Consider the following 55831-nt stretch of genomic DNA (forward strand, 5'->3'; position numbering starts at 1 on the left):
GCCCTTCCGCTCGGGGGGTTTCGCGGCGCTACGGGGCTTCTTGGGGGCCCGGGTGGTGCTGGGCACGGCGGACCGCTGCGGTCCGGCAGTGCCGCGGGGGCTGGGTGTCTTGACGCCGCCGCGTGGCGCCCCGCCCGCGCGCGGGGGGCCGGCGACGGGGCCGGTGGTGCCCGTCGCCTTGAGCGGTACATCGATCTCGGCCTGCCGGGCCGCGGGCAGGGTCCCGCTCTGGGGATGCGCTTCGCCGTGGGAGGTGGCCGGCTCGGCTGCGGAACCGGTCTCGCTGTGCGGCCGACGCTCAGCCGGTGCCGTGCCCCGCCGGGTGGGCTTCTTGGCCGGCTGCGTGCCCTTCCCCTTGGCCGCGCGCCTGGCACGAGCCTGGTCCAGGTCCACGACGTTGCCGCCCCGGTCGGCCGCCGGCCCCGGTGGCTTCGGCGCCTTGGGCGCTGCGGCCTCGACCGTTCTCGTGGTGGCTGCGGGTACCGTCTTCTGCACTGCCGTGCCGGCGCCGCCGTGGGCGAGGGCCGTCTCCAGCCGCGCCGTCACCGCCTTGAGGTCCTGCAGGAAGTGCTGCAAGCGCCCCAGCAACTCGACGAAGGGCTTCAGCAGGGTGGTGCCGATCGCCTTGATCTTCTCCAGTGTCTTCGCGATCACGAGGCCGATCGCGCGCTCGACGGCCGAGACGGCTCTGCCGATCTCGGCGAGGGCTTCAGCGGCGCGAGCAAGCATGGGCGCGACGCGACCCAGCCCTTCGGCGATCTCGGTGATGGCGGCTCCGACGCCCTCGGTGAACACCGCCACCAGCACGTTGCTCAGTACGGCACCGACGGCCTCCCCCACGTCGTAGCCGATGCGTGCCGGACGAGTATGGAACGTGGCGCGCTGCAACCGCGACATCTTGCCGGTCACGGCACTGGCGGCGCCCGCCTTCTCGGCCTCGGTATGCGTGGTCACGATGTCTTTGACGGTCTCGGGCGGGACGTCCGACTCCTGCGCCGTGAAGGCCCGGACGACCTTGTGCGCCCCCCGGCGGCCGGCAACCCCGGCTTCCCGGACCGCGGACCTCTCCAGGTGCTCGTAGAGCTTGACGACACCGAAGAGCTGCGCGGGGTCCTTCGTCAGGGTCTGCTTCAGCGTGGCGAAGGCGGAGTCCCGCAGGGCGCACAGGTCGCCGTAGAGAAGTTCCGCGTCCTTCTGTAGCTGTGTCTCGCCCTTGAGCGCCCCGACGGCGAGGTTCTGGAGGAAGCCCCGCAGGTGCTCCGCCAGGACGGCCAGGCCAAGCAGGTCGGTGGCCGGGCTGACGAAGCCGGCGACCGCACCGGCCCAGTACGCGGCGGCCATCTGGTCGCGACCCTCTTGGGTGTTCAGCTCCTTGAGGCCTGCCTTGATCGCCTCCCTGATCTCCCGGTCCGACACCTGCCTCCCCAGCTCCGCGGCGAATCCGATCAGGGCGGCCTTGAGCATCTGCTGCTGGGGGCCCGTTCCCACCATCAATCCGGCAACCGTGTCGACGGCCAGATCCCCGAGGAAACCGAGGGAGTCCTGCGCTTCGGCTCCGCTGTCGCCCGTACCGTCCGGCTCCCGGGCGACACCGACCGCCGAGCCCTCCGTGACCGGTGCGCCGCCACCGCCCGCACTCCAGCGGCGGGCGCTGGCGGCGGCCTCCCGTTCGATGCGTTCGGAACCGGCCGGAGCCGACCCGCCGCGCGACTGCTGCACCGTGTGCGCCAGTTCGTGCACGAGCAACCGCTGCCCCGCCGCATCCGACGGCCGGTACTCGCCCGCCGCGAAGGTGATGTGCTGCCCCACTGTGTACGCCCGTGCGTGGAGGGCGCGCGCCGATTCCGCCGCGCTGCGGGAGGTGTGCACCCGCACCTGCGACAGATCCGCCCCCAGGTGAGCCTCCATGCCGGCTCTGAGCGACGGGGTGAGCGGGCTGCCCGGACCTGGCGGTGGGTGCCGTACGGGCCCAGGAGGATGCCTGGAGCTCGTGCGGCACTCCCGCTCGCGGCGCAGGAACGCACCCACCCCTTGATTGCCGACGCCGGACGGTGACAGCCGCAGGAACTCATGCCCGGTGGCCGGGAGACCCAGTGGGACGGAGTGCGCCTCGTACGGCGCAAGATCGCCGGGTTGCCTCGGGCGCGCCCGCTCCGTCGTCGGTTGCGGGGTGTCGCTTCGTACGGCAAGCGACGGCGACTTGGTCACATGCTCGGTCATGGGGGGTCACCCGTCTGCTTTCGTGACCCTGGGAGGCAATGGACGCTTCCAGCGTAGGTCGCCCGGATAGGGGCCGCAATACGGATCAACGCCGTGATGAGACTGTCGACCAGGCATGCCGGACGCGGCCAGAGCGCGTGACAGAAGCTGCAACTTCCCGTCGTGGCCGACGACTTCCTCGCCGCTGTCCCACGGCCGAGAAGTGAATCGTATCGGGACGGCTGTCGGTGACGCGTGCAGAGCCTGACCCGTCGGCAGATTCGGCGACGGCCTTTGCGCGCATCTCACACATCTGCAAATATTCAGGATTAGGAAGCACCTTGCGAACATGAGCGCTGCGCCTCTCGTCTTGCGCGCGCATCCCCGGCAGAGCCGACGCCTTCAGCAGAACGCCGTCCCGCCTGCCTCAGAAGAAATCGTGTCTCAGACACCACCGCCACAATCACCACAGGCCGGGAGGCGGATCATGGCCACGGCGGAGCTCGCTTCCGAACGAGAGTCGGACTATCTGTCGCAGCTGACGATGGCCGCGGCACGTTATGCGAACCAAACCGAACGGCGGGAACGGAACCAGTCCGTCATCGAGGCGCGCGGCCCGCTGTACGCGGACACTCCCGAGCGCGTCGAGAAACGGCTGGCGCGTCTCGGCGCCGACTGGGCCATGGCCCGGGCGATCGAGCACACGCCGACGGAACCTGCCAGCAGCGTGGGAAGTACCCTGCAGTTGCCTCCGGAGACGTTCACCAGCGAAGTGCTGGGGCTGGAGCGCCTGATCGGGCGCGTTCACCACCGGACTCACCCCGTCTCCCACGGAGAGCGCCATCGCGGTGCCCGCCCACAACGGCGCGTCTCCTCGACCGGTGACCGACGGCTCACCAGTGCAGGCGCAGGAGCAGTCGCACGCGGCCGACGGCACCGCTCAGCTCACCGTCCCACTGCGGATCACCGTCGCCGTCGACACCCGCTTGTTCGCGCAGCCCGCTTTCCCTGCCCAGCTGCCCGTGCCTGCACCGACGCTGAAGGCGGTACCGCAGCCATCCCCGGCCGGACGGGCGGACATCGTGTCAGCGGTCGAGAAGGACGTCGACGCGGCCCTGACCAACAACCGGCTCGCACGGGAGCGTCCCTACTACGACCGGACCGCGGACAGCGCCGCACGCGACGCGTACTACGCGGGCGTCGGTACCGGCGACGGTGACGCGCTGCGCCGTGCGCTGACCACGCTGCTGACGGAGACCCACGAGCCCCAGCCCAGGTACAAGCCGATGAGACTGGTGTACCCGTGGGTCGACCTGCACAAGGACGGCCGACTGCGCAGCATCTACTCCGGCAGGGACTTCTCCCCCGAAGAGCTCATCCGGGCGGACGCGGCCGTGGCGGAGGCCCGGCTGGCCCGAGTGCAGGAACTGCTGTTGCAGGAGAGCACCGCGGGGCCGGCCGAGTTCGAGGCGGAGTTCGACGCGCTGGAGGCGTCCATGCCGTTCAACTGCGAGCACGTGGTGCCGCAGTCGTGGTTCGCTAAGAAGGAGCCGATGCGGGGGGACCTGCATCATCTGTTCGCATGCGAGGTGGGGTGCAATAGTTACCGGGGCAACTTCCCGTACTTCGATTTCCCCGACTTCGACGAAACGGTCCGGGACGCCTGCGGAATGCGCGAGCGCACAGGATTCGAACCACAGGAGGGCAAGGGCGCGGTCGCCCGTGCGACCCTGTACTTCCTCCTCCGCTATCCGGGCCAGGTCGGCGACGCCGAACGCGAGTTCCCCGAGGAACGACTGCCGGTCCTGTTGGAGTGGCACGAGCGTGAGGCGGTCACCGAGTACGAACGGCACCGCAATGCCGCCATCGCGGAGATCCAGGGCAACCGGAATCCACTCATAGACCATCCCGAGTGGGCACGCGAGATCGACTTCGCAGGTGTCTGGCCCTGAGACCGCTCCCAGGGCCCGGTAGACCTTCTGGCATCCGCGGCGACTCGACGGACACGGCCCTGTCGCCGGGGTAGCCGCGGATACTGGGGGACAGCGGCCGCTGGGGTGGGAAACCAGCAGCGGACCCCCAGGTCACGGCGCGAATGGTGTGCGCCGTGACCTGACCGGAGTGGCTGCGGGAGTGGACGACCAAGTACGAGCCGAACGACGTCCGGCACTGGCCGCATGACAGGGTCGGGACTGCCGGCGTCGGAACGTTCTTCGAGGATGGTTCCGGTAAGCGCCGATGTCGTCGGCGGTTGTCTGCACCACTCATACGCATCGGACGCCACCGTCGCTGAGCGGCCCCCCGGGGCTCCGATGACGTCAGGATGACGCGGTGCTGACAGTGATTCCGTAGAGTCGGACACGCGAGACAGCGGGCCCGCCGACCAGCCGAGCAGCTCGGGCGTGAGGTCATGGGAGAGCGCGCGGGCGTCGACGGTGACCTTGAACCCGCGGATGGTGAGAGTCCGGTCAGCGACCTCGGCGTATCCGGCGTGCTCGGGCGGGATGGTCAGCCGTCCATCGAGGGTTACCCCGAACCGTGGATTCGCGACACCCCGGGCCAGGACGAACAAGTAGCCCTGAGCGGGTATCAGGGTCGGTTCATGGACAGCGGAGCGCGTGAGCACCGTGTCGTCGCCGTTGAGGAACGGCCGAAGACCATGGGAAAGGTCCCGCGCATCAATGGTGACCTTGAATCCTTGGATGGTGAGGAGGGGGGTGCCGTCGGATGCGGTGCTGGTGGTGGCGCATTGGGCGGTTGCGGAGGTGGTGATGAAGGTGCCGTCGGGGTCGAGATCGAAGGCGGGGTCGACGACGCGAGGGCCGGGGACGAAGCCGTACCCCTGTGCGGGGATGAGGACCAGTTCGTTGATGTTGGTACGGGAAAGTCGTTGGGAGTTGCCGTTCAGGAAGACTTCGAGGTCGCTGGAGAGGGCTTGGCCGTCGATCGCGACCTTGAACCCACGAATCGTCACGACCGGCGTGCCGTCCGCTGACGTACCCACCGCCTCACCGTTGCACTGTTTCGGTCAGGCGCACAGCCCCGCTCACGTCCACGTCGAACAGCGGCACCACGACCCGTGGCCCGGGCACGAATCCGTAACTCCCGGCTGGTAGCAGTCTCAGCTCGTGGCTCGTGCCCCGCTCCAACCGCGCCGTGTTGCCGTGGAGAAAGGCCTCCAGATCATGGGAGAGTGTGCGTTCGTCGAGCGTGACGGGTAAGCCGCGCATGACGAGTGAGGAAGTTCCGCGCCCCCGAGGAAGGCGTCGTGGGCCGCGTCGAAGTCCACCACCCCCTCCTGTGTGACCCGGAGTTCGGAAACTCGCCGGCCGGGGATCTGCTCGATTCCGTAGATGCCCGGGTCGAGCGACACCGCCGGAGCCGTCGCCCCGTCACGCTGCTCAGGAGTCGCGCTGCGGCCCGCAGGGCGGTGTGCATACCATGGAATGCCCCCATCGGGAAGCGAGCAGGAGCGATGTCATGGACCTGCTGCCGATCGAGATCAAGGTCAATGTCGAGGGTGACGTCGCAGTGGCGCTCTCGGCCCTCCGCGGGACGGGCGGTGCACTGCTGACGCGCCGGGTCTGGTTCGCGGAGGACCGGGCCGGTGTCGCCGAGGGCCGGGTGCCCCTGCTGGACGGGGGTGTGATCATACGGTTCAGGATCGGCAGCGGTCCGGACGACTTGACCGTGAAGTTGCGGCCGTCCACGCGGGAGCAGTTGGTCGGCCGCTTCGAGGGCCCCTTCGACGCCACGCCGTTCACGTACCGGATCGAGGAGGACTGGTCGGCGGACCGCCGGGTGCTGGCCGCCTCGCTGGTCCACGACCATCCCCAGGGCGCGTTGTTGGGCGCCGTCCAGCCCGGAGGCGATCCCGCAGCACGGATCGACGCGGTGCAGGACCAGTTCCTGGATGTCTGCGCACCCGACATCCGGCTCGACGGGCTGGTCGCGCTCGGTCCGGTCCTCTCCACGAAGGCCGACGACGTCGAGCTCGACGACCTGAAGGTCGATCTGGAGGCATGGAGGGTCGCCGGCCTGGAGTTCCTGGAGGTCTCGCTCCGGGTGAAACCCAAGGCGGGAGAGAGCGCCGAGGAGTTGAAGGCGCGGGCCGAGCGCAAGCAGCGGAGGCTGGAGGAGACGGTGAAGGAGCGCGGGGTCGTCATCGCGGACCTCCCGGAGAGCAAGACCCGCAGGGTCCTCACCGTCCTGGCGGAGGCCGGGCGGCCCTGACCCGAGGGCAAGCCACCCCAGCGCCCTCGTATCACCCTTCGGCCTCGTGCACGGTGGGCCGTGGCTCGGTGCACGGGTGTCCGTTCACTTTCTTTTCCGACGGTGATACCCGGACCCGGTACGGGCACCTGGTGCATACGACGGTGCCCCCGTGCAGATCTCGAAGATTCCTGGTGACGGGGGCACCGTATGGCAGGGCGTCGGAGTCGGCGCCGGCAGGGGCGCATTGCCGCCTGGCCACGGTGTCGGGGCTGCCATGGCATGGCTCCTTGCAGCCCGACAGGGCCGATGTGTGTCCTGTTCAGAAGATCAAGTCGCCGGCCGGGAAGCCCCATCCAGCTCGGTCTGCGTCCGAGGCCGGGTTGATGAACGGCTTGGTGGCATCGCCAGTTCCTGCGTAGAGGTAGAGGTCGCCGCTCGGCTTACGGGCCAACAAGTCGGGCTTGCCGTCACCATTGACGTCTCCGGGCGCGAGGACGGTGTTGTAGATGCTCCAGCCCCAGCCGATCTTGACAGGCGCATTGAGCGTGCCGTCCGGCTTGCCGGTGTAGAGGAACAGGTCACCGGCGGAGTTCCGGGCGAGGACGTCAGGGGCACTGTCGCCGCCGACGTTGCCCGAGGCGAGGACCGTGTCGTAGATCTGCCACCCGTTCCCGATCTCGACCTTTGGCTTGTGGAAGCCGTCAGGCTTGGTGGGGACGCGGTAGAGCTTGCCGTCGGTGAACCGGGCGATCAGGTCGGGGTTGCCGTCACCGTCCATGTCAGGGTTTGCGATCAGGGCGTCCACCCCTCCCCAGCCCCAGCCGACCTTGGTAGGCGCCGCGAAGAACAGCTCCGTGGGGTCGCCCGGGTAGAAGTAGAGGTCGCCGGCACCGTCGATGCCGTACAGGTCCTCGTCGCCGTCCTTGTCGACGTCCCCGGCCCTCGCGATGCGCTTCATGATCGACCAGCCGGCGCCGACCTTGCACGGATCAGCGGCGAGGCTTCCGTCCGCTCGGCCGAAGTGCCGCCACAGGTCGCCTGCTGCGTCGCGACGCAGCATGTCGGCCTTGCCATCCGCCCCGTTGTTGCAGTGGCTGAACGTGGCAGCTCCGCGGTAGGGGTAATGGTCCGAGATCCGGCTGTCGCGGGGCTGTGCGTCGGCCGCGACGTTCTTGAACCGAGCGGCGTCCACGAAGATGTAGTCGAGCTTCGCCTCGGTCCCGGCGCTCCATGAGCTGTGGGTGAACTCTCCCGACCGGCAGCTCGCCGGCAGCGGGTCGGTCTTGCAGCCGGCGTCGAAGAAGTCGCTGTCCGTCTCGTCGGCTTCGATGAACCTGCCGGTTCCCCCCAGGGCGGGCCGGTAGAAGGGGTCGAGGTCCGAGGACCGTGGCGATTGGGCCCTGCCCCCGCCGTTGCGGTTCACGGGGTTGAAGTCGCCGCCCAGCACGACAGGCGTGCCGGCGTTCAGCCACGGATCCGCGGCCAGATTCTTCGCCTGACGGGCGTTGATGTCCTGCGGGATGGGGTTGCCCTGTGAGTCCTTCGCGTACTGGGGATAGAGGTGCACGGAGCAGGCCCGGGTCTTGATGGACTGGATACTGGCCTCTACGCAGGCCGCGTACCACTTCTCGGGGCCGGAGTACGTGGAGGTGTAGGCATCGTCCGGGTCAATCGCCACGCCCGTGCCGCCGGTGATGGCGCCCTTGGCGAAGACGGCGATGCCGTAGTCGCCGGTCGCGCCACCCATCTCGCAAAGACCTGAGCGCTTGCCGAGGGTCGAGACGAAGTACCCGGCGTAACCGTCGGCCGCGAGAGCTCCGGCCACGGCGTCGTACTGCTGGCGGCAGACTTCCTGGAGGAAGACCAGGTCCGCCTTCCAAGCACGGGCCTCGCCCACCACCTTCTCGCGCCGCTCTGTCAATTCGCGGGTGAGCGAACAGTCCTTCGTTTCAATGCTGTTTCCACAGATGTTGTAGCTCAGGAACCGCACCACTGGCGCCGTGCTCGGCGATGGTGAGTCCGCCACGGCCGACTGCACGGCCCCGAGTGTGACCAGTAGTGCAAGCAGCATCATGAATGCCCTGCGTCTCAGCATGGCTGCTTCCCTCCCTCTTCGAGTCCGCCTGGGAGCCGGAGCGCCGCTATCTCGCCAGGTTCGGCCGCGAGTTCGAGCGGACAGTCAACAAGATCGGCAAGTCTAGCCGTAGCCCTTTGCGATGCCGGGCCCTTCTGTACGCTGGGTGTATTGGACCCCCGGTTCCACCCGCGCTTCACACCGGCCGGATCGCCCTGAGGGCGTGCAGTCTTATTCGTCACGCAATGATCTTGGACGCCTTGTCCTCGTTCCCGGACACACCGTCAGCATTTGGAATGGCTCGTCCGGCTCACAGCACCTCGATCAGGGGTTCCAGCCCTTCGCTGTCGTGGGTGTTGCCCGCGGAGATTCCGACGAGGAGGGGCAGTCCGTTCGCGTCCGACAGGACGTGTATCTTGGATCCGGCTTACCCCGGTCCCGGACCTCGGACCTGTGTGTCGCCCCCTTCATAGCCCGGACGTGGGCGGTGTCGAGGACGACGCGGGTGACGTCGATGAGGCCGGCGTCTTCCAACCGGTGCAGGACTGCCTCGTGCAGGCGGCCCCAGACGCCGGCTCTGGACCAGATCAGGAACCTGCGGTGGGCGGTCGACTTCGATGTCCCGAAGCACGGCGGCAAGGCGCGCCAGGCGCAGCCGCTGACGAGCACGTAGATGACGGCCGTGTGCACAGAGCCAGCCTGGCTTCCACCAGGGCGCGTAGGGCAGGCTGTTGGCAAGCTTGGCCCGCTTGGGCCGGTGCCCACGCCCGTAGGCGGCCGCATCGGCCGAGACGGCTCGGTAGCGGTCGCGGCCGCCGTTGCGGGCGATCTCTCGGGAGACGGTCGAAGCGGATCGGCCCAGCCGCTCGGCCGACTGCCGGGCCGATTCGCCGGCGGCGATGCCGCGGGATATGTCCTCGCGCTCGCTGCCACTCAGATGCCGCTCTGACCGCGTGCGCGGGATGAGGCGGACCCCGCCGCTCTGGTACAGGGCACGACGGGCGTACTGCATTGGCGCCCCGAGTGCCCGCCCGATCAAGCTGAACGGCTGCCCCTCGCGCCAGCGTCTCCAGATCTCGCCCTGCTGAGCTGGCGAAAACCCGTAGGCACGCACCTACGCCTCCACGATCAAATGATTGTCCGAAGGTGGTGCATTGATCACTTGAGGGCGCCGTGCTTCGATATGGTGGTGTGAGCAAAGGAAGGGCGAAGTGGTGAGAACGCCGCGGAGTATGGCGACCCTGGAGCAGGTCGACACAGGTGATCATGTCTGTCAGGTCATTGATCCCGCCGACGACGTCGTCGACCGGAGCCGGGCTTTCCTCGCGGACGGAGCCCTCTACGGCGACAAAGTGGTGATCGTCAGCCCCGCTGTCCGGGCAGGCAGCGAGTTCGCGCCGTTCGTCCTCGACGAAGCCCGGTGGGAAGGATCCCTCCTCGCCACGGTGCGCCGCGAGGCCGCCGATGCCGAACGGGAGGGTTTCCGGGCGCTTCGCGTCCTGCACCATGTCGGTCCTACCCGGCGCCCGTCTCACACGGAGGACCTGTTGCGCAGCGAACTCGCTCTCGAGGAGTTCGCCGCTGACACCGGGTCCATGGTCCTGTGTGCCTACAGCGCCGCCGACTGGGATCTGCCCTCCCTGCAGCAGATCGGCTGCCTGCACCCCCATCACCTGGGCACGCCCGTGGTGCCGCCCGCGTTCCGGGTCTACCGGACGGGACAGGAGGGCTGGACAGTGAACGGGATCGTCGACAGTGACGGCGCCGCCGTCTTCGGCGACATCCTGTGCACGCTGCTCGCCCAGGCGAGGACGGTACGCCTGCTGTGTCACGCTCTGGACTTCTTCGACGCCGCCGGGATGAGCGCCCTGGCCGATGCCGCCAGGCACCTTCCGGACCGTAAGGTCATCCTGGAAGGCACCAATGAGACCGTACGGCTCGCCTGGGAGCTGTCCGGCTTCGCGGTCCCCGACATCCCGGTGGTGATCGCACCGTGACCTCCTCCATCAACTCCGCAACCGCGGGTGATATGCGGTACCGGCACGAGTTGTACCCGTACTCCGGCAAGGACGAGTTCGTCCACGGCACTGCGAGTTTCATCCAAGACGCTCTGGACAACGGCGAGGCCGTCGTCGTCGCGGTCCCGCACGACAAGACCACCCTGCTGCGCGGCGAGATCGGCGAGGACGACACCGTTCGCTACGTCGACACCAGCGCGGTGGCGCACCACCCTGGCCGTCTCATCGGAGCCTGGCAGGACTGGCTGCGCGAGCACATCTCGGACGGTCGGCCGGTCCGCGGGATCGGGGAGTCGCCCTGGGACAAGGTTCGCAGCCGGGCGGAAGCGCAGGAGCTGCGCTACCACGAGTGGCTGCTGAACAAGGCTTTCGCCCAGGGGCCGGCCTGGTGGCTTCTGTGCCCCTTCGACGTCACCCACGACAGCACAGCATTCACGCAGATGGCCCGCTGCCATCCCGAGATGCGCAAGGACGGCCGTACGACTCAGTGCGAGGAATACGACGCACAAGCGCCGTATGCTTTCACGCCGCTTACCGACCCGTGTGATCCCTACGAGGAATTGCTCTACTCTCGCGGTGATCTGCCTGCCTTGCGAGAGAAGATCGCAGCCTGCGCCGAAAGCCACGGCCTGGGGGGCCGTCGTCTGCGGGAGCTGCATCTGGCTGCCACAGAGGTGGCCACCAACAGCATTCGGCACGGAGGCGGGCAGGGCGTGCTGCGCACCTGGAGCGAAGAGCGCCGGCTCGTGTGCGAGTTCCGGGACACCGGCTACATCGAAGACCCCTTGGCCGGGAGGACGAAGCCCACCGTGAAGCAAATCGGCGGGCGCGGTCTGTGGCTCGCCCACCAGCTCTGCGACCTGGTCGAGATCCGCTCCACGCCGGAGGCGGGAACGACCATCCGGCTCCACACGCAACTGCCCGAGTGATCTTCGTCTGACCCGATGGGGCAAAAAAGCAATGCGCGGGTATGCGCAGTGCGGGACGAACGCTTCGATGGCAGGATCGAGACGGGGAGTGGAAGAGCTATGGTCACGGTGAGCATGCGGCACGGCGGCACGGCGGTCGCACAGTTACCGCAGGACGTCGACTACGACTCGGTCCCCCACATCGTCGACCAGTGCGAGCACCTGATCAGGCAGGGGTGCACCACCCTGGTCCTGGACGCCTCACAGGTGCAGTACCTCGACTCGTCAGGCATCAGCATGATCATCACGCTGGCGAACGCACTCGTCGCACAGACCGGCACTTTGCGTCTTGCCGGCCTCAACGCCCACTACCAGCAAGTCTGGGGTCGTCTCGGCCTCGACACCTTGCTGCCCGTCACCCGCACGGTCAGCGCCGCGCTGAGCCCTCAGTCAGCAGGCCAGCCGTCCTCGAGCGCAGCGCGCACTAACCGGCCCTGACCAAAGCCTCTGGACGTGTCGGTGCCCGGTCCTGCTGCCGCCTGCCGTGGCCGCGCCCCATCGCCGGCGGCATAGCGACGAGGCCGAGCGTGAACAGGGTGTGCCGGCGAACGTGACGGGCAGCGGCTCAGTGCCGGCCGCCGTACAGCAGCACCCCGCAGGGCACGGGCCACAAAAGGACCGGGGCTGCCCGGGCTGCCGTCTCGCGCACTGTGTCCGGGCGCTCCTTCCCTTCGACAGTGTGTTCCGTCCCCGAGGGTGCCGGCCGCGCGCACGCTCTTCCGCCGTGGGGCCGCGGGCGTGGGTGCTACGTCCTCGCCCCGGTGACCGACACGGGCAGGCTGCCGCGTACGACGCTCTTTCCCGAGTGGGCGGGGTCTCCGTTGTCGCGCTGCGCCGACACATCGATCAGCGGGTAGCCCGCGAGGTCGATCCCAGCGGGCAGGGGCAGGGTCGCCGTGCCGTCCGGTCCGAGCACTCCCACCGCGATGAGTCTGGTGTGGCTGCGGTCCATGAGCCAGACCTCGTAGTAGCCGTCCGTCCGGGGCAGTCCCGTGACAGCGAGCGTGACTTCACGCCGGTCCGCCGAGTCGCCGTCCACCACGCGTACGGTGCCGGCGGCGCGGGCGGCGGACAGCGGGGCGAGCGATGCCGAAGGGCCCGCCGCGGCCGCAGCGGCGTGGTCGTCGAGGCCCCACCGGGTGACGGCGCTGCCGAGCGCCGCCCCTGCCGCGAGGCTCGCGGCGGCGAGCAGGACGGCGGGCCGGCGCAGCCGTCTCTGGCCGCCCCGGGAGCGCTCGTCCGCAGGGGGCCGGGGGCCCGGGTCGTGCCGCACCGGGCCGGTGCCCGGGTGCAGCTCGGCGACGATCGCGTCCCACACTCGGTCCGGCGGCGGGGTCGGCAGGTCCGCGGTCGACACCTCCCGCGCGACACGGACCACCTGCCGCAGTGCGTCGAGCTCGGAGCGGCACTGCGCGCAGCGGTCGAGGTGGCGGCTCTGCCGCGCCGTGGGACGAGGGCCTGTTTCGAGCGCGAGGCCCGTCAGCTCGTAGGGGTCGAGGTGCTCGGACACGTGCTGCCTCTCGTCGTGTCGCGGCGTGGGGACCGGCGCCGCGTCCCGTCCGCAGTCCTCATCACCGAGCGCCCCTCGCGACGGCGGTGACCACGAGGTTGCGCTGGTAGCCGCCCTGGTCGCGGTCGAAGGGGGGCGCGCAGGTGATCATGGTCAGGAGGGGGTCTCCCGACCGGGTGAAGACCTGGGCGGGCAGCCGGTCCTTGTCGACCGTGGCACGGGCGACGACCCGGTAGGTCACCGGGGTCCCGGTTGCCCTCCGCACGGTGACTTCATCGCCTGCGCGGACGTCGAAGAGAGCGGCAAAGGCCCCGAGGGCACCCGTCCGGGAGTCCACGTGTCCCATGAGCACGGCGGAGCCGGTGGGATCTCCAGGAGCCGGACCGTAGCGGTACCAGCCGACGCGGTCGGGATCGCGGGGAATCCGGGCGCTGCCGTCCGCGGCGACACCGACCGGTTCGACCGCGGCGCTCAGGCCGACGCGTGGCATGTCGACGCGGCGGGGCACGGCCGAGGCCTGCTCCGGCGTGGTCGCCGTGGCGGGGCCGCCGACGGAAGCTCGATCGCCCGCCGGTGGCACGGCGGACGGCGGGAACGCCGTCGACGGAGAGGCTGCGGGCGGCAGAGCGTGGAGCGGCCGTGGTGGCGCGCCGACGGAAGGCGTGCGGGCGTCGAAGTCGGCGGCCGCGGGAAGGCGTCCGGCCGGCGATGCCAGTGCCAGCACCGCGGCTCCGGAGACGGCCAGCAGCACGGTCGCCGCTGTATGCAGTCGCCGGAACCGCGGAGCCGGCCCGGTCTCAGACACGGCTGCGGGTCACCGCGCGCCGGGCAGCGAGGGCGCCGGCGAGCGCGAGCAGGCCGGCTCCGCCGGCGTAGGCCGTCCAGCCGTCGCCGCCGTCGACACCTGCGGCCGCTCCCGCGTTCACGCCCGAAGGCGCGGAGTGCATGCCGGTCAGGGTCTGCACCTTCAGCGCCAGGTTCTTGTCCTGTGCGCTGCCCCAGGCGTAGACGATGGTGGACGTTCCCTCCTGGAGGTTCAGGTCGGCGGGCCCGATGGCGACGTCGTCGGTGCCGGCCAGGACGACGTCCGCGGAGACCGTCCCGGCGTTCACCTCGGCGGTGTCCTCCTTGGGATTGACCAGGTCCTTGAACACGGGCTGTCCGCCCGCCCTGACGTCCACGGCGGGTGCCGCGGCGACGTGGCGGACCGTCAGGCGTGCCTTGCCCGCCGCCACCTTGGACGTGTCGTTCACGTAGGCGTCCAGCCGGGGATTGCCTTCTGCGTCGAGATGGGCGACGACGGTCGCGTTCGCCCCGGCCGGCACCTCGACCGTCTTCTCGAGGGCGGGGTCGCCCTTGGGGTCGGCCCCGGCCTCGAAGACCTTCAGGTCGTAGGAGCCGGCGGGCAGCGGTTGCGGTTCCGTCAGTGTGCCGGGCTTGAAGTCCGGGATCAGCTCGTCGCCGTTGGCGTACACGTCCACGGTGAGTCCGGGGACGGCGTGCAGGACGGAGACCATGGCCTGGTCGTCGTCCTCGGCGGCGAGGGCGGTACCGGCGCCGCCGAGCGCCAGCGCGCACACGCCGAGAGAGGTAGCTGCAACAACAGGAATCCGGGAGTTCATGGCGAGAGTCCCTTCGGGCCACTCACTCCGGATGAGTGAGTGCGAGGGGTCTTCCCGCCCTGCCCCGGCGGAGGATGCAGCTTTTTTCCCGGCCGTCCCGCCGTATCGGGACCTGCCGAGCATTTCGATGCGAGAACGATGCGAATTGCGGGCGTGCAGCGTTTCGGAGGAGCTTCTCACTGACGGTGAAACTCGACCTGGGAGCTCACAATGGCTGCTCGGCCTGATCTCTGCCCCGGCTCCGGCGCGGACGGCGCCCGCGAGCTTGAAGTGCAGCCGTCCCGGCAGGGACGGCGGTTCCCGCCCGCGGAGGAGACCGGCGACGACGCCGCGCTCGCGCATCGCTTCCGCGCCGGTGACGAGCGAGCGCTGGCCGAGGTGTACCAGCGCTGCGCTCCCCTGGTCCACACCCTCGCCCTGCGTTCCCTGCACGACCTGCAGGACGCCGAGGACGTCACCCAGCAGGTCTTCTTGGCCGCGTGGCGGGGGCGGGCCGGGTACCGGCCGGACCGGGGGGCTCTGGCCGGCTGGCTCGTCGGCATCACCCGGCACGCCATAGCGGACGCCCACGCGGCCCGCGCCCGGCGGGCCGACATCGAGAGCACCTCCGTCGCCCGGCACGAGGAGGCGGTCCGCCGTCACGGTGTGGACGAGAGCGAGGCCGCGATCAACCGCGTCCTGGTCCTGGAGAAGTTCGGACGGCTGACGCCGGTGCAGCGGCGCCTGCTGGGCCTGGCCGTCTACGCCGACCTGACCCAGACGCAGATCGCCGAGCGGACGGGGCTGCCGCTCGGCACGGTCAAGAGCCACATCCGGAGGGGCCTGCACGCACTGCGCCGGGCCATGGAACCCGCCACCTGACGCGCACTCCCCCGCGCGCGGAGAACCGGGGCGGCCCAGGATGAGCCGGACCAGGTGACGCCCGGCCTCCGGCGGACTGCCGCGCTTCCTGGCGGACGGGCCGCCGATCACCGTTCTCGTGCGCAGGCCGCCGATCACCGCCTCGCAGGTCACGCTCGCTCGACGAAGGCCCCAGGAAGGACCCGGACAGCGCATCCGGCCGGCGTCCGTGACGGGAACACACCATGTGCCCCGTGTAGGGGCTGATCGCTACTACTGCAGGGGCTGAGGTGGGAAGTGACCGAGAACCGCGTCCTTGCCGCCGGTGTCTCGACCGGCGCGCTCGCCCGGAGGCTGGGCATCTCCCCCACGACGCTGCGTTCGTGGGACCGCCGCTACGGACTCGGGCCGGCGGAGCGTGTCGAGGGGCACCACCGGCGCTGGACGCCCGAGGACGTGGCGATGGTGCGCGAGATGTGCCGCCTGACCGCGGAAGGCGTTCCTCCGGCCGAGGCGGCCCGCGCGGCGAAGACACAGGCCGCTGACGCCCGCGGCGCAAGGACCCCTCGTGCGGAACCGGCTCCGCCCGGACCGGGGCCGCTTCTCCCCCCTCCCCTTCCGGCGGCCCCTCCCCTCCCGGCGGCCGAAGCCGAGACCGGGCCGGACGACGCCGCCCTGATGGACTCCCTCACTCCGGCGGAGACCCGGCGGCGGTGCCGGGGGCTCGCCCGGGCAGCGGTCCGGATGGACGCCGAGGCCGTGCACGAGCAGATCACCCAGGCCATCGAGTCCTACGGCCTGATCGCGGCCTGGGAGGAGGTGCTGACGCCCACGCTGCGCTCCGTCGGTCGCAAGTGGGAATTCTCCGAGGACCGGTACGTCGAGGTCGAGCACCTCTTGTCGTGGCAGATCTCCGCGGCGCTGCGGCACGTCTATGCGCGGGCCGTCACCCGCGACCGGCACCCCGCGGGGACCCGCCCGGCGCTCCTTTCCTGTCTGCCCAGCGAACAGCACACCCTGCCGCTGGAGGCGCTCACCGCCGCGCTCGCCGAGCAGGGCCAGAGGGTCCTGATGCTGGGCGGGTCGGTGCCCGTGGAGGCCCTGGAGGCCACCGTCCAGCGGACCGGGCCCTCGGCAGTCGCACTGTGGTCCCAGTCCCGGTCCACCGCCGACCTCCCGCTGGCCCGCCACCTGGCCGCCGTCCGCTGGGGCGTCCACGGCGCCCGTACCCGCAGTCATCTCCTGCTGTGCGGCCCGGGATGGGGTCTGCGCGGCGCACCCGAGCTGCTGCGCCCGCACGGTCTGACCGAGGCGGTCAGGTTGATGGTCGGGGCGGGACGCCTCGGTGCCGACGACCTTCCGGCGGGGGACGGCCGACATGCCCTTCCGGGGGCGTGACGCCGACGAAGCACGTCCGGAGCGGTCTTCTTCGGGCCACCGGCCGGCCCCTGGGCGTCCGGGCGGCCCCTGGGCGAAACAGACGCATCCGGACGACACTCTTGCCGAGTGGCCGTCTATGCGAACGTGACGTACACCGCGGCTGTGGGGACGTTGTCGTACCGGTCTGCGCACGGGGCAGTTGACACAGGACGCGCTCCTCTGAATCGCGCATCGTGATCACGCCTGAAGCGGATGCCTCTGTGGCGGCCGTGTCCGGGCTTCCACCCATGGTCGACGGGTTCGGCGGCGACGGTGCCGTCGCCGAGCGGGGGCGCGGCTTCGACTGCTCCTCCCTGGTCCAGTAGGCCTACTGGCCCGACCTGCACCTGCCGCGCACCGCCGCCGCCCAAGACGGCACCACCTCCGACCGCACCGCCTCCCGGCAGGACTCACAAGTCGGCGACCCGCTGTTCTGGTCCGACAACGGCGGCTCCGGTCCTATCCACCCCGTTGCCATCTACGCCAGAGACACGTCATCCCCCCGCACCGGCAAGTCCGTCGAAGTCGCCCCCCTCACCTCCGCCATGCCCGACAGTTACTACTACGGCGCCACCTGTCCCTGAACCGCCTGTGAAAGAGAAGTGCCTTGGCTCTGGTCATGACTCAGGAATACGCGGCCCTCGTCGTAGGGGTCGACATCGCCCTACTCGTCGTCGGGACCGTGCAGATTCTCAGTCTCCTCAAAGCGGCGGTGGCAGACTTCAAGAAGCTGGTGGCACGCGAGGATGCGGCACTGACAGTGATCAGCGACCGGCTGCAGGCCGGCGACGAACCAACACGCGATGAGCTACAGGCAGCCGTCGACCAGAGCCGCCCGCGCCAGGTCCTGCCACCGATCGGCTTGAGCTTCCTGGGCTTGCTGTGGGCCCTGGTCTCCGCAGCCCTTCTCCTCGCCATCGTGGTCACCGTCTTCTGGGCCGCCGACGAGAACCCCGGCCCCGCCCGGTTGCTGGCGACCTACACCGCATGGATCACAGCCATCAGCGCCACACTTCTCGTCCTGGAGGCTCTGGTCCAGTCCGCCCGCCTGATGAATGCGCTGGAGGAAGAGGAAGGCACGGAGAGGGCGGGCATGAGCCCCGCCCTCTACAACGCAGCCGTGGCCAAGGTGGAGGAGTATCGCCACACCCAGCGCCAGGCCGTCCCCGTCCAGGCCGACCCGGACCCCCAGACCACAACCGATACCCCTGGCCAAGAAGTACGGTGAACGCCGGCAGCGCCAAGATCACCAGGCGCGGTGCGCCGAGGGGCGAGCGCCCGGAATTACGGTGCACCAGAGCGGTCACAGGCGCCCTTCGGTGATGGCCGGTGCTCCGGGACAAAGCCCTCGGCATGCCCCTGAGCCGCAGCTACCATGATCGCGGTCCAGCCGTCACACGCTGGACGTAACTCCCCCAGCCACGGCGTCTCGCCCGACCGTCGCCCTGGCCGCCGTGCACGCGGTCTCCGGCCACGACATCCGCGCGATCCGGACAGCCGACGTGGACCTCGCCCGCGGCACCGTCGAGATCCGACGCGGTCTGCTACACCCTCTGACTTGGGCCGTTCACACACCGCTTGGTCGCCGAGTGGGTGACTACCGGCACCGCCGATGGCCGGTCCCGACGAACCCGCGGCTGCTGGTCAGCCAGAAGACCGCGCTCGACCCCGACCAGCCGGCCGTCGACATCGGCACGCTCCGCGGGGTGCTGCCCAAAGGCGTGACGTCGGACGGCCTGCGGCAGGACCGGATCGTCGACGAGGCGCCTCGAGTGCGGCGATCCGCTGAAGCCGATGCGCCTGTTCGGGATCACGGAGAAGACCGCGATGCACTACGTGGGGACCGCCCGTCCCGAACGCACGGCCAAGCTGCCGAGGTGAGGCGGGCCGTCAGCCTTCCGGGTCATCTGCACGCCTGCTCGGTAGGGCGTGCACCGGCAGCGATCCGCAGTGCGTACACAGGCGCATCGGCGGCGTCCGGTACAGGACCGAGGTAGTGGTGGCCGGTCATCTGGCACCAGGCAGGCAGGTCCAGTGCAGCGGCCGGGTCACTGGTGGGAGCCGCGGAAATTTTCCTTTGCCCGGCGGGGGTTACGCCTTCGGTAGGATACCCAAGGGGGTATCTCGAAGGAGTGTGGGTTGTGGAGCTGGCGATGGCGGCTGAGGAACTGAAGACGGTGGTCAACCGGCTGCGCCGGGCGCAGGGCCAGATCGCCGGAGTGATCAAGATGATCGAGGAGGGGCGGGACTGCGAGGACGTGGTCACCCAGCTCGCCGCGGCGTCCAGGGCTCTGGACAAGGCCGGTTTCGCGATCATCGCCACGGGCTTGCAGCACTGCCTGACCGACGCGGACATGGCTGCTTCCGGTGACCGGGAGCAGATGCGTACTCGGCTGGAGAAGCTGTTCCTTTCGCTGGCCTGAGCTGTGGTGCCGCGGTGCCGGATCACGCGCCTGGTTCGGGCGGGTGGCCACATGGCCTGACGTACGACGAAGGGGGGAGGAACCCGGAGCTGAATTCCTCCCCTTTGTGGTGTGGTTCAGCGGTTGCGCAGTGCGGCCAGCGTGTGGTCGAGGTCGGCGGCGCGGGGGCGGTTGTGGGGGAGCTTGGCGAGCAGGGCGGCCATGCCGCAGGTGTTGGTCAGGGCGGAGAAGACCAGCCCGGCCGCGATGCCCGCGGAGAGGAGCTGGAAGGCAGGGTGGACGACGAGACCGAGCAACAGGCCGAGCAGCACGATCGCGCCTGCGGTGAGCCTCACCTGCCGCTCCATTCCCCAGGTGGCACGGGAGGTGCCCTGCGGGCGGTGGAGTTCGTGGCCGTCGGCGGCCCAGGCTCCGGTGCCTCCGGACAGGGTGGCGGCGGTGATGCCGTTGTCCGCGAGGATCTTGCAGGCGTTCTGGGAGCGGGCGCCTGAGGCGCAGACGACCAGGACGTCACCACGGTCGGTGGCGTGGCGGATGTCGGGCAGTGCGCGCTGGATCTGGTCGAGGGGGATGTTGAGCGCGCCGGGGAGATGGCCGCTGGCGTATTCGCCCGGGGTGCGCACGTCGATGATGGTCAGTTCGTTCAGGCGGGTGCGTGCCTGGTGGGTGGCGAGGGCCGTGGGGGTGGTCATGGCGGAGGTCGTCCTCGGTGTGTCGGAGTGTGCTGGGGCTTGGTCTGACGGGGGGACCGAGAGGCGGTCCTGGGGTTGCGGTGGGCTGGGGAGAAGTTCTGCTGGTTTCGGGTCCGGGGCCGTTGGCGGCCCTGGTGTTCAGGCGATCGCGTCGATGAGCATGAAGGCCGCCACCGCCAGCAGGACGCCGGCGAAGATTCTCTGGAGGCTGGTGCCGGAGATCTTCGTCGCGAGGCGTTTGCCGTCCCAGGCGCCGAGGATCGCGGCTCCGGTGAAGGGGCCGATGATCTCCCAGTGGAGCCCGCCGGTGGTGCCGGTGCGAGCGGCGAGGGCGGCCAGGGAGTTCACCATGATGACGAGCAGGCTGGTGCCCACCGCCCGCCGCATGGTCAGTCCGAGGACGCTCACCTGGGCGGGCACGGCGAGGAAGCCGCCGCCGACGCCGAGGAAGCCCGTCACGGCGCCGAGTCCGGCGCCGGCGCCGGCTGCCTTGCCGGGACGGATCCGGTCCGGCGGCTCCGACGCGGACGGCCGTAGCATGCGCAGGGCCGCCAGCGCGGCGATGCCCGCGAACGCTGCCGTCAGTACCGCTTCGGGAAGGCGCCCGGCGACAGCGCCGGCGAGGAAGGCGGGGACGATGCCGGCCGCGGCGAACAGCGTCCCTGTCTTCCATGCCACGTTGCCGTCGCGGGTGTGGGCGTACAGGGCGGTGGCGGAGGTCGCGGTGACGATGATCAGGCCGGCGGTGGTGGCGGCCGCGGGAGTGAAATCGAGCAGGTAGATCAGTGCCGGTACGGCAAGGACGCTGCCGCCGCCGCCGAGGGCTCCGAGCGCGAGGCCGATGACGGCCCCGGCGATGAGGGCGAGAACGAGTACGGTCACGCTGTCTGGCCGCTGTTCCCGCGTTCGTCGACGACCGGGTGCCCGGCGGCGGCCCACGCGTTCATGCCGCCCTCGACGTCCACCGCCTGCGCTCCGCGTTGCGTGAGGAGTTTCGCGGCCTGCTGGGAGCGGTGTCCGCTGCGGCAGATCACCACGAGCGGGCGCCCTTCGGCTTCTGCGGGCAGGGTGGCGCCGGCGAGCAGCTTCGTCAGCGGCACGTGGACGGCGCCCGGGGCGTGGCCCGCGCTCCACTCGGGCTTCTCGCGAACGTCCAGCAGGACCGCGTCGGGCCAGTCGCCGCTGGTACGGCTGCGTGCCTCGTCGACGGTGACGCGGGGCCCGTTTCGGCGGAAGAGGAACATCACACGCTTCCTTCCTTGCGAGGGGGGAACGGCGGATCAGCCGGAGGTCAGGGCCAGCCCGGCTTCCGCCGCGGCGTCGAAGCCGTCGTCGACGGCGACCACGTCGCGGCCTGCGGCATCGAGCAGGGAGGCGGCGATCGCCGCGCGCATCCCGCCGGCGCAGTGCACCCACACCGTGCCGTGCGGCACCTCGCCGATACGGCCGTGCAGCTGATGGATCGGGATGTGGACCGAGCCGTCGATCCAGCCGCCCGCCCGCTCGGAGTCGCGGCGCACGTCCAGGACGACCATGTCATCGCCGCGCTCGCGCGCCTGGGCGAGGTCGGCGAAGCGGGCACGGGGGAAGGAGGCGAGCTGTTCGCCGGAGCGGACCCAGTCGGCGGGGTTGCCGGTGGCGGCGGCGGCCGGGTGGTCGATGCCGACCCGGGCCAGTTCCCGCTGCGCGTCGGCGATCTGCGCGGGGGTGTCGGCGAGGAGAGTGACGGGCTTGCCCCAGGGGATCAGCCAGGCCAGGTAGGTGGCGAGTCTGCCCTCGCCCTCGAAGTTGAACGACCCGGCCACGTGCCCCTCGGCGAAGGCCATCCGGCTGCGCAGGTCCACCACCCACTCGCCCGCGGCCAGCCGGTCGGCGATCTCGCCTGCGCCCGCACGCCTCGGCGGGGTCAAGTCGACGGGGGCGGGGCCGGCGGCGTTGGCCGGACCCATGTGCGCGTAGTAGGCGGGCACGTCCTCCAGTCCGGCGAGCATCCGGGCGACGAAGGTGTCCACGTCCAGGGTCAGCGCGTCGTTGCTGGTGCGTTCCTTGCCGATCGTGGTCGCGTCGCCCTCGGACTGGGCGGAGGAGCAGAAGCTGCCGAACCCGTGGGTGGGCAGTACCGGCACCTCGTCGTCCAGCTCGGCCGCCAGGCGGTGGGCGGAGGCGTGCTGGGCCCGGGCCAGCTGCTCGGTCAGTCGCGGCTCCACCAGGTCGGGGCGGCCCACCGTCCCGATCAGCAGCGATCCGCCGGTGAACGCCGCCACGCCACGCCCGTCCTGCTCCAGGACGTAGGAGGTGTGGTGCGGGGTGTGCCCGGGGGTGGCGATCGTCCGCAGCTCCAGACCCGCGTCCACGCCCACGGTGTCGCCGTCGGCGACGGGGGTGCGGGCGAAGGACACGTGCGCCGCGGCCGGCACCAGGTAGGAGGCGCCGGTGACGCGGGCCAGCTCCAGGCCGCCGGTGACGTAGTCGTTGTGCACATGGGTCTCCGCCACGTAGGCGATGCGCACCCCTCGCCGGGCGGCGGCGGCGATCACCCGGTCGATGTCGCGCGGCGGATCGATGACCACCGCGGACGCGGCCCCGCCGGCCAGGTAGCTGCGGTTGCCCAGGCCCTCGGACTCCAGGGTGTCGACGAAGAACACGACTGCGGCTCCTCCACAAGAAACGGTGTACCCCGGGGGGTATCTGGCACTCACTCTAACAGGGATACCCAGGGGGGTATTCCGGTCGGGTTGGTGGAGGCCCCCGGCCCGGCATCGCTCCCCCTGCGGCGGGTACCGGGTGGGGTATCAAGGAAGGGGGATTCTCCGCACCGAAGGAGCAGCGCACCGTGTCCTACGAACGCACCGTCCGTCTGGCCGTCACCGACTTCGACGCCGCTGTCACTGCTGTCCGCCAGGCCCTGGCCGATCAGGGGTTCGGCGTCCTCACCGAGATCGACGTGAGGGCCACGCTGAAGGCCAAGCTCGGCCACGACATGGAGGACTACCTGATCCTGGGCGCCTGCAACCCGCCGCTCGCCCACCAAGCCCTGGAGGCCGACCGCTCCATCGGCCTGCTGCTTCCCTGCAACGTCGTCGTCCGCCGCGACGGCGACCACACACTCGTCCAGGCCCTCGACCCGGGCACCATGGTCACCCTCACCGGCCTGGATGCCCTCCAGCCCGTCGCCGACGAAGCCACCGCCCGGCTCGACGCCGCGCTGACCGCCCTGGCCGCCGCCTGATCCTCCCCGATTTCCGGCAGTCGGCCGGCCCCGGCACGCGGTGCCGCAAGAGAGCCTTCTGGCCACCGTGACCGGCCCCCGGTCACGGCGCCGTCGGCAGTGAGCGTGCCGGCCCACTTCTCATCGGCGAGGAACTGCTGCATCAGCAGCGTGTTGAAGCGTGCACGAGGGCGGACCGGAGCAGGTGCAGCTGCAGGGCGACCATGGAGACCTCCTGGGACTCCTCGTCCGCCCCGGCCACGTCACCGTCCGTGCCGTGCAGAGGTCCTTGTTCGCTGTTCCGGTCTTCCACCACCTGCAAGCCCTCGCGGATCTCGCGCCTCGGCGCGGCGTCGGCCATGCGGTCGCAGACGAAGGCACTGCTCACCGCCCGCCCGAGTTCCTCGATCGAGTCGGCCCCGGGCCGGTGCGGCATGGCGGCCAGCCGAGGCAGCCCGGGCAGAGGTCTTCGCCGGAGGCGGTTCCGGGCACGCCGCAGCCGGCGCATTGGACGAGGTCCCGGTAGGTCAGGGCCTCGCTCACCGTGCGGTCGCGCTGCGCGGGGCGGGAGGGGGCTGTGGTCTGCTGAGTGGTCTTCGCAAACCCGACTCTGGCCCAGACCTGTTGGTGTGCAGGGCGGGTAGGCCGGTGATGAAGTAGGCGGCTGCGCCGACGCAATGGTCTGTGGCGGACAGGTCGGACCAGTCGTTCAGACGACGTTGAAGCCTCGGGCGGCGTCATAGATGTCGGCATCCACGACGTAGACGACGTGTGTGGTCACGATGAAATGGACCATGGCTCCGTCCAGCCGGCTGGAACGCGTGAGGTCGTCGTTCGTGAAGGCAAGGTGGGTGGAAGGGCCATAGGGGTCATCGGTGATCCGATCGACGAGACGCTTCAGGATCCGGCGATCACCAGGTGGGAGGTAGTCGCGGAGCCGGGCCGCTCGCTCGGTGAACTCAACACGGCGCTTCATGATGGCCGGAGTGTAGGTCGACGTGCACGATGCGGTCATCGGATTTTCGAGGGAGAGCTGGGAGTGGGGGGTGGGTCGACTTCCGGCGTGGTTGCGTTCGCCAGGCGCTCTATCGATAGTGCTGGTCAAATCCACACGCTGACAGCTGCGACCAGCACGGTCGCTTCGTAGCGCACGGCAAGCTTGTCGTAGCGCGTGGCCACCGCGCGGTGGCGCTTGAGACGGTTGACGCCGCACTCCACGGCGCGGCGCTCGCGGTGGACGGCCTTGTCGAGCATCGGCCGTCGGCCGCTGTGGAGCCGCGCCTTTTGCGGTTGGCGATCTGGTCGCGCTTCTCCGGGATCTGCCGCGAGGCCGCTGCCGAACACGCTGAAGGGCATCGGGGAGGTCCTGGCTGCCGGGGAGGGAAACTCGGAGGACCTGGCCACGTTCGAGAGCGACGTCTTCGCGTCGGGGCCGAGTCATGTGCGGGTCACGCGCTGCCGACGGTCACCGTGGCCAGGTGATGTCGCGGCCGTCGGGTGTGACCGTGATGAGGAAGCGGTCCAGGTCGGGACCGCCGTCGTGCTGCCACCGGGTCAGGTGGTCTTCGATCTGGTCCCACCGGCATGCGGGTCCGCCCTGGCGTACGAGCCAGCGGTCCTCGTCGCGGTGAACGGATCCAGCCGCATACGGTGACAAGGATCTCCCCGCCGGGCCGTACCTGTCTGAGCCACGCGGGTGGCACGTTGACGATGCGGTGCTGGAACAGGTGCGCCGTGCTAGAGACGCGGTCGTCGATCTGGTCGGGCGTGACCTCGCCGACCTCAACCGTGCACGAGACGCCGTCGACCCGGGTGGCGTCGGGCATCCTGCACGGCCGCGCAGCCGGCGCCGACGACGCCGTCACCCTGAACTCCGTACTCCGTACTCCGGGCACCCGGCCAGCGAGGTCCTGGTGCCGCTGCCGGAGCGTCCACCGCGCAGGTCGGGCTGATCTTCCGCGTGGGGGTCCCTCAGGCGCCGAGTTCGCCACCGTCCGACCGGCTGGGGATCGAGGTCGAACTACCGGACCGCGGTATCGGCGTGCAACCCAAGGAGACGTGTGATCCGGTTCTCCTTGAGTGAGGCCGGATACGGCCGTGCCACCTGAACTGCCCCGAGGATCAACCTCGAAGCGCGCTGTGGAGTCCTCACGGTGAGGGTCGCGACCAGGCGACCGAACGCTGAAAGGTGTTCGCATGAGGACTGAACCCCGGCTTCACCTGATGGTCCCCGACGACTTCGATGATTACGACGCCGACTCCCAAGTGCACCCCATGGCGCGGAAGATGTTCTTCGGGTCGGCCATGGCGGAGCCCTTCGCGGAAGCCGCCGCATGGGTCCAGGCCCACCATGTCCGGATCATCGACACGGCGTGGGAGAACGCCCCCGCCGGGGAACCCTTCTCGTGCGTGCTGAGCGTGTACTTCGTCTTCGAGGACGACGGCAGGGACTGAGCGGTGCGGCGGGGCGTCCTGGCCGAGCACGCCCCGCATCTGCTACTGCCGGACCGGTCGGCCGGCGGGCGGGCGGTGGCCGACCGCGCCATTCATCGGGCACGTCGCCGCGCATCGTCGCGGCCGCCGAGACGGCCCCGCCGGCGGCCGCCGCTGTGCGCTCCGAGCAGCCCCTGCTGCGGCGCCTGGTCGCCCCGCGTGCCGCCCGCGGACTTCTCCGAGGACGTCAGTACCTTCAACGGCGCCCACTACGTCGAACGCGGCTCGCCCTTCGAAGGCAAGGACGGCTCCTCCCACCGCTGCTCCGAGCAGCGCGAGCAGGTCCTCGACCCCGCCGAGATTGCACGCGGCGTGACCTCCCTTCGGGCACAACAGTGATGCTCACCCGCGTGGTGTCGTGTCGCCCAACGCCACACGGGTGAGCATGTGTGAGTGAGCCCGGCCTCACCCTTTCCCACCATCGAGGGGACGCGATGCCCGATCGCGCTGACCGCGTCCGCCGCAAGGGCGCCGCACCCAGTGAGAACCTGTGGCGACAGCCGTCGGAGCAGTGGCTGTTCAGCGGCATCTACGGACTGGTGCTGGCCAGCGCCATGGTGGCCGCGCTGGACGCGACGGGGGACACGGCCGATCCCGGCGCGGACGCGCTGTGGGTGCTGATCACCGCGCTGGCGTCCGGGGCCGCCCACGGATACGCGCACCTGATCGCCCGACGTGCGTCCGCAGACGGGTCGGCCACCGCGAGCAGACTGCGGTTGGTGCTCGCCGAGTGGCCCTTGGTCGCCGCCGTCCTGCCCACGGTGGGGCTCCTGCTTGCCGCGGTGGCCGGGTGGTGGGCAGAGGACACCGCAGTGGACGTGGCCCTCTCGCTCAACACCATTGCCTTGTTCGGCCTGGGCACCTGGGCCGCCCGTACGGCTGGGCAGCGATGGCTGTCCTCGTGCAGGGCGGGCGGCCTTGACATGCTCATCGGCCTACTGATCATTCTGGCGAACGCCGTGATCCATTAGTCGATGTCTCTCGGATCATGTCCTGAGTCGGCGTCGGCGTCCCCCTGACTGAAGCCGCGGGCGCCTTCACCCGGCTGGTGAAGAAGATCGGAGAACGGCGACCGGCTCCGGGGTGAGGCCGGAGTGCGACGTCCGGAGATCGTCGACGGGAACAGGGACCGACCTCGTCGGCCCGATCAACCCCGTGGCCACCGTCGGGCCAGGTGCTTCGGTGAGGCCTTCGGCCGCCCCTACCCGTCCCGCTGCACCGGTCACAGGGTCACAGGGTCACTACGGCAGCGATCAGCGAACGACCGAGGAACGAAACCCGCGATCAGATCGTCGGGGGGGAAGCGGCCCCGACCTTCGACCGACCGGCTCCCGCCGTCGCCGCCTCACCACAGCTGTGTGCCGGGGCCGCCCTTGAACGGCCCGCGCACCTCCGCGGTGATCCAGCCGCCGTAGAAGTCGCCCTCCTGTGCCGTGACCTCCTCTCCGTCGACCGTGCAGCGGTCCATGCGGCTCGGGTAGAAGGCGAAGAAGCCGGCGAGGGGCGCGTAGCCAGGCTCCGGGTGGGGATAGCTCCAAGCGGCGCGAACGCGCACGTCGTCTCCCACGACGATGTCCCAGTACCGGGCCGACCCCTTCCATTCGCACCAGGTCCGGCCCCCCGCCGCCGGGAACACATGTTCCATACGGACGTCCTGCGGGGGGATGTAGAACACCGGGGGATGGCTGGTCTCCAGTACCCGGACGGCCCTGCGAGTCTCGGCCACCACCTGTCCGGCGCACTCCACCCGCACGTCACGGCCGTCCTCCCGCACGACGGGCGGCCGCGGGTAGTCCCAGACCGACTCGGGCGTGCGCGGGGTGGAACGCGGCGCGGGCCTTTCCAGCGGATCCAGGTACACCTCGTCCTCGTAGCACCAGGCCCACATTCGGTCGCGTGTCAGAGTCCGGGCCACGGGGTGTGCGCTGGAGGCGAAGTGGGCCGTGGCGTGAGCGCCACGAGAGCTGTCGTCACAGCCCACGTGGCCGCAGGTCAGGCACAGCAGCAAGCCGGCCGGTGCGCGGTCGTGCGCCGTGCAGGAGAGGCACGTCTCGCTCAGCGGAGGTGGGTCAGCCGTCCAGGTGTGGGAGCAGGGTTTCCCCGAGGGCCGGCCGCCGTCGGGCCGCGGTGTCCATCTCGTCATCGGTGATCACCGCCCGTTGCGGTCGACGTCACGCTTCTCGGCGGCCCCGTGCCCCGGCCCGTGCCCATGTCGGTCACACTCTCTCCTCCGCGGTCCTTGCTCTCCACACTGTTTCGCCCCGACACCGCACAGCAGATGCAGGCCGCCAGGTACTCCGTCCTCAGCGGTGGCCCTCCATGCCGGAGGCATGCGCCACCTGGGAGTGACCATGGTCGAGAACGACCGGCGGCCGGCCGGGCGGACGACACCGGGTGGGTGCCCACCCGCGTGGGCCGCGGCGGACGCACCGGATGATCCGGCAGCCAGACACAGGACCCGGACCCGGCTGACTTGGCATGGAGTGCGCTCGAAGTCATAGCGTCGAGGACGCAAGGGCGCACGAGGCCGTCTCGGCGCCGGCTCCTCTCGGGGATGCCGGGTGGTGACATCCGTGCCTGGACGGACGAGAGACTTCGCGCCGCCCGAAGGACGATCAAGCGTGCAGGAAAGGCTGGTCCACGACATGCAGAAGCGTGGTCTGCGGGAATTGCAGGTATCGGCCATCGGCCTGGGGTGCATGGGCATGTCCGCCTTCTACGGAACGGCCGACCAGGAGGAGGGCGCCGCGACGATCCGGCACGCCCTCGATCTCGGGGTGAACTTCCTCGACACCGCGCAGATGTACGGACCCCTCACCAACGAGTCCCTCATCGGCGAGGCGATCCGGGGGCGCCGCGACGACTATGTGATCGCGACGAAGTTCAACTATCGAATGGACGACGCCGTACCGGGCGACATCAGCACGGTGGGCCCGCAGGACGGCTCGTCCGAACACGTCCGCAGCTCCGTCCACGGCTCGCTGCGGCGTCTGGGAACCGACTACATCGACCTGTACTACCAGCACCGGGTCGACCCGAAGGTGCCCATCGAGGAGACGGTGGGCGCACTGGGCGAACTGGTCGCCGAGGGCAAGGTGCGCCACATCGGCCTGAGTGAGGCGAGCGCCCGGACGATCCGGCGTGCGCACGCCGAGCATCCGGTCACGGCTGTCCAGAGCGAGTACTCGCTCTGGTCGCGGGACGTGGAGTCCGAGGTGCTGCCCGCCTGCCGGGAGCTGGGCATCGGCTTCGTACCCTATTCGCCCCTCGGCCGCGGCTTCCTCGCCGGACGGTTCACCTCGCCGGACGACCTGGATGCCAACGACTGGCGCCGCCAGAATCCTCGCTTCCAGGACGCGAATCTGGAGGCGAACCTGCGGTTGGCGGCGAAGGTGAAGGAGATCGCCGCGGAGAAGGACGTGACGCCGGCTCAGCTGGCCCTCGCGTGGGTGCTGGCCCAGGGCGAGGACCTGGTGCCGATCCCGGGAACCAAGCGCCGCACCTACCTGGAGGAGAACGCCGCCGCTGTCGACATCGAGCTGACGAAGGACGACCTGGCGCGGATTGACGCGGAGTTGCCCGAGGCGGCCGGTGAGCGGTACGACGAGGCGGGCATGCGGTCCGTCAACCGGTAGCCGGAGGGGGGCGCAACTTGTGGAAGTCGTAGCCCCGGTCGGCATATAGGCGCAGGGTTTGCGGCGGGGACGTCCCCGAAGACCCCGGACCGACGGGATGGCGCCGAGTAGCGGCAGGAGCTGGATGGCGTCGAGCCGGTTGCCGCCACTGAGGGTGACGGTGAGCCCACCGTCTCCGCGGGAACATCACGCCAGGTGACACCCGTCCGCAGTACGAACATCACGCCGGCGAGTGCCGCTCGATCAGAAGGCGCAGCCGCCCGGACAGCGGCGGCTGCGCTCAGAAGCCGGCGGCAGCAGCGGAGCCACACGATCCCACAGGTTGTCAGTGCGCGTCGCGGAGCCGAAGAAGGTACGTCGCAGTCAGTGCGACGGCGCGGTCCCTGTCGTGCGAGAGTTCCATCAAGGCACGAGACGCCGTCGTCCCCGGAATGTCCGCCAGTGCTTGGGTCAGCCGCCCGCGCGCGGGCGCTTCAGTGGTGGTGGCGAGGCGGTCGACGAGTATTGCCGCGATCCGCTCGGCCGCCGAGGTGTCGCTCGCCAGCGTGCTCAGTGCGTCGGCGGCGTCGGTGTCGTTCCTTCCCGCGACGACCATGTCGATGAGCGTCGGTACCGCTTCGGCAACTCCGCGTGCCCCGAGCGCCAGAGCCGCATGTCCGCGGACCCCGGCGTCGGCGTCTGCGAGGGCGTCGAGAAGGTACGCGGCCACCTCATCACCGGGCATGACGGCGAGGGACTGAACAGCGCGTTCCCGCACCGCGGCCTCCTGCGAGCCGAGGCCCCTCGCCAGCAGTGCCGGACCGGCGTCGTTGTCCGATCGTGCCAGCGCCCAGCGAAGGGCACCGGCGACGTTCGGTTCCGACTCGCTCAGCGCGGCCTCGACCAGCGCCTCTACCGGCACCGGTACCTCGTCGGCCGAGGAGAGAGCCGCGCGCTGACGCACCTCGGCCCTCTTCGACCCGAGTGCCTGGAGGAGAGCAACGACCTGGAGGACGCCCTCCCAGTCTGTCGGCCCCGCGGCATCGATCCGGCGGAGCCGCGTGAGCAGCTCGCTCTCAGCGGTGATGCGTTCACGCGTTTGACGAATAAGGTCCCCCACGAGCGCCGAGGGGGTGAACCCGGAGTCGTCAAGTGTCCGTCCGATCTCACGCAGCGACAGCCCCAGCGACCGCAGACTTTCGACGTAGAAGATCCGCCGGATGTCGTCGTGGGAGTACTCCCGATAGCCCGAGCCCGTGCGGCCCGAAGGCCGGACCAGGCCCAGCGACTCGTAGTGTCGGAGCATGCGGGCACTGACCCCGGACCGTCGTGCCACCTCACCGATCAACATACTTCTCATCGTCCGCCGTGGGAGCTCCGGTGAGGGCGGCGACGCGCTTGGCCTCCTCGATCGCCGCCTCGAAGCCGGCGTCCGGGTCTCGCGAGAGACGCTGTGTGGCGAGCGCGTGCGCGCGCACCCGAGGGTCGGACGCCTTAGCCGCGGCATGCAGAGCCGGCACGCTCAGTTCACCCAACGCGACCAGTGCCTGGCTGAGACTCAGCTGGGTCTCCCGCTCACCCCGTCCGAGCTGGGTTGCCAGCACCGAAGCCAGCGCGGGTTCCTCGCCTCCCGGCACGAGGACGATGGCGGCCCGCCAGGCGCTCCTCGCCACCTCGTCGTCGGCGTCGGACATCAGCTCCCGCGTGATCGCCGGCCACGCCCTGCGGTCCCCGATCTTGGACAGAGTGTGCAGTGCCTGGCTGCGCGCCCGCGCATGCCTCGAGCGGACTTCGCAGAGCAGCCCGGCCAGCGTCAACGACACAGGGTGCCGGGTGAGTGCCCAGGTCAGCGTGTCACGGACGAAGAACTCGGGCTCGATCGCGGACCGCTCGATGAGCTTGCCCACGAAGTACGGGTCAGGCGCCGTACCAGCCGCCAGAGCGGCCTGCAGGCGCACCGAGGAGCGACTGTGCTCCAGCCCCTGAAGCGTTCGTGCCACATCCGCGTCGTGTCTCGTCATGGTCATCGCAACCACCTCCTTGGGAGGCAGTGAAGACCTTGGCACCGTGTCAAGGTCAACCGCCAAGGTCACCACCCGGGGCCGCGAATGATCCACGGCGCCGGATTTCGGCCAGGGTCGACAGCTTTGTGCCAGCGTCAGCAATCCGTCTCCCACATCAACGGGGCGCCGCGGTGGGCGACCTGATGGGCCGACACCCCACGACGACCGGTAGGCGTCCGGCCGCTGCAGCGCATGCCGGCCACCCGCTCGTGACAGAGCGACGCCCGCTGGGATCCCGCTTCGTGCGCTGGTCGACGTCACAGACCCGACCGATGTCCCGGCACCCGAGACTGTTCCTCCCGGCAGGCACATGCTGCGCGTGACGTTCGAGCGGCCATGGACGTGCGGTGACGATCCGACCGGGCCTCGGTCAGTCGAGGCCTTCGACGATGCGGAAGTCTCGCTCAACGCCGTCGAAGAGGGCGGCCGGCGCCTCCTGATACGCCGCGCTCTCGTACACCGCGACGGCCTGCTCGAAGCTGCCGAACTCGATCAGCCCGGCTCGGCCGTATAGGCGTCGTGCGCCACGACCCGACCGCCCCGGACGAGGACGCCGACCGCCCACGGCCTTGACGGCCGGAGCGGCCGGCGCGCGCGGCCTCGGTCCGCCGACTCCTGCCCAGTCACGGCGCAGGATCGCCTGCGTCGCAGAAGTCGTCGATGAGAGGGCTGACCGCAACCACAGGCGACGGCGGGTACGCAAGCCCTCCCCGACCTGCCGTCCGCGGCGGGGCGTCACCGCGGACTGCACTGCCGTTGGAGAGGAGTGGCCGTGCCTCGGCTGCCGCAGCGCAGCCGGTCAGCGGCTGTTGCCCGCGGGGTAGACGCTGAGGTCGCCGTAAGTCGACAGAGCTGTGCCCGGGTCACCGGGTCCGTGCCGCAAGGTGGTGTCCAGGAAGGCGAGAGTGGCTGCGGCGACGACGTGCGGGCTCTCGGATCGGCCCAGGGAGCCGACTATCGAGGGCACCGGTGGCAGGTACAGGGGGCCGTCCATGAAGGTGAGGTGCGCGGCGCCAGGGATGGTGAGCCGGTAGCTCGTCGCGGTGTTGCGCTTGAGGGCGTGGGTGAGGCGGGGTATGTAGTGCCGGTCCGTGGCGGGGGTGATGGCCTGGGTGAGCGCGAGCGTCGGCTGGTGCAGGGAGGGGGTGGCGGGGCCGTGGGGATAGCCGTCCAGGTCGATGACGGCGTCGAATCGGCGGTCCTGCCGAGCCGCCTGCAGGGCAGCGGCACCGCCCATGGAGTGGCCGGCGACCGCGACTCGGCCGGTGTCCAGGCGTCCGGCCAGCGGGCCGGTGATCTCACCTCGGCCTGCATGATCCAGCTGAGTGAGGACGAAGCTGAGGTCAGCGGCCCGAACAGCCGTCCAGTCGACCGCCAGCTTGTCGTCCTTTTCCCGGTCCCCTGTGGAAACGGTTCTGGTGTGAATCGTTCGGCCGCCGCTGAGGACGACGGCGGCGGAGTCGTACGGATGGTCGAGGGCGGCGACCGCATAGCCGTGGCTGGCCAGTTCCTCCGCCCAGGCGGTGTTCTGAGTACGCACTCCGCCTGACCCGGGAGAGAACAGCACGACGGGGAACCGTCCGCGCCCACCGGCCACTGGGGCGTCGAAGACCGCATGCGTCCGGGCACCCGGGACGCCGTCGACCAGGAAGCCAGGCACGCCGACCTGACGAGCGAGGGCATCGGAAACGGTGTGCGCCTCATGCTTCGTGCGTCCGAGGTACTGGGCCCGTTTCGCCCCAGCGGGGCTCTTCTGCGCGGGATACCAGAGCTGAACCACGACCGTGCGCCGGTCGTACGGATCCGCGGTGAAGCTCTCTGCCCGGTGTGGGTCCGTCCACTGCACCACGCGAGTGCCGACCGCGAAACGGCCCGACGGCTCCGGGAACACAGGTACAGGAAAGGCCCAGGCGGCCGTCGGCCCCGTGGCGATCAGGCCGAGGCAGGCCACCGACCCCGTCGCCGCCGGCCACCGTCGAGCCCGCCACACCGGCCGGCCGGTACGACGTCGAATCAGAGGAGAGACGGCGAACGGCAGCGCGATGACAGATGCTGCCAGTACCGGCAGCATCTGCCAGCGGATCCCCGCCACACCCAGCGCGATCGCGGACAGTACGAGAACCGCCCCCGCAGCGATCGTGACGCCTGGGCGGGCACCAGCGGGAAGCCAGCGCACCACTACCAGCACGACGGCACCCAGCAAGGTGAGGATTTCCGGAGGGGACATGTACAGCCCCGCGATGATCTCGGTCACCCGGCCATCCTCGGTGCGGAGTACGTCCTGCCACATCCGTCCCGGGTCGCCATCGCGTACAACCTGAGTCGCAGCCCGAGGCGTGCCCTGTGCGACCGGAGTCGCAATCGAGCCCCCCGGCCAGCGGATGCCTCTGCGGCCTCGGGGGCAACGAGACCTTTCCTGCGGGCGCATCTTGGGCCCCACGCCATCGGCCGTTGTTCATGCGGTTCGCGGGCCCGCGGCCTACGGTGACAGGAGCGTGGCACAAGCGCCGGGAACCCAGGGGTACGCGGACTCCCCGTATGCGACCCCCTTGTTGGGGCTCTACGCGGTAGTGCTCCCGGCCAGGACACCCTTGTCCTCCTCTCCGCAGGCATCCTTCGGGCCCACCGACAGGAGGACTTGGTGTCGTACCCGCGACCACTCTCCTGAGGAGTACCTCGCCGACACAAGGCAGGAGTTGAGCCTCCCGCACATCGTCGCGATCCGTGGCTCCACCCGCTTCATGGCAGAGATGACCGAGGCCGGTCTGCAGGAGGCCAAGGCCGGAAAGATCGTCGTCGAGCAGGGGTGCGACATGAAGACGCCGCACGCGTTCTGGTCGGATCTGGTCGCGGCCGAGGCGCTGAGGGTTCGACTCGACGAGCTCCGCCGGCGAAGATCCGGCTCGCTGATGTGTGTTCGTCGTCGGTGCCCACATCGGAGACGGCACCCGAGCCGAATCGCCTACGCCCGCTCGTAGGCATCCCTGAAATGGAAGGCTGGTTCCGGACGCGGACCACTTCTCGGAACGGCGGAGCACCTCGATCCCGGCTGCGATGTCAGGACTCGTTGCGGTCGGTTGACGACGTGGTGTTGACGACCGCTCCAGCAGACCGGTTCACCGTGCCGCCGGCAGCGACCGACCCATTTCGACCGCAGACAAGGGAGATGTCCAGCTCGGCCGCCGCGTGGGCGATCGGGCGGTTCTGGCGACGGTGCACCGGTCGCAACCGTCCCTTCGCGCACAACTGAGCATGGCGGCGAGTCCCAGCCGTCGCTAGCGCCAGGGGTCGACGGCGTGCTTGCCGCGGGTCCGGCCGGCCTCGAGGTGCTGCAGCACTGCCGGCCCCTCGGCCAGGGCGTGGACTTGGGGGGTGCCGGGTGCGTATACGCCGTGCGCGATGAGGGCCTCGATCTCGACGAGCAACGACTGATAGATGGACGGGGCGGCGACCGCCAGCGCACCGATGTGCAGACCCTTGACCTGGACCGGGTGGGTGAAGACCAGATCGTGTGTGGTCAGGGTGGCGTCGCCGGAAGCGGCACCGAACACGACGATGCGTCCGGTGAAGGGTCTGGTGACCGACAGGCTGGCCCCGAACGTGGCCTCTCCCACCGATTCGAGGACCAGGTCGACGCCGCCGGTCAGGCGGGTGATCTCCGCCGCCAGATCGGGGTGCCGGCTGTCCAGGACTTCGTCGGCACCGAGTGCCTGCACAGTGGCGTGCTTCGACGGTGACGCCGTGGCGATCACGCGCGCACCGTAGTGGCGGGCGAGGCGCACGGCGGCCTGTCCCACCCCGCCGGCCGCTGCATGAACCAGCACCACCTCCCCCGCCTTGACCTCGCCCAGCGGCTTCAGCGCCGCCAGGGCGGTGGCCCAGTTCAGCACCAGCCCGAGAGCTTCGGCGTCACTCCAGCCGGCGGGCACCGGAAGGACACTCGCGGCCGGCATCGTCATGTACTGAGCGAACGCGCCCGGGCCGACTCCGACGACGTGGGTGCCCAGCTGAAGCGGATGTTCGACGTCCGGGCCGATACCCACGATCTCTCCGGCGGCCTCGAAGCCCGCCACATAGGGGGCCTGCGGGCCTCCGCCGTAAGTCCCACGGGTCTGCATGACGTCCGCGAAATTGATCCCGGCGGCGCTCACGCGGATGAGGTACTCGCCGGGGCCAGGGACGGGGCGGCGCTGATCGGTCGTCAGGGTCAGATCCTTCGGCCCCCGACGGGACTTCTGCACCAGTGCTCGTATCGTCTGCTCAGCGGTGTTCTGCCGCTCGTCGATCTCCATGCACCGAACGTAGGACTTTGACACTTGCGTCAAGGTCAAGTGGCGGTCGGAGATCATTACGGCGGGCCTCTCGAAGGTAGGCGTCGAGTGCCGCCTGCTGATCGCTGAGAGCGGCGATGCGAGCAGCAAGCCGATCACGGTAGTCCTGGACCTCCTGCACGAACTCCGCGCACAACGCGTCGCTGCCGGCATCGGATCCGTCGGTGAGCCTGGGCAGGAGTTCCCTGATCAACCGCACAGGCAGCCCGGAGTCCAGCAGCGAGCGGACGACGAGCACCCGGTCGATCGTGGACTGGCAGTAGTCGCGGAACCCGTTGCTGAAACGGCCAGGGACGATCAAGCCCTCATCCTCGTAGTGCCGCAACGACCTGGCACTCACACCGCTGAGTCTGGAAGCCTCGCTGATCTTCATGCCCGGAGACAACGCCCAAGAGGGCCGCGGTCTTCCAGTACTCGCTCGACGAAGCGACACGCCGCTCAGGCGTCGACAACGCCATGTTCCGGCATCCGGTCGCGGCGGCGCGGGCCCTTCGCGACGATTCCGGCACTCCCCCGTGCCCCTGGTCGCCGGTCACGCACCGCGCCTGCACCCCGACGCCCAGGGCGGCGGCGATCATGCCTCAGGCCAGAGGCGGCCCTGTCGCGCACCACACCTCGCCGGCGGACTCCCGCCGGTCAGGGGTCACAAAGGTGCGCCGAAGTCGCCGGCAGACGCGGGCAGGGCACCTCGTACGTGGTGCGCCCCAGCAGCATGGTGTCGGCTTCTGCCACCAGTGCCCCGATGAGCGCGCCCGCCTCCTCGGTCGTGTGCTGGAAGGTCCACTGCTCCGGCGCGCCCACCACGCCGTCGGCGGAGATGAACAGCCCGGTCACGATCCTGCGTTGCGTCATGGTGTTCCCTTGTGGTCGTTTCTGCGGTGACTGGGACAACCATCGCCCGACGCAAAACCGTCATCAAGGCCGGTTATCGCTACGATCGTTGCGCCAGGCACAACGATCGGGGGCGCATGCTGGAAAGAGTGGAGACGGAAGTGCTCCTCACCCTGGCCGAGGAACTCCACTTCGGCCGCACTGCGCAACGGCTACGGCTCACCACCAGCCAGGTCAGCCGCACCGTCAAGAGTCTCGAACGCCGCCTGGGAACAGCCCTGTTCACACGCACCAGCAGAGTCGTCGCACTGACCTCCATCGGTGCCGCCCTCGTCGCGGATCTCCAACCGCACGTGCGGGGCATGGACGCAGCCATACGCAAGGCCGTCGCGGCCGGGCGCGGGGTCCACAGCACACTGAAGGTCGCGTTCCTGGGGGCGGCCGCGGGACAGCTCCTGCTCAAGGCCGTCGCTCTCTTCGGCACTCGCCACCCGGACTGCGGCATCAGCCTCCACGAGGCCCAGGTCCACGACGCCTGCGCCCGCGTGCTCGACGGGGACGTCGACGTGCTGATCACCGCACTGCCCGTACACGGCGTCCGAGTCGGCCCCGTCCTGCTCTCCGAACCCCAGATGCTGGTCGTTCCCCGCGCACATCCTCTCGCTCGTGCAGCGACCGTGAGCCGGGAGGTGCTCGCCGATCACCCGGTCGTCCAGATGCCCGACACCTTCCCCGAGGAGACCCGGCTGCACCGCGTTCCCGCGGCGACCCCGAGTGGCCGCCCCATCCGCACGGGCCCCACGGCCGCCACCTTCCCGGAGATCCTGGGCCTGGTCTCCTCCGGCCACGGCGTGTTCCCGGTCGGAGAACACGCAGCCCGCTTCTATCCCCGCCCCGACCTCACCTACATCCCCCTCACCGACGCACCGCCCGTGCAGTGGGCACCGATATGGCTGGAGTCGAACGAGACCGGCTCGGTTCGGGCCTTCGTCCGATGTGCGGTGCAGGCTGCGGCCAACACCCCACGGCCGCACGTCAGCGGCCCCGGCACCCGATGAAACATCCTCCGCGCCACCGGGCCCCTCCAGATGGCCCCGTCCCCTTGCGCCCAGCCCTCCAGGCGGCTCCGCCCCTCTTGCTCAGGAGTGCCTCGTCGCGATGGAGAGAGGAGGCCTCATACCAAGCCGCAGAGGCGTCGACCGACTGGCGCGCCTGCGCGAGCACAACGCGGCCGCCGCCGCGCGCGACGCTCGCCGCAACCGCTGGGACGCCGGGCGCGGTCAGAAGATCGGTGTCAGCACGGCGTACTGTCACAACCACCAAGGGAACAACCGTCAGCCATGGGCCAGAGGGCAACAGGTGCTCACCCCGACGACGAGCATGCGGCCACGGCCCGCCTGCTCGAACTCGTACGCGGCTTCGTCACCACACATGTCGAATGGAAGCCGCTGTTCATCGGCGCGGTCATCACCGCCGCTGATCGCATGCGTCTGTATTTCCGATCACCCGAGCGAACACGCACCTACGGTGTCGATGTCATGATCAGCCATATCGGCCCCGGCCTGCTGGGAACACTCCTCTCCCCCGCGTTCCTCGCGAACGAGCACCTGCACCAGCCGTCCGACGATCCGCACTGTGACGTGATCGTGGACCTCACTGACTACTGACGGCGCGACGCGGCACATGGGGCGACACGGCCGGGCATGGGCGCCCCGAAAGCCACCCGGCGCAGACCCACACGGTTCCCGGCATCGCCGCTCGCCGTCGCCGACCGTGGCGAGAAGGGCAGCCGCACAGGAGTGGGACGCCGTCCCCCGACGGCACCGGCCGCGACGGACGTCGAGACACCGTCGGCTGTGCATGACCGCTGTTCGGTGGGCCGAAGCCCGGATGTGGGCCAAGCTCCACCGTAGGTCCGGTTCGACTATGGCGATCCCGCTGCATACACCGCCGACGGTGGCAGGGAACCGGCCGATCACTGAGCCGGTAATGGATTCGGCCCAGGGTGCGGTGGCCGGCGGACGCCGGTGTGCAGCACCTGGCCCAGGTGGCCCGGGCCCGAGGGCGGCACGACCTGGGGTGCGTTCCGGTAGCGCTGGGTCTCGGTCTGCCAGGCGTGGTAGCCACTCATCCACGCGCTCATGACGCGGACATAACCGACGACGTCGGCCCGCTCCCGCTCGGTGAGGGCGAGTTGCGTGCAGACGGTGGGTACCTGTCCAGCCAGGTCGTGGAAGCGGTGAACGCGCCGGTTCACCTCGTTCCGGGCCGCGATGAGGGCTTCGTCGCGGGTGAGTTGCTGGGCCCGTTCGAGGACAAGGACGAGGTTGTCCATGTCACCGCGAGCCTCCTCCTTCTCCAAGGAGTACACGTCGTTGCACATCAGGGTGACGTCGATGGCAGCCCGGCGCATGATGCGCAGCTCGGGGCTGTGGAAGACGGACGCGGGGACGGTGAGACCTGCTGCGCGTTCCCCGAGCGAGAAGGGCAGGTCCGTGGCGGCGATACCGCGCCTGACCTGGAGGTAGGCGTCGAGGTCCGCCGGAGTGCCGCGGAGACGGCCCCGCGCTTCGTGGGCCTGCGCGGCGAAGTAGTACTCCCATTCGTGTGCGGTACGGGCGGTCCAGGCCGGGTGGGCGCCATCGGTGCTGCGGGCCCATATGTCGGCGAACGCCATCGTGCAGGGGTCCGCGCCGGGCGCCGGCGGGGCGCCGTGCGCGATGTCGATGAGCCCCTGGCAGACGCGGGCGGTCTCGGCGGGGTCGCGGCCGAGGGGACCGTCGAGCTGGTCGTCGAAGACGAAGAAGAATCCCATCGCGTCCGCCAACAGGTCCAGCCCCGGACCTCGGGCATGCGGGAACCCGAGTGCGGCCAGGCGCGGCATGTCCCAGGAGACGTACCAGGCCAGGGACCGGTCGTCAGGGACCAGGCCGAGACGGCACACCCAGTCCAGATTGTGCCGGCGGGCGTCTTCGAGGCCGGGGCTGATGTCCGTGGGCACGGGGAGGTCGAAGCTCATGTCCTGCGGCATGGATCCTCCCGGAGCCGTGGCGGACTGCGGCACATATCCTCCCGGAGCCGTGGCGGACGGCGCGGGTCAGATCTGCGCACCTCAATCGCGGGAAGCCGGAGTCGTGAGGTCCAGGGCCGGCGTCCCGGCCGCCCCTGCGCCCAGCCGGGTGAGGGCATAGCCCAAGGACTCACTGACGCTTCCCGGGGTGCGGAACACTCCGGTGTCGCCGATCTGCGGGAAGCCGTCCCGGACCATCTCCGGTGTGGGGTCCTCCGTCCACACGACGCCTTCGGTGGCGCCCAGGAAGATCCGGGCGGTGCGGCGGCCGGCCGCATGGAGGAGTTGGCCGGTGCAGGGGGCGCTCTCGTGGGCCAACAATGCCACCACCGGGGCGACGTGGCGTGCGGGGAACAAGTCGGTGAGCAGCGCGGTCGTGCGCTCGTCGTCTCGGACCGCCTCCAGGGACATACGGGTTGCGGCGACGGGTACGACCGCGTTGACCTTGATGCCGTATGCGGCGCCTTCCGCTGCCGAGGAGGTGGTCAACCCGAGCACGGCGCCTTTGCCCGCGGCGTACGCGCTGAGCCCGGTGTCGCCGAACAGGGCGTCGGAGCACGTGTTGACGATCCGCCCGTACCCGGCGGTGGCCATGTGCCGCCACACGGCCCGCAGCATGTTCAGCGTCCCGCCCGCGTGCGTATCCAGCACCCGTCGGCACTCGTCGTCGGTGAGCTCGTCCAAGGGGCGCAGAATGGAGATGCCCGCGTTGTTGACCAGGACGTCCAGCCGCCCCCACCGCTCCAGCGCGGCCTGGGTGAGAGCCCCCGCGCCGGCCGCGGTGGCAAGGTCGTGTCCGTCCGCCAGTGCTTCCCCGCCCGCCGCCCGGATCTCCTCGACCACCTGCTGCGCGGGCACGGGTGACGCCCCGTGGCCGTCGGTCGCGGTCCCCACGTCGTTGACCAGGACCCGTGCGCCGCGTGCCGCGAGGAGAAGCGCATACTCCCTGCCCAGTCCCCGGCCCCCGCCCGTCACCACGACCACGCGGCCGTCGAAACGGAGCTCGTCGCACCCCTCGTCCACCTGGCTCACCCATCTTCCTGGACGGCGCTCCGGGACGGCAGCTTCCCCGGGCAACCGCCCACCCTGCCCCGCCGGTCCGTGTCAGGGCAGAGGGCGCGCGGCCCCGGTGGACGCACCCGCGCGCGCTCCAAGTGCCGTCGCACGCTGCGTGCGCGCTGCCGCGCTCCGGCACACGCCGTGTGATGGCCAGCCCCTGAGCTGCGGTCAGGTGTGCCGACCGCCGGCGCACACATCGGCAGTACGCCCTTCGCCCGGGCAATCATCCAGCCGTGTGAGCGCGTTGCTGTCCGGTCGCAGGACGAAGGCGAGGCACCGCTCCGGGACTGCCTCGCGTTCTCCCTACAAGGGGTCCTCGGTGCAGGAGTGCACCCAGCGGTGGGCGGAGATGTTGTTCTCCATCTTCTCTCCGCCACCCTCCCCGTTCTCCGGGAACGGATTCGCGTACAGGTGTCCGTACGACCAGCCGTTCTGGATGCAGGCCCGGGCGCCGTCCCAGCCTCCCGCGTCGTCCGCGTTGTCCCAGTACACGAGGACGTCCTCGTACGCGCCGGGAAAGCCCCGGTTCTCGACCGAGCTCGCCTGGTTGCGGATACCGCCTCGGGGCGAGCAGGTGCTCCAGTTGGCATCGTCGCCGGCCCAGGCGCAGTACTCGCCCATCAGACCGACGAACTCGTAGGCATAGAAGTTTCCGTCGGCCGCGGAGGCCGCCGCGGTCGTAGTCGCGGGCTCGGTGGTACCGGCGCCGTTCGTGTCCGACGCTTGCGCCGTCGCCGGTAGCGCGAACGCGGTGAGCCCGGTCAGAACGGCCGCGGCCAGCCCAGCGCGAAGCACAGTGGTCTTCATATTTCTGCACCTTCTCGACAGGTTGGTTTCTCGACGTTCTTGCATCGTTCTCGGCAGCCCTGCCTCGGGGGCAGCCCGCGCCGTCCGGCGCCGGTCAGTCGTTGCCCACGATCCGGCGTGCGCGTGGCAGTGCCGCTCGCTGAAGGCGGTCCCGCTCGCGGAACACCGAGCGATGCTCGGATTTCAGCGCATCGCCGTACCGGCTGCTCAGCCGGCCGGCCGTGTCGGACAGACCACTGCTCAGCGCACACTGCGCCTCGGCGACCGCCGTGCGCCGTTCCTCGGTGGAGGTGGCCTTGCCGGGTGCGTCCAGGAATCGGGCGCGGGCGGCCTGCGGATCCGAAAGGTGCAGGCCACGCCGGTTCATGCAGGCGGACCACGCGCGCACCCTCCGGGTGTAGGCGGGGTCGGCGATCACCTGCGACCGGCGCAGGCCGGACAGCGCCTGGGTGACGGCTTGGGCGCGGAACCAGGCCGCGAGGTCCCCGTAGAGTTCCCTCTCGGCCTCCGCAGTGCATCCCTCGTCGCTGCGGCCGACCTGGGCCCCGGAGGGCAGTGTCACCGTCAGGGCGTTGCGCTGCCGCCCGTGCAGGACGTCCATCGCCTCTGCCCGGCGTTCGGGGTCGAGTGACCGGGCGTAGCGCCGGTTGGGGTCGGTGTCGCGCAGCGCACGCGCCCGCCGCTCCAGTTCGCTCCCGTACCCGTGCTCGCGCGCCCAGGCCACGTCGTCGACCACGTAGGGGAAGTCCCGCTGCTCCTTCATCGCGTGCTCCGGCACCTTCCGGTAGCCGAGCCCGTGCCGGCTCATGCAGCGGCGGACGAGCGTCTGTTCCGCGTCGTGCAGCAGTGACCTTTCGGCGTTCGAGACGGGAGCGAGAGTGGCGACAGGTGCCGGGACGTCGCGACGGGCCTCCGCGCCGCTGCCGGCCGTGCAACCGCCGACGATGACGGTGAGGGCGGCCAGCACGAGCAGGAGAGGTATCGCCGGAGCCGGGCGGGTTCGGCGCCCTCGGCTGTGGAAGCGGGCCATGTCAGCTCTCACAGTCGTCGACGTGTGCCAGGTGTTCGTCCCCCGTGAGGGGCACGTCGTTCACCGGGCCCATTGGCCGTTCGGTGACCCAGGTGCGTCCACCACCGACCGTGGTGGCCCGAGTCGGTGATGAGCTGCCTTCCCTGAACTCCGTCGCCCCCGCCCGGGATTCCTCTCCGGCCGTGGCTGCGGTCACGGTCGTGGTGGCCAGGGATCCGGTCGCGGCGGCGGAGTGGTGGACCGTGGCCGGCTCCCGGACCGTTGCGCGTGCGTTCATCGTCTCCTCCGGTTCCCGGGGTGCTGGTGAGCCGCAGGCCCGTGGGGGCGGTGCTGAGCTCAGACGTACTCGCAGTCGATGGACGGGTCCGTGGGGCTGTCGACGGGGGCGCCGGGGACCGGGGAGTTGTTGGATCCGCCGCCGGCGTACACCGCCGAGATCCAGCCCAGAGTCCTTCCGGGCGTGATGATCTGGACCCAGTAGGTGTTGGTGTACGGGCCGTCGGTCACGCGTCCGCGCTCACCCGCGTCGATCTGGCAGTACGCCTGGACCGTGACTCGGGTCAGCCGCTCGGTGGTGGCGAGGTCGCAAGCCGTGCTCTGGCACGTACGCACCCGCACATCACTCGCCCACACGTACACGGACCCACTCGGCGGGTGTGCGACCGCCGGCTGTGCGACCGAGACCAGGATCGAGACGACGGCCACGAGAACCCCGGCGAGAGAACGCAGTGCCCTGAAGGGAGAACGAGGCCCGGGTCCGGCCTGCTGCCTGCGTCCGCCCGTGCGTGGTGACGTGCTGGTCATGGTGAAGCCCTCCCGGCAGTTGGTGGTCGCTCGCGGCGGGTGCCGCGCCGTCCACCTGAAGACGGGGGGTGATCGCCTCTCGTATGAGTGCCGGTGAATATTGAGCCGGCTCTCGTTCGTGCGGGTGCCGGCCCCGCGTCCCGGGCCGCCGTGCGGCTCCAGCGATTCAGGACTTCTCCCGGCTGCCGAGTCCCGCGGAAGACGCAGCGCACCTTCTCTGCGCGGGCGGCCTCACCTTGCGGGGCACATCCAGGTCCACGCGGCGACAGGGTCGGTCCGTCCGATCGGGCGGACCGGCCCCGAGTCCGCTTCGGCACTGCCGTCGTGACCGACCTGTGCCGAGCACCTGGTCAGGACAGCGCGAAGCGCTGGAAGCCGCAGTAGACCCTGCTTCCGTTGTCGCTGAGGGGGTCGTCACGAACCCACCCGTGGACACCGTCGGTCTGTTTGAACATGTAGGTCCAGGTGCAACCGTCGTTTTGCCTCTGGTCCAGCAGTGGTGGTCCAGGCGGTCGCCCGATCGGGCGGTCCAGACGCACTACGCCTGCCCCACTCCTTGGGGCCTGGCGACGTCTCCCTCCCCCACGCCGTTGCTCGAGCTGCCTTTCGGAGGACTCCATGTCACCGTCCAGCGTCTCCCGTACGGAGTGATCGCCTTCTTGACCACCGTCGGCGGTGCCGTCAGCGGCGCCGCCCGGATCGCAGGGCGATGAGCAAGCCGGGGCAGAGGGGGCGGCGTCTGCGCGCCCCACCCCACCCTCACCACGGACCCGCTCGGCGAGCAACTCCCGGTGAGGCGCCGAGGACGAGCTCGCCCCGCTCGGCAGGTGCCCCCGAGGGGCGGTCCCACGGCTACGACCCAGAAGCGGGGAACTTGAGAAGCGGCGCAGACCAAGGTGAGCCAGGCAACGACCCGAGCGCGTGGACACTCGACCGGCTTGAGGCGATCAACCTCGGCACCTGCGGCCGGCCCGCACCTCGAGCCGGCGCGCGTCGTCGCGCAAGGGCAGGCGTACCACGACGGCCGGCGCGGGCACGTCCGTCGCCAGTGGGCGAAGTTGTCGCTGCTGGCGAACCGGCGCATGCTCGACGGCGCCGGGGGCTGCTCGGTGCGGGTGGCCCATCAGGACTTCATGCTCCGGATGTGGGTGATCGACCAGCTGGGCCCCGACGACGGGGAGTCGATCACCTTCACGCGTGTGCTGGGACGCGCGGTCGCCCTGTCGGTCCAGTTCGTCGGTGATCGCCGGCCCTCTCCCCGGTGGTGACGCCTGCCGCGGCCGCCGTCCGCGTCACAGCCTCGCCGGTCCTGTCGGCCCTGCTCGGCGTGGTCTTCGCCGTTGCCTCGACCGAGGGCGGCATCCTACTCGCCCTGGGAGGCAGGATGCCCATCAACCCCACGTCACGACCACCTCTTTCACCCTCTACGTCCTCTGCGTCGCCTGCCGACTTGCGGGCGGCTACCGCACTCGGCGTGGGGAGGAGTCAGGCCGGCCTCCCTCGGACCCACCCGCCCCGGGACACGATTGCTAATGACTTCCATTTTCATGTAGCGTCCTGCCTGTCTAGTCAGGAGGACCCCATGGCTGTTCCCAAGCGGAAGATGTCCCGCAGCAACACCCGTCACCGTCGCGCCCAGTGGCGAGCGGCGACGCCAACTCTTGTCCCGGTCACCGTCGACGGCGTCTCCTACCTGGTGCCGCAGCGTCTCGTGAAGGCGTACGAGCGCGGCCTGCTGCGCCCCGGGGACTGAACGCTCGATGTCTTCCGAGTCTTCCGAGCCTTTCGGGCGGCTGCCCGTCACCGTCCTGTCCGGCTTCCTCGGCGCGGGCAAGACCACCCTCCTCAACCATGTCCTCGGCAATCGCGAGGGTCTTCGGGTCGCGGTCATCGTCAACGACATGAGCGAGATCAACATCGACGCCACCCTGGTGCGCGGCGGCGAGGCGGCCCTGTCGCGTACCGAGGAACGCCTGGTCGAGATGACCAACGGCTGCATCTGCTGCACCCTGCGAGACGACCTGCTTCAGGAGGTCGACCGGCTGGCGCGCGAAGGCCGTTTCGACTACCTGCTCATCGAGTCGTCCGGCATCTCCGAACCCATGCCGGTCGCCGCGACTTTCGCCTTCGCGCGCGACGACGGCGCCACCCTCGAAGAGGTGGCCCGTCTGGACACCATGGTCACGGTCGTGGACTCGGCGAACTTCCTGTGTGAGCTGACGACGGGCGACGAGCTCGTCGAACGCGGCCTGGACCAGTACGAGGAAGACGAACGCACCGTCAGCGACCTGCTCATGGACCAGGTCGAGTTCGCCGACGTCATCGTCCTCAACAAGCTCGACCTCGTCGACGAGGAGTCGGCCGACCGGTTGCGGGCGACGCTCACCCGTCTCAACCCGGCCGCGCGCGTCGTCCCGGCGGTCCACGGCCGTGTGAAGGCCGAGGATGTACTCGGCACCCGGCTGTTCGACCTGGAACGGGCCCAGCAAGCCGCCGGCTGGGTGCGGGAGCTGAACGGCGACCACGTCCCCGATACCGAGGAGTACGGAATCTCCTCGACCGTCTTCCGGGCCGGACTGCCTTTCCACCCCGACCGGCTGTGGGCCTTCGTGACCGAGGGACTCGACAGCGGCGCGTACGGGCGGATCCTGCGCTCCAAGGGCTTTTTCACGCTGGCCAGCCGACCGCAGGTGACAGGACTGTGGTCACAGGCCGGCTCGGTCGCCCGCTTCGAGCCCTCCGCCGCCCGTGACACCGACAGCCCCGAGTGCCAGGAACTGGTCTTCATCGGCACACACCTGTGCGCTGACGCCCTGCACGCGGCACTGACCGGCTGCCTCATGGCCGCCGGTGAAAGCCTGCCGCCCGGCGACCCGTTTCCCGCCTGGGACACCTACGGCATCGACGGCACCTGCGAGCACGAACTCGTGGTAGCCGTCTGAAACCCCGGGTCGGGCGGCGAACGCAGCCACGGCGCCGCCCGGCCCGGCACAGGCACTTGATGCGCCAGATCCTGACGCCGACAGCTGCCTGCGGGACGGGGCCGGCCTGCGGGACGGGGCCGGCCTGCGCACAGCCTCCGTCGCCGGCATGCGGCTGTCCATGTGCCAGACGAAAGAAGTGAGCGGCGTGAGCGATCAGGAGTGCGCACAGGGCGCGGCGAGATCGCCGACGCCGTGCGTCCGGGTGGCGGGCGCTGTTGTAGGTCGTCGTCGGTGGTGTCTCGCTCGCCACGGTCGCCTCGGCCATCGGACCGGCGCTCGCGTCCGAACTCTACGCCCCACCGGTCGTCGCCTGGTGGACGTTCGAACTCTACGCCCCACCGGTCGTCACCTGGTGGACGATCGCTGTGGCGGGGGCAGAGGCGATTTCGGCGGCGGCGGGCCGCGCGATTGCGATGATCGTGCTCCGGATGGCGGCGCCGGCCAGTCCGCCGGAAGCCGCGGCGCCGGGCGGTTGGACGGCACCGAGCGCCCTCCGCCTCGACCGTGACGACCGGCAGTCCGAGGCCGAGAACGGCTGCCGTCCTCGCCATCATGGCCGGCCCGGCGGGTCCGATGGGTTTCTCGGCGCGTGGTCGTGCACGGCACTGGGCATCGGCTCGTCGAGTCGGCCCACCGGTTCTGAACGCAGGGCCGACGGCGGTCGGCGGCCCTGGTAGTGCGCGTCCATCGGTGGCGGTCGCGAGCCCGCGGGAGAAGTGCGAAAGCCGCACCCGGTGCCCCCGCTTGTGGTGGGCGGACCGCAAAGAAGTTGCCCCGGATCGACCCGTACCCAGATGGGTGTGGCCGACAGTTCGGCCCGTGGAAGAAGTGGTGCTCCGGCTGGAGGCCTTGTTGTTCCCTCGATCACGGACGTGGCGGTTCTGACGGTCGACGTGAACGCCGAGGCAGTACGCATAGAGGCTCGAAGCACGGATACCGGCCCCTTCGACAACGACACAGCCGCAGGCTTCGCCGGCGCAGTCGACGAAGCCGAGCCCGAGACACGAGAAGCCCTGATCCGAGGCGTCCTCGTCCGAACGATCGACGCAACCTGCCGTCTCACGGAAGCGGAGGAGGCGGTGGCCGCGCCGCCTTGATCGCGGCGCACTGCCCGGAAGGCGCCCCCCGTCGAGACGCCATACGGCCCGGAAACACCCACGCCCCTGTTCCCCTACGACCTGCGGGCACTCGCCGACGAAGCACGCGCTCGCTTCGTCGGCGAGTTACGTGGTGGAAGTGCATGCCGACCCATGATCACCAGGGCGATGAGCGGCGATGGCGTGCTGCGCCGTCGCGTCGAAGACGCCGTGACCCTGTTGCGGAGTGTGCGCCGCTCGACCTGCGAGCGGTTCGGCCCGCCCCGGCCAGTGCCCGCCCCGGAGCGCGGAGCGCAACATCAACATCGGCGGCCTCGTCGCCCCGTGGCGCCGGTCGTGGCTGGAGCCGTGAGGGGACCCGAAGCGGCACGAGCGCACCACCGACCGCACCATGAAGCTCACCGACTTCCGCATCGCCTGCATCGCCCGCATCGCAAACGACGCCATCCTCGCCCCGCACCTGCCCCCGTCCGGCGGCAGACAGCAGCGCATGATCGGCGAACGGACGGGAATACGTGCCCAGCGCTGAATGCCGGACGCGGGCTGTGCCCCGCCAGGAGGGAAGGGGTGGCGTGCCCGGTATCCCGGGTCTCCTGCTGAGGAGACTGACCGTCGTGTTGTGCCGGACAAGGCAGACGACACAAGCGGCTGTGCACCGGACCATTGCTGCAGTCCGCACGTCCGCTCCTCCCCTGCTGCGGGGCCCAGGCCACACCTCCAGCAGCCATATGCCCCGAGCCACCGACTGAGCTGGCCGCCCTGCGGACTTTTCCTGCCTGGGAGCGGGATCGGGTCCCCTCGTGAGCTGTCAGGCTCTTTGAGGGACACGCGTTCCGTGTCCGGTGCTCCTCCGTGGGCCCGGCGGGAAGAAGGAGGGTATGGACGATTTCGAGGTGGACCAGGTGGTCCAGCGGGCGCTGGACCGGTTGACTCTTCTGGCGGAGACCACCACCGCCATGACCAGCACGCTCGATTCCTATGCCGCGGTGCGACGAGTGTGCCGGATCCTGGTGCCACAGCTGGCCGACTGGTGCGCGGTCGACCTCCTCGACGACGAGGGCCGCCCCCAGAGGGTCAGCGTCGTGCACCGCAATCCCGACATACTGCCGGTCGGCGGTCTGACCGGGCTGCTGCCCGACATCCCGGAAGATCCCGTCGGGCCGCTCTCACGCGTGCTCATCGGTGCCGGACCCCTGCTGCTGACCGCGGCCGACATCCCCAGCCCCGACAAGGCTGCCGACCCACTGGACGCCCGCCAACTCGAGCTGTTCGACCAGCTCGGCACCCACACCGCTGTGGTCGCCCCCGTACGCGCCCGCCGGCAAGTCCTCGGCGCCCTGACCATCGCCCGCTCCGCCGACCGCGCTCCCCTCACCGACGACGACCTTGCCATGGTGGAGGATCTGACCCACCGCATCGCTCTGGGCGTGGACAACGCCCGGCTGCACCGCGAGACCCAGCACATCGCCGAACGCCTCCAGCGCTCCCTCTTGCCCACCCTTCCCAAATCCGGACCGTTGCAGATGGCCGCCCGCTACGCACCCGCCGCGACCACCGCCGAAGTCGGCGGCGACTGGTACGACAGTTTCCCCCTGCCAGGCGGAAGCACCACCATGATCATGGGCGACGTCACCGGCCACGACCTTCGGGCGGCCATCACCATGAGCCAGCTGCGCAACATGCTGCGCGGCATCGGCTGCGACCGCCAAGAACCCCCCGGGCACATCCTGCGCCGCCTCGACCTCGCACACCACATCCTCTATCCGCAGGCCACAGCCACATGCCTGTACGCCCTCCTCGACCAGGGCGACGACGGAGGCTGGACGCTCACCTACTCCAGCGCTGGCCACCCACCGCCCCTGCTGGTCACCCATGAAGGCGACACCCACTACCTCCAAGGCGGCCGCGGCCTTCTGCTCGGGGTCGACCCCAGCCTCCCGCGGCACCACGCCACCGAAACGCTGCCCGCCCGTTCCACCCTGCTCATGTACACCGATGGCCTCATCGAACGCCGTGGGGAAGACCTCACCCACGGCATGACCCGCCTACGACAGCACGCAGCCGCCCTCGCCCGCGAAGACCTCGACACCTTCTGCGACGAACTCCTCGCCGGCATGGCCACCGACCACGCCGACGACATCGCCCTCCTCGTCGCACGAACCCCCACCAAGCACCCCTGACAAACGTTTCCAGCTGGGCGTTGACGAAGGTGTGACGCCGCGCTGACGGCACGGCCGTACTTTCGATCGAGGTGACGAGTCCAAAAGCTCAAGGAGTGTGCATGTCTGGGTTGCGACCAGGCAGCAGCTCACCGACGGACGTCGAAGACTCTGGAGCAAGCTGCTCTGCCGATCATCAGGGCCCAGGAAGCCGGGGAAATGCTGAAACGCGCGGATATCCAGGGCTTCGATGACGACTTCTGTGCAGTCGGTGCCGGCAGTGCGACATGTGCTCGGAGTTCGTGGGCGACGGCGAGGTGTGCGAGAGGCTGTATGCAAGCCCAACGCCTCACGACACGCAACCTGACCGATCAGGGCCGTGAGTGTTGTCAACCGGCACCCGGGCAAGGAAAGGACAGTCGCGCATGAGCTGCGGATGTCAAGAGTATGTGCGGACACTCCACACCGCGACATCCCTGACCCAAGGGAATTTGGCGGGCACTCCTGATTCAGCCGCAGTGTGTGACGCAGGGTAGGTGAATCAGCCGCTTCCCGTGACGAGGAGCGGCCGCGAGTCCTTTCACGCGCCGCAGCAGCAGGCACCGGGAACGGGGTGGCGATGACAACGACCCTGGAACTGGAGATCTGCGGGCCTGGCCCAGACGGGTACGAGGTTCGGGTGGTGAAGGCTGCCGCCGGCGGGGGCGCCCGTGGGTCGCTGCGTCTCGATGTCGACGAGCTGCTGGCGCGGCGCGAAACACTGCAGGACAAGGTGGTGCTCTCCGCGCAGGGGGTGCGCCGGGCGATGGCGCCGAGCGAGCATGCCGTACAGCAGGTGGGACAGCAACTGTTCGAAGCACTCTTCGACGGACCGGTCTCAGGGAGTTACCGGGCGAGTCTCAGCGTGGCACAGGAACGGCAGGATCGACTGCAGATAGTGCTTCGCCTGGAGCCACCGGAGCTCACGCTCCTGCCCTGGGAGGCGCTGTTCGACCCACAGCTGGACGCTTACGTATGCCGACACGAGCCGATGGTCCGCCATCTTCCCGCCGCCCACACCCCCGATCCCCTGCCCGTGGAACCGCCATTGCGCATCCTGGTGGTGATCGCGTCCCCGCGCGGACTCCCGCTGTTGGATTCCGAAGGGGAACGGGAGCAACTCGAGCAGGCGCTCGCCGAGCAGGTCGACTCCGAACTGGTCGAGCTGGCCTGGTTGACCGACGCGAGCTGGGACACCTTGCACAGTCGTCTCATGGACGGCCCATGGCACATAGTCCATTTCATCGGCCACGGTGACTACGGTGAGCACGCCAAGGAAGGGCAGATCGCGCTGGTGGGCCAGACCGGCGCCCCCAACATGGTGGAGGCTTCTCGCCTGGCGGACCTCCTCGGAGAGGCAGAACCGACTCCTCGGCTCATGGTGCTGAATTCCTGCGCCTCGGCTCAGGGCAGGGTCGACGACGGATTCTCCAGCATGGGAGCGGCTCTTGTCCGCAGTGGGATCAGCGCGGTGGCGGCTATGCAGTTCGCGGTCACCGACCTGGCTTCGGTGAGCTTTGCCCGGGGTTTCTACACGGCGCTGGCCCATGGGCGTCGAGTCGACAACGCCGTCAAGAGCGGACGCATCTCCATGCTCGGCATGAGCCAGTCGCTGGAGTGGATAACTCCCGTACTGTACATGCACGGTGATGCCAACCTGCTGTTCAACCTGGCCGCACCCGCGAGGGAACCACATACCAGGCAGCAGCAGTCGGCAGCCGGATCAGCAACGGAGGAGAGCCACTACGGCGAGAAGGCCCGCAAGCTCTACGTCAGGGCCAGGGCCGAGCTCCGCGTCGGAAACCCCGAAACGGCTGTCGAATTGCTGGATGATCTGCTCGCTCTCAACCCGAATCACAGCGACGCCATCATGCTGCGCTCTCGAGCCGCGGACCAGGCGCAGCTCAGTGAGCTCTACACCTTGGCAGTGGAGGCGGAGGACACCGGCCAATGGTCCGAGGCGATCAATTACTACGAGCAAATCCTGCAGAAAGAGCCCGATTATCGGGATGTGTCCTCGCGACGCGACCTTTGTCGCGGCCAGGAGTACATCGGAGACCTTCAGGACGAACTGCGCCAGCACGCAGAAGCCCAACGCTGGCAGACGGTCCTCGAGGTCAGCGAAGAGCTCAAGCAGATCGACCCGACCACGGACGACCCCGACGGGCTGGCCACATACGCCCGCCAAAAGATTGCGCAGGACGCGCTGGCCGCTCAACTGGAAGACGTGTATACCGGTGCCCGAACCGCGGAAATGGCCGGAAAATGGGCTGCCGCCATCGAGGGATATGAGCAGATCCTCCAGAACGACCTTCAGTACCGCGACGTCCGCTCACGGCGCGACCGTTGCCGCGAGCTGGAACAGATAGAAGCCCTTCAGGACGAACTACGGCAGCTCGCAGAGAGACAAGAATGGCAGACGGTGCTCGACGTCAGTGAAAAGCTCAACGAGATCGACCCCACCACCACCGATCCCGACGGACTCACCACACGCGCACGCCAGCAACTCGCTCAAGCGGCCGCACGGGCAGCACAGCTGGAGGACTTGTACGACAGCGCCTACACCGCCGAGCAGTCCGAGAACTGGGCCGCTGCGATAGACGGCTACGAAAAGGTCCTGCGCAACTCCCCCCACTACCGCGACGCACTTACACGGCGCGACCACTGCCTGGACCGGCAACGCATCGCCGTACTCCAGGACGAACTGCGCCGCGTGGCGCACACACAGCAATGGCAGGCCGTGATCGAGATCAGCGAAGAACTCCGCCTGCTTGATCCGACCACGGCCGACCCCGACGGCCTCACCTCACGCGCACGCCAAGAACTGGCTCAGGCGGCGCACATAACGCAACTCGACTTGTACACCCGAGCGCGCGCGGCAGAAAAGTCAGAGGACTGGGCCACCGCCATCGCCTGCTACGACGACCTGGCACGAATGTCCGGCGGCGAATACAGAGACAGTACGCAGCGGCGCACCATGTGTCTGGAACGCCTCCACTCCGAAGAACGCGTCTCCGACACCCCCGACGAAGCGCCCGCGTACATCACCATGACCCGGGAGATCGACGCACCGTGCGGGTGCCTGGCCTGGGCGTCCATGCGATGGTCGCTAGCGGTCAACCTGTCCGACGATCCACGGATCCGCATATACGACATGGCAGGCGACGAGCGGCTGAGCGTCAAGACCTCCAACAAAGGGCCACCCTACGTCCTGGCATTCAGCCCTGACGGCACGCGGCTGGCAAGTCAGGGACGAAAAGGGGTAACCATATGGGACGCCGACACAGGCGAGAGCATCCTCCAGCTCTCCCTCCGGCAGAGGGTGACCGCGGCAGTTTTCAACCGGGACGGCAGCCGGATCGCCACCGGGACCTATGACAGCGCCCGCGTCTGGGACGCCGAAACCGCCGAGGAAATCTTCCGAACCGAGCAGCACGCAGTAAAGGCGATGACCTTCAGCCCGGACGGAGGCCGGCTCGTCATCGCCGACCGGCTAGGACTGCACGCGTGGAACCTGGGCACCGAGCAGAGGGACTTCGAGGATCGCAGGAGTTCTCTGGAGTCGATCGCCTACAGCCCCGACGGCAAACGCTTCGCTGCGGGCAGCAGGGACGGCACAGCATTGCTGTGGACTTCGGGCGAGGTGGAGGAACTGGTCCACGAGGGTCCCGTCACTTCAGTGGCGTTCAACCCGAACGGCACTACCCTCGCCACCGGCAGTAAGGATGGCGCCGCGCGCATCTGGGACACGTCAGACGGGGAACTGATGTGCCGAATAAATTACGACGAGCCTGTCAATTCGGTGGCGTTCAGCCCGTACGGCACGTGGCTTGCCATCGGCACCCAGACTGCCGTCACCCTGTGGACCTTCGAGTGATTTCCTACCGTCAGCAGAAGGACAGGAGGGCCGATCATGGGGCGGCTCGTCGAGTTCTCCACCGATGACGGCAGTTCGATACTCGTCGAAGTGAGCGGTCAACCGGGCGGAGTTGTGACCCGTGGCATTCGTGGCCCTGAGGTCGCCGATCGCGCCAAGCGTTCCTTCGAGGAAGCCATATACCGGGTACAACCGGCCATGCACGCGGTGGTCGCCCACATCCAGTCTGCCGCCCAGTCCCCTGATGAGATCCAGGTCGCCTTCGGAGTGAATCTGCACGCGGAAGCCGGTGCGTTCATCGCCGCCGCAAGCGCCACCGCCAATTTCACCGTCACGCTCACCTGGCACCGGGACCCGCAGACACCCTCCGGGAGCGGCCCCGGATGACTCGACTTCTGTCCGCTCACAGGCCCCTACGCCCAGCCGAAGCTTCGTCGGGTGGCGGTGGCAGGCGTGGCGTGGTGTTTCAGAAGGCCATAGCCTCAGAGACAGCGGCGTGCTCTGGCGCGGGCAGCAGGCCGTGCGGGAGGCGCTGACCCTTCCGTGTACGCCGCGCGGACACCCACGGGCGCTTGCCGTTCGATCGGCTTCGTACGAGTTGGAGACTGTTGTTTCCAGCCTGCGGCCGTCGTCCCGCATGTAGCAGCGGGCCGAGTTGGGGCATCTATGAGGCACGGCGGAATGCGGCAGCGGGGCCGATGACGCCAGCGCCGAACTTCTCACGGACACGGTCGACCGAGCTCTCCGCGACGAGGCGGGCCTCGCGGGTGGTGTCCAGGCTGATCTGCTGCGCGACCTGGTCGGCGTCGATCAGATCGTCGCCGCGCAGTGCGATGCGGGTCAGGCGGCCGCGCTGCAGGCAGGCGGCGTCCATCAGCCGGTAGGCGAGGGTGCGCAGGTCGTCGTCGTGCGCGGACGGCTCGAGAAGGCGCCGGGTCTTCTCCCAGCTGCCGCCTTGGGCGAAGGTCAGCTGCAGGGTCAGCGCGCGGGCAGCCTGACCGCGGCGGCGCAGCAGCATCGCCAGTTCGACGACGAGCCGCAGGAGGGCGGCGCGGGCGTCCGCTCCGTCCAGGACGTGCTGATCGAAGCAGTGGCGGACGCTGAGGGTGGCGGGCAGGGCGCGGGGGATGACGGGCCGGGGGTCGATGCCGCGGGCCCGGTCGGCGGCCAGGCGGCCGGCGCGGCCGCCCAGGAGCCGCTGGACGGTGGCCGGGGACACTGCGGCGAGCAGGGCGACGGTGTGGATGCCATAGTCGTGCAGGATGTCGGCCTGCCGGGAGCCGACGCCGTGCAGGGCCTGTACGGGCAGCGGGCCGAGCCAGTCGGTGACCTGGTCGGGGGCGACGGCAAGGACGCCGCCGGGCGGTTCGATCCGGGCCGAGGCGGTGGCCGCCACGGTGATCGACGGTCCGATCCCGATGCGTACGTCTGTGCCGAGACGGGAGATCGCACGCACGCGCAGCACCTCGCCCAGGCGGCGGGCGTCGGCGTGGTGGTAGCGCAGCGCCCCCTTGAGCTCCACCAGGGCGGCGGACGGCGGCAGGGCCTGCACGACCGGGGACAGGTCGGCGAGCAGTTCCAGGACCTGCCGGTAGACCTCCTCCGGCAGCCGGTCGGGGCACCGCACATGCATCACGGTCGCCGGTCGCTGGCCCCGATCGTTGCTGGTCATCGCCCGTCACCTCCTCCCCTCACCATATCGAACGGGAATTCGAACACGCGAGGGCGCAAGCGGTGGATCATGTGCGTAGAATCAAAAATGTGTTCGATGACCTGCCGCCCGATCTGGAGCGCCTGCGCACCCTGCGGGTGTGGCACGCGCTGTGGCTGCGCCGCATCGACGCACAGATCGCCGCGGTCCAGCAGCGCCAGGCGGAAGAGGAGCACGGCCGCCGCGTGCGGCCGGCGCCGCCGGACTGGATCGTCGAACTCGGCATCGGCGCGGACCGGCCGCCGGTGCAGGTCCACGCCGGCACCTGCCATATGGCAGGCAGACGGCGCCAGGCCGTCAGCCGCGAGGAAGCCCGCCGCCTCCTGGCCACCGGGCTGCGCGCCTGCACCCACTGCGAGCCCGACGTCCAGCTGCACATCATCGACTTATCCGCCGCCCCTGACGGGACGCACCCGATACAACCCTGAGCAGGTCCCACGACCACTCCCCCGTCGCCGGCGACCGAGCCGGCCCCAACCGCCTGAGCGACGACGGCTCCTCGTCGGGGGCGTCGTCGCGTTCACGTTCGGCACGAAAGGGCCGGGTCGGCTGCAGAGACGACATGGGCCGAGGAGCCTGAAAGATTTTGCGTCATCTTGCGCAAGCGCGGGGAGACCTACGCGGGGGCCTGATCACCGACGCGGGGTGGCCCGTGGACGCAAGCCGGCAGGGCT

At 69.7% G+C, this 55831-nt stretch carries 51 protein-coding genes and 6 pseudogenes (1 of these 57 cut by a window edge); 27 read left to right on the top strand and 30 right to left on the bottom strand.

Annotated features, from left to right (window positions below):
• A protein-coding gene (locus ACIGXJ_RS34730) for a DUF4157 domain-containing protein (RefSeq protein WP_399654119.1) crosses the window boundary here: on the bottom strand, window positions 1-2220 show its 5' portion. 759 nt of this gene lie to the left of the window's left edge; only the first 2220 of its 2979 coding nucleotides appear in the window; the start codon lies at window positions 2218-2220; the stop codon falls past the left edge of the window.
• An 860-nt stretch (window positions 2221-3080) separates the two neighbouring features.
• Here ACIGXJ_RS34730 and ACIGXJ_RS34735 point away from each other — a divergent pair.
• The 3 genes from ACIGXJ_RS34735 (at window position 3081) to ACIGXJ_RS34745 (ending at window position 6432) form a co-directional block, all read left to right on the top strand.
• Window positions 3081-4151: an endonuclease I family protein gene (locus ACIGXJ_RS34735; protein WP_399654122.1), complete on the top strand. Its 1071-nt coding sequence runs from the start codon at window positions 3081-3083 to the stop codon at window positions 4149-4151.
• A gap of 458 nt (window positions 4152-4609) precedes the next feature.
• The gene (locus ACIGXJ_RS34740) at window positions 4610-5194 is read left to right on the top strand and encodes a hypothetical protein (RefSeq protein WP_399654125.1); all 585 of its coding nucleotides are present in this window, start codon (window positions 4610-4612) and stop codon (window positions 5192-5194) included.
• Between the two features lie 485 nt (window positions 5195-5679).
• Window positions 5680-6432, top strand: a complete 753-nt coding sequence (locus ACIGXJ_RS34745) for a hypothetical protein (protein ID WP_399654128.1) — start codon at window positions 5680-5682, stop codon at window positions 6430-6432.
• A gap of 301 nt (window positions 6433-6733) precedes the next feature.
• Here ACIGXJ_RS34745 and ACIGXJ_RS34750 read toward each other — a convergent pair whose 3' ends face one another.
• The 3 genes and pseudogenes from ACIGXJ_RS34750 to ACIGXJ_RS34760 form a co-directional block, all read right to left on the bottom strand.
• Window positions 6734-8509, bottom strand: coding sequence for an FG-GAP-like repeat-containing protein (locus tag ACIGXJ_RS34750; protein WP_399654131.1), 1776 nt, complete (start codon window positions 8507-8509; stop codon window positions 6734-6736).
• A gap of 301 nt (window positions 8510-8810) precedes the next feature.
• Window positions 8811-9271, bottom strand: a pseudogene (locus tag ACIGXJ_RS34755) (transposase); the annotation flags it as partial.
• Window positions 9272-9365: 94 nt separating this feature from the next.
• Window positions 9366-9500, bottom strand: a pseudogene (locus ACIGXJ_RS34760) (IS30 family transposase); the annotation flags it as partial.
• Window positions 9501-9720: 220 nt separating this feature from the next.
• Here ACIGXJ_RS34760 and ACIGXJ_RS34765 point away from each other — a divergent pair.
• The 3 genes from ACIGXJ_RS34765 (at window position 9721) to ACIGXJ_RS34775 (ending at window position 11912) form a co-directional block, all read left to right on the top strand.
• The gene (locus tag ACIGXJ_RS34765) at window positions 9721-10485 is read left to right on the top strand and encodes an MEDS domain-containing protein (protein WP_399654133.1); all 765 of its coding nucleotides are present in this window, start codon (window positions 9721-9723) and stop codon (window positions 10483-10485) included.
• A 32-nt stretch (window positions 10486-10517) separates the two neighbouring features.
• A complete protein-coding gene (locus ACIGXJ_RS34770) occupies window positions 10518-11435 on the top strand; it encodes an anti-sigma factor RsbA family regulatory protein (RefSeq protein WP_399654278.1) in 918 nt (305 codons plus the stop codon).
• Between the two features lie 99 nt (window positions 11436-11534).
• Window positions 11535-11912: an STAS domain-containing protein gene (locus ACIGXJ_RS34775; protein WP_399654135.1), complete on the top strand. Its 378-nt coding sequence runs from the start codon at window positions 11535-11537 to the stop codon at window positions 11910-11912.
• A 22-nt stretch (window positions 11913-11934) separates the two neighbouring features.
• Here the strand turns inward: ACIGXJ_RS34775 and ACIGXJ_RS34780 are convergent.
• The 4 genes and pseudogenes from ACIGXJ_RS34780 to ACIGXJ_RS34795 form a co-directional block, all read right to left on the bottom strand.
• Window positions 11935-12123 (bottom strand): annotated as a pseudogene (locus ACIGXJ_RS34780) (hypothetical protein); the annotation flags it as partial.
• A 96-nt stretch (window positions 12124-12219) separates the two neighbouring features.
• Window positions 12220-12984 (bottom strand): anti-sigma factor domain-containing protein, encoded by a 765-nt coding sequence (locus ACIGXJ_RS34785; protein ID WP_399654136.1) that lies wholly within the window; start codon window positions 12982-12984, stop codon window positions 12220-12222.
• A gap of 61 nt (window positions 12985-13045) precedes the next feature.
• Window positions 13046-13735, bottom strand: coding sequence for a sortase domain-bontaining protein (locus ACIGXJ_RS34790; protein ID WP_399654138.1), 690 nt, complete (start codon window positions 13733-13735; stop codon window positions 13046-13048).
• A gap of 46 nt (window positions 13736-13781) precedes the next feature.
• Complete coding sequence (locus ACIGXJ_RS34795) at window positions 13782-14606, bottom strand: DUF4397 domain-containing protein (protein ID WP_399654140.1); 825 nt, start codon at window positions 14604-14606, stop codon at window positions 13782-13784.
• A 210-nt stretch (window positions 14607-14816) separates the two neighbouring features.
• On the opposite strand from ACIGXJ_RS34795, the gene ACIGXJ_RS34800 reads away from it, so the two are divergent.
• The 4 genes from ACIGXJ_RS34800 to ACIGXJ_RS34815 all read left to right on the top strand — a co-directional run bounded on the left by ACIGXJ_RS34800 (window position 14817) and on the right by ACIGXJ_RS34815 (window position 19288).
• Window positions 14817-15467, top strand: coding sequence for an RNA polymerase sigma factor (locus tag ACIGXJ_RS34800; protein WP_399654143.1), 651 nt, complete (start codon window positions 14817-14819; stop codon window positions 15465-15467).
• Between the two features lie 276 nt (window positions 15468-15743).
• Entirely contained in the window at window positions 15744-16844 is a 1101-nt protein-coding gene (locus tag ACIGXJ_RS34805; protein WP_399654146.1) for a MerR family transcriptional regulator, read from the top strand.
• Between the two features lie 640 nt (window positions 16845-17484).
• Entirely contained in the window at window positions 17485-18093 is a 609-nt protein-coding gene (locus ACIGXJ_RS34810; RefSeq protein ID WP_399654148.1) for a hypothetical protein, read from the top strand.
• A 913-nt stretch (window positions 18094-19006) separates the two neighbouring features.
• A complete protein-coding gene (locus ACIGXJ_RS34815; RefSeq protein WP_010358257.1) occupies window positions 19007-19288 on the top strand; it encodes a metal-sensitive transcriptional regulator in 282 nt (93 codons plus the stop codon).
• A 116-nt stretch (window positions 19289-19404) separates the two neighbouring features.
• Here ACIGXJ_RS34815 and ACIGXJ_RS34820 read toward each other — a convergent pair whose 3' ends face one another.
• The 4 genes from ACIGXJ_RS34820 to ACIGXJ_RS34835 form a co-directional block, all read right to left on the bottom strand.
• Window positions 19405-19980 (bottom strand): rhodanese-like domain-containing protein, encoded by a 576-nt coding sequence (locus ACIGXJ_RS34820; RefSeq protein ID WP_399654152.1) that lies wholly within the window; start codon window positions 19978-19980, stop codon window positions 19405-19407.
• 138 nt (window positions 19981-20118) lie between these two features.
• On the bottom strand, window positions 20119-20862 hold the full coding sequence (locus tag ACIGXJ_RS34825; protein ID WP_399654155.1) for a sulfite exporter TauE/SafE family protein: 744 nt from the start codon (window positions 20860-20862) through the stop codon (window positions 20119-20121).
• Window positions 20859-21224, bottom strand: coding sequence for a rhodanese-like domain-containing protein (locus ACIGXJ_RS34830; protein ID WP_399654158.1), 366 nt, complete (start codon window positions 21222-21224; stop codon window positions 20859-20861). The genes ACIGXJ_RS34825 and ACIGXJ_RS34830 overlap by 4 nt, the downstream gene beginning before the upstream one ends.
• Window positions 21225-21260: 36 nt before the next feature.
• On the bottom strand, window positions 21261-22625 hold the full coding sequence (locus ACIGXJ_RS34835) for a rhodanese-like domain-containing protein (RefSeq protein WP_399654161.1): 1365 nt from the start codon (window positions 22623-22625) through the stop codon (window positions 21261-21263).
• 188 nt (window positions 22626-22813) lie between these two features.
• Between ACIGXJ_RS34835 and ACIGXJ_RS34840 the strand changes: the two genes are divergently transcribed.
• The gene (locus tag ACIGXJ_RS34840; RefSeq protein WP_399654163.1) at window positions 22814-23209 is read left to right on the top strand and encodes a DUF302 domain-containing protein; all 396 of its coding nucleotides are present in this window, start codon (window positions 22814-22816) and stop codon (window positions 23207-23209) included.
• 142 nt (window positions 23210-23351) lie between these two features.
• On the opposite strand, the gene ACIGXJ_RS34845 is transcribed toward ACIGXJ_RS34840, so the two are convergent.
• From ACIGXJ_RS34845 to ACIGXJ_RS34855, 3 genes are all read right to left on the bottom strand, one after another.
• Window positions 23352-23624, bottom strand: coding sequence for a Tn3 family transposase (locus ACIGXJ_RS34845; RefSeq protein WP_399654166.1), 273 nt, complete (start codon window positions 23622-23624; stop codon window positions 23352-23354).
• Window positions 23625-23897: 273 nt separating this feature from the next.
• Window positions 23898-24164: a hypothetical protein gene (locus tag ACIGXJ_RS34850; RefSeq protein WP_399654169.1), complete on the bottom strand. Its 267-nt coding sequence runs from the start codon at window positions 24162-24164 to the stop codon at window positions 23898-23900.
• 125 nt (window positions 24165-24289) lie between these two features.
• Window positions 24290-24544, bottom strand: coding sequence for a hypothetical protein (locus tag ACIGXJ_RS34855; RefSeq protein WP_399654171.1), 255 nt, complete (start codon window positions 24542-24544; stop codon window positions 24290-24292).
• An 840-nt stretch (window positions 24545-25384) separates the two neighbouring features.
• On the opposite strand from ACIGXJ_RS34855, the gene ACIGXJ_RS34860 reads away from it, so the two are divergent.
• The 3 genes from ACIGXJ_RS34860 to ACIGXJ_RS34870 all read left to right on the top strand — a co-directional run bounded on the left by ACIGXJ_RS34860 (window position 25385) and on the right by ACIGXJ_RS34870 (window position 26652).
• Window positions 25385-25642 (top strand): hypothetical protein, encoded by a 258-nt coding sequence (locus ACIGXJ_RS34860; protein ID WP_399654174.1) that lies wholly within the window; start codon window positions 25385-25387, stop codon window positions 25640-25642.
• 198 nt (window positions 25643-25840) lie between these two features.
• Entirely contained in the window at window positions 25841-26020 is a 180-nt protein-coding gene (locus tag ACIGXJ_RS34865; RefSeq protein ID WP_399654176.1) for a hypothetical protein, read from the top strand.
• Window positions 26021-26115: 95 nt separating this feature from the next.
• Window positions 26116-26652 carry a hypothetical protein gene (locus ACIGXJ_RS34870; RefSeq protein ID WP_399654178.1) on the top strand — a complete coding sequence of 179 codons (537 nt, stop codon included), beginning with the start codon at window positions 26116-26118 and terminating at the stop codon, window positions 26650-26652.
• Between the two features lie 374 nt (window positions 26653-27026).
• Here ACIGXJ_RS34870 and ACIGXJ_RS34875 read toward each other — a convergent pair whose 3' ends face one another.
• Complete coding sequence (locus ACIGXJ_RS34875) at window positions 27027-27824, bottom strand: DUF427 domain-containing protein (RefSeq protein ID WP_399654181.1); 798 nt, start codon at window positions 27822-27824, stop codon at window positions 27027-27029.
• Window positions 27825-28326: 502 nt separating this feature from the next.
• On the opposite strand from ACIGXJ_RS34875, the gene ACIGXJ_RS34880 reads away from it, so the two are divergent.
• Window positions 28327-29316: an aldo/keto reductase gene (locus ACIGXJ_RS34880; RefSeq protein ID WP_399654280.1), complete on the top strand. Its 990-nt coding sequence runs from the start codon at window positions 28327-28329 to the stop codon at window positions 29314-29316.
• 25 nt (window positions 29317-29341) lie between these two features.
• Here ACIGXJ_RS34880 and ACIGXJ_RS34885 read toward each other — a convergent pair.
• The 5 genes and pseudogenes from ACIGXJ_RS34885 to ACIGXJ_RS34905 form a co-directional block, all read right to left on the bottom strand.
• Window positions 29342-29481 (bottom strand): annotated as a pseudogene (locus tag ACIGXJ_RS34885) (IS5/IS1182 family transposase); the annotation flags it as partial.
• Window positions 29482-29641: 160 nt separating this feature from the next.
• Window positions 29642-30646: a MerR family transcriptional regulator gene (locus tag ACIGXJ_RS34890; protein WP_399654184.1), complete on the bottom strand. Its 1005-nt coding sequence runs from the start codon at window positions 30644-30646 to the stop codon at window positions 29642-29644.
• The gene (locus ACIGXJ_RS34895) at window positions 30633-31322 is read right to left on the bottom strand and encodes a HEAT repeat domain-containing protein (protein ID WP_399654283.1); all 690 of its coding nucleotides are present in this window, start codon (window positions 31320-31322) and stop codon (window positions 30633-30635) included. The genes ACIGXJ_RS34890 and ACIGXJ_RS34895 overlap by 14 nt, the downstream gene beginning before the upstream one ends.
• Window positions 31323-31728: 406 nt before the next feature.
• Window positions 31729-31944: pseudogene (locus ACIGXJ_RS34900) on the bottom strand (DUF1330 domain-containing protein); the annotation flags it as partial.
• A gap of 213 nt (window positions 31945-32157) precedes the next feature.
• A complete protein-coding gene (locus ACIGXJ_RS34905; RefSeq protein ID WP_399654187.1) occupies window positions 32158-33648 on the bottom strand; it encodes an alpha/beta hydrolase family protein in 1491 nt (496 codons plus the stop codon).
• A gap of 351 nt (window positions 33649-33999) precedes the next feature.
• Between ACIGXJ_RS34905 and ACIGXJ_RS34910 the strand changes: the two are divergent.
• Window positions 34000-34336: pseudogene (locus ACIGXJ_RS34910) on the top strand (hypothetical protein).
• Window positions 34337-34633: 297 nt separating this feature from the next.
• Here the strand turns inward: ACIGXJ_RS34910 and ACIGXJ_RS34915 are convergent.
• The 3 genes from ACIGXJ_RS34915 to ACIGXJ_RS34925 all read right to left on the bottom strand — a co-directional run bounded on the left by ACIGXJ_RS34915 (window position 34634) and on the right by ACIGXJ_RS34925 (window position 36541).
• A complete protein-coding gene (locus ACIGXJ_RS34915; RefSeq protein ID WP_399654190.1) occupies window positions 34634-35650 on the bottom strand; it encodes an NADPH:quinone oxidoreductase family protein in 1017 nt (338 codons plus the stop codon).
• Window positions 35619-36062 (bottom strand): MerR family transcriptional regulator, encoded by a 444-nt coding sequence (locus tag ACIGXJ_RS34920; RefSeq protein ID WP_399654193.1) that lies wholly within the window; start codon window positions 36060-36062, stop codon window positions 35619-35621. The genes ACIGXJ_RS34915 and ACIGXJ_RS34920 overlap by 32 nt, the downstream gene beginning before the upstream one ends.
• Window positions 36063-36325: 263 nt before the next feature.
• The gene (locus ACIGXJ_RS34925) at window positions 36326-36541 is read right to left on the bottom strand and encodes a hypothetical protein (protein ID WP_399654196.1); all 216 of its coding nucleotides are present in this window, start codon (window positions 36539-36541) and stop codon (window positions 36326-36328) included.
• Between the two features lie 128 nt (window positions 36542-36669).
• On the opposite strand from ACIGXJ_RS34925, the gene ACIGXJ_RS34930 reads away from it, so the two are divergent.
• Window positions 36670-37578, top strand: a complete 909-nt coding sequence (locus ACIGXJ_RS34930; RefSeq protein ID WP_399654198.1) for a LysR family transcriptional regulator — start codon at window positions 36670-36672, stop codon at window positions 37576-37578.
• A 282-nt stretch (window positions 37579-37860) separates the two neighbouring features.
• Complete coding sequence (locus tag ACIGXJ_RS34935) at window positions 37861-38187, top strand: hypothetical protein (protein WP_399654201.1); 327 nt, start codon at window positions 37861-37863, stop codon at window positions 38185-38187.
• 308 nt (window positions 38188-38495) lie between these two features.
• On the opposite strand, the gene ACIGXJ_RS34940 is transcribed toward ACIGXJ_RS34935, so the two are convergent.
• The 5 genes from ACIGXJ_RS34940 to ACIGXJ_RS34960 form a co-directional block, all read right to left on the bottom strand.
• Window positions 38496-39551, bottom strand: a complete 1056-nt coding sequence (locus ACIGXJ_RS34940) for a terpene cyclase (protein WP_399654203.1) — start codon at window positions 39549-39551, stop codon at window positions 38496-38498.
• An 81-nt stretch (window positions 39552-39632) separates the two neighbouring features.
• Entirely contained in the window at window positions 39633-40622 is a 990-nt protein-coding gene (locus ACIGXJ_RS34945) for an SDR family NAD(P)-dependent oxidoreductase (RefSeq protein WP_399654205.1), read from the bottom strand.
• Window positions 40623-40952: 330 nt separating this feature from the next.
• Complete coding sequence (locus ACIGXJ_RS34950; RefSeq protein WP_399654208.1) at window positions 40953-41456, bottom strand: hypothetical protein; 504 nt, start codon at window positions 41454-41456, stop codon at window positions 40953-40955.
• Window positions 41457-41550: 94 nt separating this feature from the next.
• The gene (locus ACIGXJ_RS34955; protein ID WP_399654210.1) at window positions 41551-42423 is read right to left on the bottom strand and encodes a hypothetical protein; all 873 of its coding nucleotides are present in this window, start codon (window positions 42421-42423) and stop codon (window positions 41551-41553) included.
• A 399-nt stretch (window positions 42424-42822) separates the two neighbouring features.
• Window positions 42823-43290, bottom strand: a complete 468-nt coding sequence (locus ACIGXJ_RS34960) for a hypothetical protein (protein WP_399654213.1) — start codon at window positions 43288-43290, stop codon at window positions 42823-42825.
• A 938-nt stretch (window positions 43291-44228) separates the two neighbouring features.
• Between ACIGXJ_RS34960 and ACIGXJ_RS34965 the strand changes: the two genes are divergently transcribed.
• The 8 genes from ACIGXJ_RS34965 to ACIGXJ_RS35000 all read left to right on the top strand — a co-directional run bounded on the left by ACIGXJ_RS34965 (window position 44229) and on the right by ACIGXJ_RS35000 (window position 53833).
• Window positions 44229-44558 carry a hypothetical protein gene (locus ACIGXJ_RS34965; RefSeq protein ID WP_399654216.1) on the top strand — a complete coding sequence of 110 codons (330 nt, stop codon included), beginning with the start codon at window positions 44229-44231 and terminating at the stop codon, window positions 44556-44558.
• 314 nt (window positions 44559-44872) lie between these two features.
• Window positions 44873-45043 carry a 50S ribosomal protein L32 gene (gene rpmF, locus ACIGXJ_RS34970; RefSeq protein ID WP_399654218.1) on the top strand — a complete coding sequence of 57 codons (171 nt, stop codon included), beginning with the start codon at window positions 44873-44875 and terminating at the stop codon, window positions 45041-45043.
• Window positions 45044-45050: 7 nt separating this feature from the next.
• Complete coding sequence (locus ACIGXJ_RS34975) at window positions 45051-46232, top strand: GTP-binding protein (protein ID WP_399654221.1); 1182 nt, start codon at window positions 45051-45053, stop codon at window positions 46230-46232.
• A gap of 914 nt (window positions 46233-47146) precedes the next feature.
• Window positions 47147-47371: a DUF4259 domain-containing protein gene (locus tag ACIGXJ_RS34980; protein ID WP_399654224.1), complete on the top strand. Its 225-nt coding sequence runs from the start codon at window positions 47147-47149 to the stop codon at window positions 47369-47371.
• 391 nt (window positions 47372-47762) lie between these two features.
• Window positions 47763-47900, top strand: a complete 138-nt coding sequence (locus ACIGXJ_RS34985) for a hypothetical protein (RefSeq protein WP_399654226.1) — start codon at window positions 47763-47765, stop codon at window positions 47898-47900.
• A 349-nt stretch (window positions 47901-48249) separates the two neighbouring features.
• A complete protein-coding gene (locus ACIGXJ_RS34990; protein ID WP_399654228.1) occupies window positions 48250-49551 on the top strand; it encodes a PP2C family protein-serine/threonine phosphatase in 1302 nt (433 codons plus the stop codon).
• Window positions 49552-50149: 598 nt separating this feature from the next.
• Window positions 50150-53446 (top strand): CHAT domain-containing protein, encoded by a 3297-nt coding sequence (locus ACIGXJ_RS34995; protein ID WP_399654230.1) that lies wholly within the window; start codon window positions 50150-50152, stop codon window positions 53444-53446.
• A gap of 36 nt (window positions 53447-53482) precedes the next feature.
• Window positions 53483-53833 (top strand): CU044_2847 family protein, encoded by a 351-nt coding sequence (locus ACIGXJ_RS35000; protein ID WP_399654232.1) that lies wholly within the window; start codon window positions 53483-53485, stop codon window positions 53831-53833.
• A 277-nt stretch (window positions 53834-54110) separates the two neighbouring features.
• On the opposite strand, the gene ACIGXJ_RS35005 is transcribed toward ACIGXJ_RS35000, so the two are convergent.
• Window positions 54111-55118, bottom strand: a complete 1008-nt coding sequence (locus tag ACIGXJ_RS35005) for a hypothetical protein (protein WP_399654234.1) — start codon at window positions 55116-55118, stop codon at window positions 54111-54113.
• An 89-nt stretch (window positions 55119-55207) separates the two neighbouring features.
• Between ACIGXJ_RS35005 and ACIGXJ_RS35010 the strand changes: the two genes are divergently transcribed.
• Window positions 55208-55585, top strand: coding sequence for a DUF6233 domain-containing protein (locus tag ACIGXJ_RS35010; RefSeq protein ID WP_399654237.1), 378 nt, complete (start codon window positions 55208-55210; stop codon window positions 55583-55585).
• The last annotated feature ends 246 nt before the right edge of the window (window positions 55586-55831 follow it).

This window comes from Streptomyces sp. NPDC053367, from assembly GCF_044545925.1.
GTDB lineage: Bacteria > Actinomycetota > Actinomycetes > Streptomycetales > Streptomycetaceae > Streptomyces.

Bases quoted from the DNA above. Each gene is read 5' to 3' on its own strand.
- ACIGXJ_RS34740 (WP_399654125.1), top strand. From the start codon at position 4,610: ATGGGAGAGCGCGCGGGCGTCGACGGTGACCTTGAACCCGCGGATGGT.
- ACIGXJ_RS34745 (WP_399654128.1), top strand. From the start codon at position 5,680: ATGGACCTGCTGCCGATCGAGATCAAGGTCAATGTCGAGGGTGACGTC.
- ACIGXJ_RS34750 (WP_399654131.1), bottom strand. From the start codon at position 8,509: ATGCTGAGACGCAGGGCATTCATGATGCTGCTTGCACTACTGGTCACA.
- ACIGXJ_RS34765 (WP_399654133.1), top strand. From the start codon at position 9,721: ATGGCGACCCTGGAGCAGGTCGACACAGGTGATCATGTCTGTCAGGTC.
- ACIGXJ_RS34770 (WP_399654278.1), top strand. From the start codon at position 10,518: ATGCGGTACCGGCACGAGTTGTACCCGTACTCCGGCAAGGACGAGTTC.
- ACIGXJ_RS34775 (WP_399654135.1), top strand. From the start codon at position 11,535: ATGGTCACGGTGAGCATGCGGCACGGCGGCACGGCGGTCGCACAGTTA.
- ACIGXJ_RS34795 (WP_399654140.1), bottom strand. From the start codon at position 14,606: ATGAACTCCCGGATTCCTGTTGTTGCAGCTACCTCTCTCGGCGTGTGC.
- ACIGXJ_RS34800 (WP_399654143.1), top strand. From the start codon at position 14,817: ATGGCTGCTCGGCCTGATCTCTGCCCCGGCTCCGGCGCGGACGGCGCC.
- ACIGXJ_RS34810 (WP_399654148.1), top strand. From the start codon at position 17,485: ATGACTCAGGAATACGCGGCCCTCGTCGTAGGGGTCGACATCGCCCTA.
- ACIGXJ_RS34820 (WP_399654152.1), bottom strand. From the start codon at position 19,980: ATGACCACCCCCACGGCCCTCGCCACCCACCAGGCACGCACCCGCCTG.
- ACIGXJ_RS34830 (WP_399654158.1), bottom strand. From the start codon at position 21,224: ATGTTCCTCTTCCGCCGAAACGGGCCCCGCGTCACCGTCGACGAGGCA.
- ACIGXJ_RS34845 (WP_399654166.1), bottom strand. From the start codon at position 23,624: ATGCCGCACCGGCCCGGGGCCGACTCGATCGAGGAACTCGGGCGGGCG.
- ACIGXJ_RS34850 (WP_399654169.1), bottom strand. From the start codon at position 24,164: ATGAAGCGCCGTGTTGAGTTCACCGAGCGAGCGGCCCGGCTCCGCGAC.
- ACIGXJ_RS34855 (WP_399654171.1), bottom strand. From the start codon at position 24,544: ATGCCCTTCAGCGTGTTCGGCAGCGGCCTCGCGGCAGATCCCGGAGAA.
- ACIGXJ_RS34860 (WP_399654174.1), top strand. From the start codon at position 25,385: ATGAGGACTGAACCCCGGCTTCACCTGATGGTCCCCGACGACTTCGAT.
- ACIGXJ_RS34870 (WP_399654178.1), top strand. From the start codon at position 26,116: ATGCCCGATCGCGCTGACCGCGTCCGCCGCAAGGGCGCCGCACCCAGT.
- ACIGXJ_RS34875 (WP_399654181.1), bottom strand. From the start codon at position 27,824: ATGACGAGATGGACACCGCGGCCCGACGGCGGCCGGCCCTCGGGGAAA.
- ACIGXJ_RS34880 (WP_399654280.1), top strand. From the start codon at position 28,327: ATGCAGAAGCGTGGTCTGCGGGAATTGCAGGTATCGGCCATCGGCCTG.
- ACIGXJ_RS34890 (WP_399654184.1), bottom strand. From the start codon at position 30,646: ATGTTGATCGGTGAGGTGGCACGACGGTCCGGGGTCAGTGCCCGCATG.
- ACIGXJ_RS34895 (WP_399654283.1), bottom strand. From the start codon at position 31,322: ATGACCATGACGAGACACGACGCGGATGTGGCACGAACGCTTCAGGGG.
- ACIGXJ_RS34905 (WP_399654187.1), bottom strand. From the start codon at position 33,648: ATGTGGCAGGACGTACTCCGCACCGAGGATGGCCGGGTGACCGAGATC.
- ACIGXJ_RS34915 (WP_399654190.1), bottom strand. From the start codon at position 35,650: ATGGAGATCGACGAGCGGCAGAACACCGCTGAGCAGACGATACGAGCA.
- ACIGXJ_RS34920 (WP_399654193.1), bottom strand. From the start codon at position 36,062: ATGAAGATCAGCGAGGCTTCCAGACTCAGCGGTGTGAGTGCCAGGTCG.
- ACIGXJ_RS34925 (WP_399654196.1), bottom strand. From the start codon at position 36,541: ATGACGCAACGCAGGATCGTGACCGGGCTGTTCATCTCCGCCGACGGC.
- ACIGXJ_RS34935 (WP_399654201.1), top strand. From the start codon at position 37,861: ATGGGCCAGAGGGCAACAGGTGCTCACCCCGACGACGAGCATGCGGCC.
- ACIGXJ_RS34940 (WP_399654203.1), bottom strand. From the start codon at position 39,551: ATGCCGCAGGACATGAGCTTCGACCTCCCCGTGCCCACGGACATCAGC.
- ACIGXJ_RS34950 (WP_399654208.1), bottom strand. From the start codon at position 41,456: ATGAAGACCACTGTGCTTCGCGCTGGGCTGGCCGCGGCCGTTCTGACC.
- ACIGXJ_RS34960 (WP_399654213.1), bottom strand. From the start codon at position 43,290: ATGACCAGCACGTCACCACGCACGGGCGGACGCAGGCAGCAGGCCGGA.
- rpmF (WP_399654218.1), top strand. From the start codon at position 44,873: ATGGCTGTTCCCAAGCGGAAGATGTCCCGCAGCAACACCCGTCACCGT.
- ACIGXJ_RS34975 (WP_399654221.1), top strand. From the start codon at position 45,051: ATGTCTTCCGAGTCTTCCGAGCCTTTCGGGCGGCTGCCCGTCACCGTC.
- ACIGXJ_RS34985 (WP_399654226.1), top strand. From the start codon at position 47,763: ATGAAGCTCACCGACTTCCGCATCGCCTGCATCGCCCGCATCGCAAAC.
- ACIGXJ_RS34990 (WP_399654228.1), top strand. From the start codon at position 48,250: ATGGACGATTTCGAGGTGGACCAGGTGGTCCAGCGGGCGCTGGACCGG.
- ACIGXJ_RS34995 (WP_399654230.1), top strand. From the start codon at position 50,150: ATGACAACGACCCTGGAACTGGAGATCTGCGGGCCTGGCCCAGACGGG.
- ACIGXJ_RS35000 (WP_399654232.1), top strand. From the start codon at position 53,483: ATGGGGCGGCTCGTCGAGTTCTCCACCGATGACGGCAGTTCGATACTC.
- ACIGXJ_RS35005 (WP_399654234.1), bottom strand. From the start codon at position 55,118: ATGACCAGCAACGATCGGGGCCAGCGACCGGCGACCGTGATGCATGTG.